This is a genomic window from Microcoleus sp. B5-D4, assembly GCF_036705145.1.
Classification (GTDB): domain Bacteria; phylum Cyanobacteriota; class Cyanobacteriia; order Cyanobacteriales; family Microcoleaceae; genus Microcoleus.
In genome coordinates this window covers 59,422-107,830 of the sequence record NZ_JAUBTV010000019.1, presented here as the reverse complement: position 1 = coordinate 107,830, position 48,409 = coordinate 59,422, and the positions used below count along the sequence as shown (strand labels likewise).

37 protein-coding genes are annotated in these 48,409 nt (G+C 47.3%); 14 read left to right on the top strand and 23 right to left on the bottom strand.

Annotated elements, in window-relative coordinates:
* The first annotated feature begins 193 nt into the window (after window positions 1-193).
* On the top strand, window positions 194-1,843 hold the full coding sequence (locus tag QUB10_RS12170) for an ABC transporter substrate-binding protein (protein ID WP_333202389.1): 1,650 nt from the start codon (window positions 194-196) through the stop codon (window positions 1,841-1,843).
* A gap of 161 nt (window positions 1,844-2,004) precedes the next feature.
* Window positions 2,005-2,664, top strand: coding sequence for a pentapeptide repeat-containing protein (locus tag QUB10_RS12165; protein WP_333202387.1), 660 nt, complete (start codon window positions 2,005-2,007; stop codon window positions 2,662-2,664).
* A gap of 196 nt (window positions 2,665-2,860) precedes the next feature.
* Here QUB10_RS12165 and QUB10_RS12160 read toward each other — a convergent pair whose 3' ends face one another.
* The 4 genes from QUB10_RS12160 to acnB all read right to left on the bottom strand — a co-directional run bounded on the left by QUB10_RS12160 (window position 2,861) and on the right by acnB (window position 6,878).
* Window positions 2,861-3,241, bottom strand: coding sequence for a cupin domain-containing protein (locus tag QUB10_RS12160; protein WP_445300758.1), 381 nt, complete (start codon window positions 3,239-3,241; stop codon window positions 2,861-2,863).
* Window positions 3,242-3,326: 85 nt separating this feature from the next.
* Entirely contained in the window at window positions 3,327-3,782 is a 456-nt protein-coding gene (locus QUB10_RS12155) for a nucleic acid-binding protein (protein WP_333202385.1), read from the bottom strand.
* Window positions 3,779-4,192 carry a hypothetical protein gene (locus QUB10_RS12150; RefSeq protein ID WP_333202384.1) on the bottom strand — a complete coding sequence of 138 codons (414 nt, stop codon included), beginning with the start codon at window positions 4,190-4,192 and terminating at the stop codon, window positions 3,779-3,781. The genes QUB10_RS12155 and QUB10_RS12150 overlap by 4 nt, the downstream gene beginning before the upstream one ends.
* 70 nt (window positions 4,193-4,262) lie before the next feature.
* Window positions 4,263-6,878: a bifunctional aconitate hydratase 2/2-methylisocitrate dehydratase gene (acnB, locus tag QUB10_RS12145; protein WP_333202382.1), complete on the bottom strand. Its 2,616-nt coding sequence runs from the start codon at window positions 6,876-6,878 to the stop codon at window positions 4,263-4,265.
* A gap of 463 nt (window positions 6,879-7,341) precedes the next feature.
* On the opposite strand from acnB, the gene QUB10_RS12140 reads away from it, so the two are divergent.
* Window positions 7,342-11,472 (top strand): EAL domain-containing protein, encoded by a 4,131-nt coding sequence (locus QUB10_RS12140; protein ID WP_333202380.1) that lies wholly within the window; start codon window positions 7,342-7,344, stop codon window positions 11,470-11,472.
* A 254-nt stretch (window positions 11,473-11,726) separates the two neighbouring features.
* Here QUB10_RS12140 and QUB10_RS12135 read toward each other — a convergent pair whose 3' ends face one another.
* The 5 genes from QUB10_RS12135 to QUB10_RS12115 form a co-directional block, all read right to left on the bottom strand.
* On the bottom strand, window positions 11,727-16,286 hold the full coding sequence (locus tag QUB10_RS12135; protein ID WP_333202379.1) for a PAS domain S-box protein: 4,560 nt from the start codon (window positions 16,284-16,286) through the stop codon (window positions 11,727-11,729).
* A 1,271-nt stretch (window positions 16,287-17,557) separates the two neighbouring features.
* Window positions 17,558-18,511 (bottom strand): malate dehydrogenase, encoded by a 954-nt coding sequence (gene mdh / locus QUB10_RS12130; RefSeq protein WP_333202377.1) that lies wholly within the window; start codon window positions 18,509-18,511, stop codon window positions 17,558-17,560.
* Window positions 18,512-18,634: 123 nt separating this feature from the next.
* Window positions 18,635-18,850: an NAD(P)H-quinone oxidoreductase subunit O gene (locus QUB10_RS12125; RefSeq protein ID WP_015178120.1), complete on the bottom strand. Its 216-nt coding sequence runs from the start codon at window positions 18,848-18,850 to the stop codon at window positions 18,635-18,637.
* Between the two features lie 187 nt (window positions 18,851-19,037).
* The gene (locus QUB10_RS12120; RefSeq protein ID WP_333202375.1) at window positions 19,038-20,000 is read right to left on the bottom strand and encodes a DNA-formamidopyrimidine glycosylase; all 963 of its coding nucleotides are present in this window, start codon (window positions 19,998-20,000) and stop codon (window positions 19,038-19,040) included.
* A 2-nt stretch (window positions 20,001-20,002) separates the two neighbouring features.
* The gene (locus tag QUB10_RS12115; protein ID WP_333053993.1) at window positions 20,003-20,383 is read right to left on the bottom strand and encodes a photosystem I reaction center subunit IV; all 381 of its coding nucleotides are present in this window, start codon (window positions 20,381-20,383) and stop codon (window positions 20,003-20,005) included.
* 628 nt (window positions 20,384-21,011) lie between these two features.
* Between QUB10_RS12115 and QUB10_RS12110 the strand changes: the two genes are divergently transcribed.
* The 5 genes from QUB10_RS12110 to QUB10_RS12090 all read left to right on the top strand — a co-directional run bounded on the left by QUB10_RS12110 (window position 21,012) and on the right by QUB10_RS12090 (window position 27,976).
* The gene (locus QUB10_RS12110) at window positions 21,012-23,054 is read left to right on the top strand and encodes an ATP-binding protein (RefSeq protein WP_333202373.1); all 2,043 of its coding nucleotides are present in this window, start codon (window positions 21,012-21,014) and stop codon (window positions 23,052-23,054) included.
* Window positions 23,051-25,258, top strand: a complete 2,208-nt coding sequence (locus QUB10_RS12105; RefSeq protein ID WP_333202372.1) for a beta-propeller domain-containing protein — start codon at window positions 23,051-23,053, stop codon at window positions 25,256-25,258. Before QUB10_RS12110 ends, QUB10_RS12105 begins: the two co-directional genes overlap by 4 nt.
* 61 nt (window positions 25,259-25,319) lie before the next feature.
* A complete protein-coding gene (locus QUB10_RS12100) occupies window positions 25,320-25,580 on the top strand; it encodes an element excision factor XisH family protein (protein WP_333202370.1) in 261 nt (86 codons plus the stop codon).
* A 213-nt stretch (window positions 25,581-25,793) separates the two neighbouring features.
* Window positions 25,794-26,588, top strand: a complete 795-nt coding sequence (locus tag QUB10_RS12095; RefSeq protein WP_333202368.1) for a dihydrofolate reductase family protein — start codon at window positions 25,794-25,796, stop codon at window positions 26,586-26,588.
* A 191-nt stretch (window positions 26,589-26,779) separates the two neighbouring features.
* Window positions 26,780-27,976, top strand: a complete 1,197-nt coding sequence (locus QUB10_RS12090; RefSeq protein ID WP_333202366.1) for a GNAT family N-acetyltransferase — start codon at window positions 26,780-26,782, stop codon at window positions 27,974-27,976.
* Window positions 27,977-28,310: 334 nt separating this feature from the next.
* Here QUB10_RS12090 and QUB10_RS12085 read toward each other — a convergent pair whose 3' ends face one another.
* Window positions 28,311-28,877: a hypothetical protein gene (locus QUB10_RS12085; RefSeq protein ID WP_333202364.1), complete on the bottom strand. Its 567-nt coding sequence runs from the start codon at window positions 28,875-28,877 to the stop codon at window positions 28,311-28,313.
* A gap of 182 nt (window positions 28,878-29,059) precedes the next feature.
* The gene (locus tag QUB10_RS12080) at window positions 29,060-30,709 is read right to left on the bottom strand and encodes a HAMP domain-containing sensor histidine kinase (protein ID WP_333202393.1); all 1,650 of its coding nucleotides are present in this window, start codon (window positions 30,707-30,709) and stop codon (window positions 29,060-29,062) included.
* 97 nt (window positions 30,710-30,806) lie between these two features.
* Here QUB10_RS12080 and QUB10_RS12075 point away from each other — a divergent pair, with 97 nt between their 5' ends.
* The 4 genes from QUB10_RS12075 (at window position 30,807) to ftsH4 (ending at window position 34,674) form a co-directional block, all read left to right on the top strand.
* Window positions 30,807-31,025, top strand: coding sequence for a hypothetical protein (locus QUB10_RS12075; RefSeq protein WP_333202362.1), 219 nt, complete (start codon window positions 30,807-30,809; stop codon window positions 31,023-31,025).
* A 70-nt stretch (window positions 31,026-31,095) separates the two neighbouring features.
* Window positions 31,096-31,941, top strand: coding sequence for a M48 family metalloprotease (locus QUB10_RS12070; protein WP_333202361.1), 846 nt, complete (start codon window positions 31,096-31,098; stop codon window positions 31,939-31,941).
* Between the two features lie 112 nt (window positions 31,942-32,053).
* Window positions 32,054-32,527, top strand: a complete 474-nt coding sequence (locus QUB10_RS12065) for a tryptophan-rich sensory protein (protein WP_333202359.1) — start codon at window positions 32,054-32,056, stop codon at window positions 32,525-32,527.
* 272 nt (window positions 32,528-32,799) lie between these two features.
* Window positions 32,800-34,674, top strand: a complete 1,875-nt coding sequence (ftsH4, locus tag QUB10_RS12060; protein WP_333202357.1) for an ATP-dependent zinc metalloprotease FtsH4 — start codon at window positions 32,800-32,802, stop codon at window positions 34,672-34,674.
* A gap of 291 nt (window positions 34,675-34,965) precedes the next feature.
* Here the strand turns inward: ftsH4 and QUB10_RS12055 are convergent, their stop codons facing one another.
* Window positions 34,966-35,862: a M48 family metalloprotease gene (locus tag QUB10_RS12055; RefSeq protein ID WP_333202354.1), complete on the bottom strand. Its 897-nt coding sequence runs from the start codon at window positions 35,860-35,862 to the stop codon at window positions 34,966-34,968.
* 313 nt (window positions 35,863-36,175) lie between these two features.
* Between QUB10_RS12055 and vapB the strand changes: the two genes are divergently transcribed.
* The gene (gene vapB / locus QUB10_RS12050; RefSeq protein WP_333202352.1) at window positions 36,176-36,397 is read left to right on the top strand and encodes a type II toxin-antitoxin system VapB family antitoxin; all 222 of its coding nucleotides are present in this window, start codon (window positions 36,176-36,178) and stop codon (window positions 36,395-36,397) included.
* Between the two features lies 1 nt (window position 36,398).
* Entirely contained in the window at window positions 36,399-36,782 is a 384-nt protein-coding gene (locus tag QUB10_RS12045) for a type II toxin-antitoxin system VapC family toxin (protein ID WP_333202351.1), read from the top strand.
* Window positions 36,783-36,889: 107 nt separating this feature from the next.
* On the opposite strand, the gene QUB10_RS12040 is transcribed toward QUB10_RS12045, so the two are convergent.
* The 11 genes from QUB10_RS12040 to QUB10_RS11990 form a co-directional block, all read right to left on the bottom strand.
* Window positions 36,890-38,482 (bottom strand): B12-binding domain-containing radical SAM protein, encoded by a 1,593-nt coding sequence (locus tag QUB10_RS12040; RefSeq protein ID WP_333202349.1) that lies wholly within the window; start codon window positions 38,480-38,482, stop codon window positions 36,890-36,892.
* A gap of 467 nt (window positions 38,483-38,949) precedes the next feature.
* Window positions 38,950-39,915 (bottom strand): NAD(P)-dependent oxidoreductase, encoded by a 966-nt coding sequence (locus QUB10_RS12035; protein ID WP_333202347.1) that lies wholly within the window; start codon window positions 39,913-39,915, stop codon window positions 38,950-38,952.
* 466 nt (window positions 39,916-40,381) lie between these two features.
* The gene (gene hemE, locus QUB10_RS12030) at window positions 40,382-41,446 is read right to left on the bottom strand and encodes a uroporphyrinogen decarboxylase (protein ID WP_333046489.1); all 1,065 of its coding nucleotides are present in this window, start codon (window positions 41,444-41,446) and stop codon (window positions 40,382-40,384) included.
* 26 nt (window positions 41,447-41,472) lie between these two features.
* Window positions 41,473-41,616 (bottom strand): hypothetical protein, encoded by a 144-nt coding sequence (locus tag QUB10_RS12025; protein WP_333202345.1) that lies wholly within the window; start codon window positions 41,614-41,616, stop codon window positions 41,473-41,475.
* 166 nt (window positions 41,617-41,782) lie between these two features.
* Window positions 41,783-42,052 carry a ParE family toxin-like protein gene (locus QUB10_RS12020; RefSeq protein WP_333202343.1) on the bottom strand — a complete coding sequence of 90 codons (270 nt, stop codon included), beginning with the start codon at window positions 42,050-42,052 and terminating at the stop codon, window positions 41,783-41,785.
* Window positions 42,049-42,246 carry a hypothetical protein gene (locus QUB10_RS12015; RefSeq protein WP_333202341.1) on the bottom strand — a complete coding sequence of 66 codons (198 nt, stop codon included), beginning with the start codon at window positions 42,244-42,246 and terminating at the stop codon, window positions 42,049-42,051. Before QUB10_RS12015 ends, QUB10_RS12020 begins: the two co-directional genes overlap by 4 nt.
* A 320-nt stretch (window positions 42,247-42,566) precedes the next feature.
* Window positions 42,567-43,349 (bottom strand): hypothetical protein, encoded by a 783-nt coding sequence (locus QUB10_RS12010; RefSeq protein WP_333202339.1) that lies wholly within the window; start codon window positions 43,347-43,349, stop codon window positions 42,567-42,569.
* A gap of 165 nt (window positions 43,350-43,514) precedes the next feature.
* Complete coding sequence (locus QUB10_RS12005) at window positions 43,515-44,444, bottom strand: LD-carboxypeptidase (protein ID WP_333202337.1); 930 nt, start codon at window positions 44,442-44,444, stop codon at window positions 43,515-43,517.
* 311 nt (window positions 44,445-44,755) lie between these two features.
* A complete protein-coding gene (map, locus tag QUB10_RS12000) occupies window positions 44,756-45,517 on the bottom strand; it encodes a type I methionyl aminopeptidase (RefSeq protein ID WP_333202335.1) in 762 nt (253 codons plus the stop codon).
* Between the two features lie 134 nt (window positions 45,518-45,651).
* On the bottom strand, window positions 45,652-46,737 hold the full coding sequence (locus QUB10_RS11995; protein WP_333202333.1) for a glycosyltransferase family 4 protein: 1,086 nt from the start codon (window positions 46,735-46,737) through the stop codon (window positions 45,652-45,654).
* Between the two features lie 121 nt (window positions 46,738-46,858).
* A complete protein-coding gene (locus tag QUB10_RS11990; RefSeq protein ID WP_333202331.1) occupies window positions 46,859-48,052 on the bottom strand; it encodes a HEAT repeat domain-containing protein in 1,194 nt (397 codons plus the stop codon).
* Between the last annotated feature and the right edge of the window lie 357 nt (window positions 48,053-48,409).

The following is a 48,409-nucleotide window of genomic DNA, read 5'->3' as shown; positions in this document are numbered from 1 at the left end:
TGTGCGGTGAAAGTCGCAAGCACGGTTTCGGATGGGAGGGGTGGAGTAGTAATACTCCCCTCGACCCTAACAATCCCTGTGCCTTCAGGCCAGGGAGTGTCAAAGGAGAATCTATCAATAAATCCGGTTTCTAGTCTAATAGTGCGTAAGTCCTGATAATATAATCAATAATTTGGAGTGTCAAAAAAAGACGATGGGAATTAACAAGCAGCAGCCTAGAATACATATAAAACCTTCAGTGATTAAAGCGATAGCTCTGTTCTGTCTTTGCTGCTTGTTAACTGCAAGTTGTGGACAAAGAACACGTCCATCGGTCACTGCGAGCGGCGAAAATGCTAATAACCGCGTTACTATTGGCACAACTTTGAAATTGCGGACGATCGACCCTGCGGACGGTTACGAAACCTTATCTGGACAATTGCTACGCAATTTGGGCGACACTCTCTACGCCTACAAGTCGGGAACTACAGAGTTAATCCCCCACTTAGCGACAGCGATGCCAAAAGTTAGCCAAGACGGATTGACATATACAATCCCCTTGCGTCAAGGCGTTATTTTTCACGACGACACACCGTTTAACGCCGCCGCAATGGAATTTTCCTTGCAACGGTTTATCCAAAATGGCGGCAGTCCGGCTTTGTTGTTGAGCGATGCAGTAGAATCCGTGAAAGCGACGGGCGAATACGAATTAACTTTTCAACTCAAAAAGCCTTTTGCTGCTTTTCCTTCCCTGTTGACATTTTCGGGTATGTGTGCGGTTTCTCCGAAAGCATACGAGATTGGACAGGGTAAATTTAAACCCGATACCTTTGTGGGAACTGGACGTTACAAGCTGGCGAAGTACGGCAGCGATTCTCTCAAGTTTGATGTCTTTGACAAGTATTGGGGGGAAAAGCCGGTTAATCAAGGAATTGACATTTTGCTGCTTTCTAGTTCGTCAAATTTGTTCAATACTTTTCAGACTGGTGCAGTTGATGTGGCTTATTTGTCTCTGGATGCAGACCAAGTTCGCAGCTTGGATGAGGGAGCAAAAAAAGGGAAATGGCAGGAAATCGCGGGGGAAAGCAGTACGGTTAATTACATGACGCTGAATATGCAGTCTAAACCGCTGGACAAGTTAGAAGTGAGACAGGCCATCGCAGCAGTGATGGATCGCCCCTTGATTAACGAGCGCGTACTGCTGGGACAAGCACAACCGCTTTACAGTCTGATTCCTACAACCTTGGACGTTCAAAAACCGGTTTTCAAAGAACTGTACGGCGACGCCAACACGGCCAAAGCCAAGGAACTTTTAACGAAAGCGGGATACTCGGCCACAAATCCTTTTGTTCTGCAAATTTGGCATGCTTCGGCTTCAAGAAAAAGAGCTTTAGTCGCGAGTACGATCGAGGCCCAAACTAAACTCAAAATGGACGGGATAATGCAGGTAGAAATTAACAGCGTTGAATCTCCGACTTTGTTTCAAAACATAGAGAAGGGCATTTATCCAGCGGTTTTAGTGGATTGGTCGGCCGACTTTTTTGACGCTGACAATTACATTCAGCCGTTTTTAGATTGTGCCACAGGTTCGGAGGCTGGGGGCTGCTCCAAGGGTGCAAGTCAAAGTCAGGGTTCGTTTTATTATAGCGATCGGGTAAATGAACTGATCGACAAGCAACGAAAAGAAGCAAATCCCCAAACCCGCAAAGCCCTGTTTGCCGAAATTCAAGACATACTGGGTAAAGATGTACCTTTCATCCCTCTTTGGCAGGATAAGGACTATACTTTTGCTCAGAACAGCATCACCGGCGTCCGTCTCGAACCGACGCAATCTTTTCCTTTTTGGTTCCTGAAAAAGCAATAATTCGTTACAATAATTTTTGGGAGTTGAAACGTCAATAATTATTGCATAGTTTGTGCACAATAGGGTGATGATTGTCACAGTTTATCAAAGAGACTGATCACCCTAACCTCTTTAATGATGTGGGATATTATTAAGAGAGAGATATTGCTGAGGGTGGGTATATGAAACTTGGAATTTTAACAACAACAGGGCTGCTGATTGCGATCGGTTTGGCATCGGGAGTAAAGGCAGAAAACGTATCCCACGTCAAACAATTATTAGAAACTAAAAAATGTACCCAATGTGACTTGACAGGAGCGGAGCTTGCTGGTATTGATTTGACGGGCGCAGATTTGAGCGGTGCGAATCTGAGCGGTGCAAATTTGAACGGTGCAAATTTGAACGAAGCCAAACTGAATGAAGCAAATCTGAAACAAGCTAAATTGCAAGGTGCGAGTTTAATTGCGGCTAAAATGCACGGGGCTAATTTGGAGGGTGCTGATTTGAGCCGCGCTAATCTGAGTTTGGCGGGTTTAGTGATTGCGAGTTTGAAAAATACCAACCTCACCAGCGCTAATTTAATCGGCGCTAATTTAGAAAGCGCCAATTTGGCGGGTGCAAACCTGAGAAATGCTCGCCAGTCGGTAGCGAATTTATCTAATGTCAGCCTCAGAGGTGGCAGTTTGGCGGGAATAGACGTACAGGGAGTCAACTTGCGGGATGCTAATTTGACCGGTGCTAATTTGACCGGTGCTAATTTGAACGGTTCGGACTTGACAGGTGCTAATTTAAAGAATGCCAATATGGCAAATGTAGATTTGAAAAACGCTTCTTTGCCGTAGGACGATCGCCAATTGCTATATCAAATTCGGGTGATTAACCAATTTAATATAATAATCTAGGGGCAATTCTGAAATTGCCCCTAAATTTTTAATTGTAGGATTTATCTTGTTTCCGGTCGCTGCGTAGCGTAGGTCATTGTTGGGTGTGCGAAGCTTTTCCCTGGCGTCTACGATTGGTTCATATTTGGATCTAGGATCAATCTTGCTCGTGAGCATCTTGGGCGAAGCGGATAATGTCATCATCGCCGAGGTATTCACCATTTTGGATTTCAATCATCACCAGGGGAATAACGCCTGGATTTTCTACGCGGTGAGCAGTATTCATGGGAACGTAGGTTGACTGTTTCTGCATGAGAATCGTCTCTTTGTCGTCGCAGATAACTTTAGCGGTACCGGAGACGACAACCCAGTGCTCGCTGCGGTGATAGTGCATTTGGGTGCTGATGTGATGCCCCGGCTTGACTTCAATGCGATTGATCTTATAACGATCGCCCGCGTCTATGACTGTAACTTGACCCCAGTAGCGGGTTTGTGTGCGATCGTCAATTTTTTCGCTTGTGTCCACTGTTTCCACCATGCTGTTTATCTCGCTAACGGTGTCTGTAAAAATATCTGTAGTTGAAAGTATAGCAGGGATTGGGTAAGTGCGATCGATTTAAACATTACTGAATTAGCCGCCACTCGCGAGCATCAACAAATTGCGACAAATGCCCCACATTTGTTGTAGCAATTACCACATCATTGCCTTCACTTGCATCCAATATTGCTTGAGCCGCCAAAATCACATCCCCGTCAAGTGCATTGGCTTCTGCGGTTGGTCTTCCTCTCATTCTCGCTTGCGCCCACAACTGAGCCGCTAGAAGCATTACCTCTGTAGTCAAAGGACGGTATGTAAGTTGTAATTTCAATTCATCAAGCCGTTGAATACCTGCTAATTTACCTGCGCGGATCAACTCCCGTCGCACTTCGTAGTCAGCAATTTCAGGCAGAATTATTATTTCGCCCCTCCGCATTAAAGAGTTTAGCCAAACTTTGCACTCTTGAATTTCAGCAGAGGATGCTTTAGGGTTTGTTACCATTCCTAATGGGCCAGAGTCGAGAATTATTACTCTACTCATGGGAATAAGGGCCGATTAGAAAGGCGGTCTTCATCTAAAGCTTTACGGAGATATTCAGCGGTTTCTGTTTGTTCTTGTTCATCTCCCTCCTCAATCCATGAATTGATTAATTCAATTGCACCTTTATTTCTTTGTATCCGTTCCTCCAGCGACAGTTTAGTAATGTCTATTTTCTCAGATGTCTGGGGAGGCTCGGACCATACGGGCTTTACTGTCACCGTTTCCAGAAATAAGCGCATCATCTGAAGTAAATTCGGCCAATATTCTCTGGGAGTTTGCTGAATTACGCGGAGGAATTCCGCGATCGGCTGGCTTAATGGGCGATCGGTTTCTTTGTCTGCAACCGTAGGAGTTTCGGGGGCGGATTTTACGGTTCCTTGGCTTTCGCTGCTTAAAACTTGTTCCGACATAATTACTTTTTTCCTTTCTCTCATTTACTCATATTATAAACACAGGGCGGGCGAGCGCCCGCCCCGCTTTTTACTTGCTCAATACACCATCTGGAATCCCCAAAATATCCTCAATTCGAGGCATATCTTCCAAAGCAATAACTCGTCCTTCATCCTCAAAACCAGCAATTTGATCGAAATTCAAATACCGATACAAATCACCAGCAAAAGGATCGATTCTCTTCGACACAATGTCATTGTATTCTTGGACTGTGGGGATTCGACCTAACAGCGAACAAACGGCAGCCAATTCCGCAGAACCGAGATAAACTTGTGCATCTTTGCCCATGCGGTTGTTAAAGTTACGAGTTGAAGTTGAAAAAACCGTTGTCGCATCTTTAACCCGCGCTTGATTGCCCATACAAAGACTGCAACCAGGCATTTCTGTACGCGCTCCAGCGGCTCCAAAAATGCTGTAATAACCTTCTTCTTTGAGTTGCTGTTCGTCCATGCGAGTTGGCGGACAAATCCACAGGCGAGTTTTCACTTCCCCTGCACCTTCCAACACCTTCGCTGTGGCGCGGTAGTGACCGATATTTGTCATGCAAGAACCGACAAATACTTCGTCAACCCGATCGCCCGCAACCTCACTCAACAACTTAACATTATCCGGGTCATTGGGAGCAGCCACAATGGGTTCTGTAATCTCGTTCAGATCGATTTCGATGATTTCAACGTATTCCGCATCAGCATCAGCCTCCATCAGCACCGGATTTGCCAGCCATTCCTCCATCTTAGCCACCCGGCGCATCATCGTCCGCGCATCTTGATAGCCCCGCGCTACCATGTTTTTCAGCAGTGCGACATTGGAACGAATGTACTCGGAAACAGTCTCCACGCTCAATTTAATCGTGCATCCGGCGCAAGAACGCTCTGCAGTCGCATCGGTCAATTCAAAAGCCTGCTCAACCTTCAAATCGGGCAAACCTTCAATCTCCATAATCCGCCCAGAAAAGATGTTTTTCTTGTTCTGTTTCGCGACGGTTAGCAAACCTTTTTGAATTGCTACATAGGGAATGGCATTCACAACATCCCGCAGCGTTACTCCCGGCTGCAATTCACCTTTAAACCGCACTAAAACTGATTCCGGCATATCCAAAGGCATGACGCCCAAGGCAGCAGCAAATGCCACCAATCCCGAACCCGCAGGAAATGAAATCCCTAAAGGGAAACGAGTGTGAGAATCGCCGCCAGTTCCCACTGTATCTGGCAATAACATCCGGTTCAGCCAAGAGTGAATAATGCCGTCTCCGGGGCGCAAAGCTATGCCGGCGCGCTCTGCCATGAAATCGGGCAATTCATGGTGAGTTTTGACATCAACTGGTTTTGGATAAGCGGCGGTGTGGCAGAAACTTTGAATAACCAAATCGGCGCTAAATCCCAAACAAGCAAGTTCTTTCAATTCGTCGCGAGTCATTGGCCCGGTGGTATCTTGCGAGCCGACTGTTGTCATGACTGGTTCGCAAGATGTACCGGGGCGAACGCCGGACAAACCGCAAGCTTTGCCTACCATTTTTTGTGCTAAAGTGAAGCCTTTTCCCGTATCCACTGGGATTGTAGGACGGGTAAAAATAGTGCTAGGTTCTAGTCCTAAAGCTACGCGGGTTTTGTCGGTTAAAGTTCGTCCAATTAATAGCGGAATTCGGCCACCTGCGCGAACTTCGTCTAGAATTGTGTCAGGTTTGAGGGTGAAGGTGGAGATCATTTCTCCGGCTTCGTTGGTGATTTCGCCTTTGTATGGATGGATGGTAATTACCATTCCTGTTTCCATTTGGGAGACATCACATTCGATCGGCAATGCGCCGGAATCTTCAGCGGTATTGAAGAAGATCGGGGCGATCGCACTTCCTAAAATATAACCGCCACTGCGCTTGTTCGGCACAAACGGAATATCATTGCCAATGTGCCAGAGCACGGAATTAATCGCCGATTTCCGTGACGAACCAGTACCGACAACATCACCAACATAGGCTACGGGATGACCTTTTTGCTTCAAGTCGGCAATGGTTTGCAAAGCTCCTGGCATCTTACTTTCGAGCATCGCCAAAGCGTGTAGGGGAATGTCCGGCCGCGTGGTAGCATGAGGTGCAGGCGACAAGTCGTCAGTATTGGTTTCTCCAGGAACTTTGAAGACTGTAACGGTAATCGCTTCTGGCAATACAGGACGGCCTGTAAACCATTCGGCATCCGCCCAAGAATCGACTACCTGCTTGGCGTAGGGATTTGTATCAGACAAAGCTATAACGTCGTGGAAAGCGTCGAATACTAACAACGTTTTGCTCAGTGCCCGGGCGGCGGTGGCGGGAATGGCGATTTCGGCAGTGGGGTTGAGCAAATCGATTAAAGATTGGACGTTGTAACCGCCCATCATTGTCCCCAGCAGGTAAACTGCCCATTTGGGAGCAATTAGGGGGCTGTGGATTTCGCCTTTAGCAATGCCAGTTAAAAAACCAGCTTTGACGTAGGCGGCGCTGTCTACGCCTGGGGGGACGCGATCGCGCAATAATTCTATTAAGGTTTCTTCTTCTTGTGCCGGCGGATTTTTCAGCAGTTCACACAGTTCCGACGTTTGCTGGGCGTCTAGCGGCAGGGGTGGAATTCCCAAAGCTGCCCGTTCGGCAGCCGTACGGCGGTAAGATTCAAGCATTTCTCCTCTCTCCTCGGATAGTATTCGGTGGTTGTGTGTAGGTGACTTTACTTTTTAGATTAGGAGCTTCCGCTGCACATTGGGTAAAGTACCTCGCCATACATCAAAACTTAACGCAACTTTAAAAACAGTAGATTGTCATACCAAAGACAGATGTGGTCTTTAACGGGAGAGCAGCGTATCAAACTTCAGCCGAGCAGTTTAGGGGCCTTCAGTTGCATAGTTCTGGTTAAGATTAATGTGTTGTAGGCTACTGTAGATCCTCCTCTGCATCTGAAATCGTCATTTACCAATAATCTGGACTGTTTTTAGTTCGTAGTTTGAAACCCTTGATTGTCCGTTGGTAGCTCGATTGGCGAATCGCCTTGAAACCTTTATTCTACGAGTGCTAATTAAAAACCGTCCGCAGTATTGATTGACCACAAGTTTAAAAAAGTTGTCCTGCTAATGGATCGATTAAACAATGGAAAGTTTTATCCCTGAAAACTCTGAAAACTGTCACGGCTGGGCCTCCAAGCCAGACTTGTACAAAGAGCTGCAAGGAACCAAAGAATTACTGCTGACGATCGCCAACTCGATGCCAATACCCCTGATCGTGAGCAGTCTGGCGGACGGCACAATTATTTATAGTAACGATTTATGTCGTCAGGCTTTCGGGTTCACAGGATTCAAGTCGATCGACCGCCAAAAAGCCGAAATGCTCTACCACAAGCCTGCAGAGCGCCAGGAATTGCTGTTGCGGCTCGCCCGCAACGGACACGTCCGCGAGACAGAAGTCCGGCTTAAAAAAGCTGACGGCACCCTGTTTTGGGCGAGTGTATCGATGCGGTATCTGACATTGGTGTCGGGGAAAGCTGTTCTGTCGGTGTTCACCGACATTACGGATCGGAAACGAGCCGCCGCGAAGGAGCAGGAATTGCTCACGTCAATCCACTCGCGGGCCCGCCAGCAAGCGGCCGTCGCTTACTTGGGGCAGCAGGCCCTGGCCGAAACAGATTTGTCCGCACTGATGGACAAAGCTGCGGTTTTAATTGCTCAAACCCTGGACGTTGATTATTGCCAGGTGTTAGAACTGTTGCCCTCTGGTCATGCTTTTATGCTGCGAGCGGGGGTTGGCTGGCAGCCGGGCCTCGTCGGCAGCGCTACTGTTGCCGCTTCTGCCCGATCGCAAGCAGGTTACACATTGCTAGTGGGCGAACCGACAATCGTCGAAGATTTGCGGGTGGAAACGCGCTTTAGCGAGTTGCCGCTACTGCACAACCACCGGGCTGTCAGTGGCGTTACTGTAATTATTCCCGGCAATCGGGGACTGGGGAGGAACTGGGGACAAGCAGAACCAGCCAACAGTTCCTCCTCGCCGGCCTGGGGCATTTTGGGGGTTCATACCAGCCAAGGGCGGGTTTTCACTCAAGATGACGTTTATTTTGTAGAAGCGATCGCCAACGTGTTAGCTGCGGCGATCGAGCGGATTCGCTCGCAAGAGCGTTTGCAAATGATGGAACGGGCGATCGAAAGTTGCAGCAACGGCATTGCAATCACCGACGCAACCGTTGCAGATAATCCGATTATTTATGTCAATCCCAGTTTTGAGCGGATTACGGGTTATAGCAGAGACGAGTTAATAGGCAAAAATTGCCGATTTTTACAGGGTACAGACACTGACAGCCCCGCTGCCAAAGAATTGCGAATTGCGATTGAAGAAGGCAGAGAAGCTCAAGTTATATTACGCAACTTTCGGAAAGACGGCACGCCTTTTTGGCACGAACTGTCGATCGCTCCGGTTTACAACTCGCGGCGACACTTAACCCACTTTATTGGAGTACAAACAGACATTACCGACCGCCAGCGCTCGGAAGAAGAATTATTTTTAAATTCTCAAGCTTTAGCAGCTTTTAGCGCTAATCTCAAACACTTGCACCGGATTACAACTTATCATTATCAAAACTTTGAAGAACTGGTTGACGATTATCTAACAGCAGGCTGTTTGATGTTTGGACTTTCAAGGGGCATCATGGCTGAAGTTGACAACGAGACTTTTATTGTTCGAGCAGCTAAAACAGAGTTGGAATACTTCGTGCGAGGTTTAGAATTGAACCTCAGCGATACTTACTGCGCCGCAGTCATTAAACTTAACAAAACAGTTGCGTATTCTCATATAGGAGCAGATATTGAGATGCGCGGACATCCTGCTTATCAGAACTGCAAGGCGGAATCTTACATTGGAACGCCGATATTTGTTAACAATAAAACTTACGGCACTTTGAGTTTTAGTTCGCCAGAAATCAAGAAAAGAAAGTTCAAGTACGAGGAAATAGAAATTATAGAATTGATGGCTCAAAGTATTGGGAAAATTCTGGCGGTTCACCAAATGGAACTCGAACGCCAGCAAGCTGAAAAAGAGCGATGCGAGTTAATAGTATCTCTCAAAGAAAGTGAAGAACGCTATCGCCGTTTAGTAGAACTATCTCCCGAAGCGATCGCCGTTCACAGTCAAGGGAAAATCGCCTACATCAATGCTGCCGGCGCGAAACTCCTCGGTGCGAGCTCTCCCGAAGCGCTGATTGGCTTTCCCATATTGCATTTCGTCCATCCAAACTATGTGGAAATAGCCACAGAGCGCATTCGGCTAGTCGAGATAGAAAATCAGCCACTCGACCTTGCCGAACAAAAACTGATGCGGCTCGACGGACAAATAATAGACGTTGAAATGGCCGGCATCCCCGCTATTTATCAAGGCTCGACGGCCGGCCAGATTATTATCCGAGATGTCACCGAGCGCAAGCGAGTAGAACGGCAACTGCTGCACGGCGCTTTTCACGATGCGCTGACGGGTTTGCCCAACCGGGTTTTGTTCATCGACAGGCTAGGACAAGCCATCCGCCGATCCAATCAGTCCCCCGATTACAAATTTGGTTTACTTTTCCTAGATTTAGACCGCTTCAAAGTAGTTAATGATTCTTTAGGACACGTTTTAGGAGACAAACTGCTAATTGCCCTCGCCCAGCGACTGCAAACCTGCGTCCGGGTTTCTGATACCGTCGCCCGACTGGGGGGAGACGAATTCACCATCCTGCTAGACCACATTCAGAGCCTCAGCGACGCCACCCTCGCAGCTAAAAAGATACAAACAGAACTGACGAAGCCGTTTCATCTCGAAGGGCACGAAGTATTTACCACTGCTAGCATTGGCATTGTTTTCAGTCGAGGCGAAGCCACCGCCAGTGGCGAATTAAATTCGTACACTCACCCGGAAGAATTCCTACGCGATGCTGACATCGCTATGTACCGCGCTAAAGCTTTGGGTAAGGCCCGCCACGAAGTGTTTAATTTGGCGATGCACGACCAAACTATGTCGCTGTTGCAGTTAGAAACTGACCTGCGGTTGGCTATTTTGGGCAAGGAGGAATTAGGAGAGAGCAAGGATCAACGTTCGCACTTTATTGTGCACTACCAACCGATTGTTTCGCTCGCCAGCGGTGCGCTCGAAGGTTTTGAGGCCTTGGTGCGCTGGCACCACCCAGTTCGGGGTCTAGTTCCGCCGTCTACTTTTATCCCTGTAGCTGAAGAAACAGGTTTGATCGTGCCTCTGGGAGCCTGGGTGTTGCGGGAAGCTTGTCAGCAATTGCGGATTTGGCAAGAAATGTTAACCGAGGAACAGGGAAGAAGTCCAATGGAAGTCGGAACAAAGCCCTTTGACTCCTTTCGGCTGCACTCAGGGCGAGTCGCTCAGCGTAACCAGAAGGAAGAAGGCGCTTCGACTTCGATCCGGGTAACCACAGAGAAAAGGGCAACGGGCAATGTAGGGGATTTAACTGATGTAACAGATACAGGGCATGAGGAACACGGAACTTTTACTGATCGTAGCCCCAGTATTGGTCACAGGGAAGAAAGAATCGGTAAAAAATTACCAATTCCCAGTTACCAATTCCCGATTACCGATTTCCACTCCTCTATTACCAATTCCCAATTCCCAATTACCAATACTTCGGCTACATTAAGTACAACTTCCCAGGTACCAATTCCGAATTTTAAATTACCCATTATTGATCCTTCGCAATTAACAATGAGCGTCAATCTTTCTCCTAAACAGTTAGGTTTCCCGAATTTAATCGATGAAATAGATGACATTTTAGCAGAAACTGGCTGCGATCCGAGCTGTTTAAAATTGGAGATTACTGAAAGCGCGATCGTGGAAAATGTCAAGAAAGCCAATATTGTGCTAGCCGAATTAAAAGGTAGAAATATTCGATTGTCGATCGACGATTTCGGTACAGGCTATTCGTCTTTAAGTTACTTGCACCGTTTTCCGCTGGATACACTGAAGATCGATCGATCTTTTGTGAGCCGCTTGGGGGCTGTCGAAAACGGTGACGACGGGGGTCAGCCTTTGCAGATTGTGCGGGCGATCGTAACTTTGGCTCACAATTTAGGATTAAATGCGATCGCCGAAGGTGTAGAAACAGCCGAACAGTTATCACAGCTTCGAGAACTAGACTGCGAATTAGCTCAGGGATATTGGTTTTCTAAACCTTTGGACAGTTCTGCAGTGACAGAAATCCTGATAAATCTCGGTAATATAGAAATTAGGGACTGATTGAGGTACAGATTGGTAAATGGTGGGTCACCCCATGAAGACATTTTTGCTACAAACTCACAATCTCAAAACTGATGCACCGGCCAGAGAAATTATCTTTTTCAAACCGTAGATGAGGGCAGATTAACACAGATTAACGCAGATGAATGAACTCAATTCCCGTTGTACCGTCCGTGGTAGAGTATTGACTGGATTTGACGCACAGTAACGCTTTCGCAATTGCCAATTGCCAATTACAACTTACCAATTCCCTATTAACAATTAGCTTTGAGGGGAATCTCGATCGCCAATTCTGTACCCTGTCCCGGCGAAGAAGTGCATTTGAGCGACCCGTTATGTCTGTCTGTAACAATTTGATAGCTAATTGACAAGCCCATCCCAGTGCCTTTACCCACAGGTTTAGTGGTAAAAAACGGGTCAAAAAGCCGAGTGCCGACAGTCTCCGGTATTCCCGGCCCGTTGTCAGCAATCCGAATGATTACTTTGCCCGCTGGCGATATTTCAGTGCGGATGCGGATGTGGCTGGGCTTTTGCCGCATTTCCTCAGCAGAACGGCGCAGATCCCGTTCTTCCAAAGCATCCAAAGCATTGCTCAAGATGTTCATAAATACTTGATTTAACTGTCCGGCATAACATTCTACTAAGGGAAGTTGAGCGTATTCTTTAATCACCTCAATTTCTGGATGATTGTGTTTAGCTTTAAGCCTGTGCTGCAAAATCATCAGGGTGCTATCTATGCCGTCGTGGATGTTGACTGCTTTCATTTCCGCTTCGTCCATGCGGGAAAATGTGCGGAGAGAAGCAACAATTTGTTGAATTCTGTCTGCACCGACTTTCATTGAAGAAAGCAACTTGGGCAAGTCTTTCATCAAAAAGTCCAGTTCAATATTGTCTACTTCTTCTTGAATTTCTGGGACTGGATCGGGATAGTGATTTTGGTAAAGTTCGATTAGGTGTAGCAAGTCTTGGGTATAGTCGTTGGCGTGGCTGAGATTGCCGTAAATAAAGTTAACTGGGTTGTTGATTTCGTGGGCGACTCCTGCCACAAGTTGACCGAGAGATGACATTTTTTCGTTTTGAATTAACTGCGATTGAGTGCTGGTTAATTTCTGCAAGGTTTGCTCTAATTCGCGAGCTTTATTGCGAGTTTGGGCGTAAAGATCGGCTTGGTTGAGAGCGATCGCCAATTGAACTGTAACCGCTTGCAATAATTCTACTTCGCCCTCACTCCAGGGTCGCACAGCAGCGGAGTGGGCGCAGGTAACAACGCTCACTACTCCCGAAAGTGCCTGCATCGGAATTGCTAAAACAGATTGGTAGCCTAGAGAGTTAAGAGACCTTCTCCAAACAGGGTCTGCGATCGCTCCGACATCATCGATTTGCAGCGTTTCTAGACGCAACATCTGTTCTCCTATAGTGCCGAAGTCAGAAGCTTTATAGCAACCTATTAAATCGGGAAGTTCTCTTCTGCGAGATTCTTGAATAATTTCCCAAAAAGCTTCTTCTTGTTCGCTGCGGCACCATGAAAAATAGCACCGATCGATCTGCATGAAAGCCCGAATTTCTTGGACTGCGACAGCAATAATGCTGTCGAAATCGAGGGAATTGCGGATTTGAGTCGTGAGGTTGTTGAGCAATTTTTCTCGATCTGCCTGCTGTCTGAGTCGGGCTTCCGATCGCCTCAAGGCAATTTCTCCCCGCTTGCGTTCGGTAATGTCTTCGGTGACAGCTAATAGATATTGCGGTTTGCCATCAGCATCGAGTATTGCTGTTTTCTTCGTATGAAATATCCGCGTTTCTCCCTGGCTCGTTTCAATCTCTTCTTCGGCGATTTCTACAATTTGCCCGCTATTGAGCACTTCCCGGTCTTTGGTGGTGAAAAAATCAGCTTGTTCTGTTGGGAAAAAGTCGTAATCATTTTTGCCGATTACTTCTGCTGCACTGAAACCGAGTAACTGTTCAGCTACTGGGTTCCACAGTACAAATCGCAGTTCTTGGGCATCCTTGGCAACCACTCCTACGGGTATGGTTTTGAGTACGGACTCCATAAACTGTTGCGCGTGTTGGAGTTCTGCTTCTGCCTGTTTGCGATCGCTAATATCTCGGACGTTGGCAATGACGGTGAGATTGCCGTTGAGATGAATTCTGGACAGGGCAACTTCTGCATCAAAGGTTGAACCGTCGTTGGGACGCCTCGCTTTCCATTCCACGCGGGGTGTTTCGCCTGCTAATACTCTTTCCCAAAGTTCTTCAATTTGTTCAATGGGATTGTCGGCGCTTGAATAGTCGTTTTTAATTGATAAATTTTTTGCTTGTTCGGAGCTCACTCCGTACATTTCTAACATTCGATTATTGACATCGAGAATGTTGCCTTCTAAATCGTGAATGAAGATAGCATCGTAGACATTGTTAAATATGGTTCGCAGGTTTTGCTCGGAAACTTGCAGCGCTGCTTCTGCAAGTTTTCGATCGCCAATTTCTTGTTCTAATTGCGTGACTGCTTGGGAAAGTTCGGCCGTGCGATCGCTCACTCTGTCTTCTAACTCGACTGCTGCTTGCCGCAGTGCTGCTTCGGCGGCTTTGCGATCGGTAATGTCGATCGCCGTACCGAACAGTTTTACCACCTTGCCGTTGACATCGGTTTCGGCTCTGCCCACGGCGTTCACGTGTCGCAAGATGCCGTCGGGACGGTAAAGGCGAAAGTCAAAATCAAAAGGGATGCCTGTTGCGAGTCCCTGCTGCACTTGAGTTTGCCACAATTCCAAATCTTCTGGATGAATCAGAGCTACCTGTTCGGCTATGTTGGGCGCGATGGGGGCTGGTTCGAGTCCGAAGATGCGGAAAAGTTCTTCCGACCAAGTGAGGGTTTCGGTGGCTGCGTCGAGTTCCCAATTGCCGACGTGGGCGAGTCTCTGGGCTTCTTCTAGCTGCCGCTGGCTTTTGCGGATGGCGGTTTCGGCAACTTTGCGATCGGTAATGTCGAGCGCGACGCCGGAAAATACGATTTCGCCGTTCTCGTTGCGGGTGGGCATGGAGTCGCCCTGCCACCAGCGAATCTCGCCGTCGGGCTTGACTAACTGCCCTTCGTAGTGCCACAGGGAGAGGTTTTCTATGGCCTGGTTCACCGAAGCGATGTAGCCTTCCAAGTCTTCGGGATGGACGCGGGAAATGAATGTATTGATGTCTTGCATCATTTCTGCTGCGGTAACGCCACTGATATCGAAGATGCGATCGCTCATGTAGTCAATGCGCCAAATTCCGTCACGGTTGCAAAACTGGAACAGAGCTCCGGGCATGGTGGCTGCGATCGTCCGAAACTTGGTTTCGCTGGCACTGAGTGCGGCAAAAGTCTGTCGCAGTTCGGCTGTGCGCGCTTCTACTCTGCGCTCTAGTTCTGCGTTGGCGTGTTGTAAGGCTGCTTCTGCTCGCTTGCGATCGGTAATGTCGGCGGCTGTACCTGTGGTGCAGAGGAAGTTTCCGGTTTCGTCGTACAGGGCGATCGCGTTAAACATCAAATGTTTCATGCTGCCGTCTTTGGCGATTTGGGTGGTTTCGTACTGGAAAATTGATTCTCCGGCAAACAGGCGGGCGAAAACTTCTAAATCTTTCTGGCATTGTTCTGGTGTCACAAAGTCGGAGAAGGGCCTACCGATCATTTCTTCTGGTTCGTAACCGTAGATGTACTTAACTGCTGGGTTGACGAAGGTGTAGCGTCCTGAAGCATCTACCGACCAAATCATGTCTTGGGAGGTTTCTACCAGGCTGCGGTATTTGCTTTCGCTGGCTTTGACGGCTTCTTCTGCTTGTTTGCGTTCCGTCATGTCGCGGGAGACGCCGACAGTCATGACGATTTGGCCGTCTGCGTTGCGGATCGGTGTTTTGACGGTGCTGAACAGCCGCACTTCTGAGTCGTAGCGCGTCACTGGTTCTTCGGAAATTTGCAGAGTCTGTCCGGTTTCAAATACGAAGGCGTCATCTCTGACGTACTGGAGGGTATTGTCGGGATCGGCGAAAGGTGCGTCTAGGATGTCTTGAAGTTCCTCTTGAGTCATGCCGTAATAGTCGCGGAATGCTTGATTTGCCCAAACAATTTTGGATTTGGGGCCTTTGACTAATACCATATCGGCGATCGAATCGAGAATTTGGTGATATTTTTGCTCGCTGTCGCGGAGTTTCTGCTGTGCTGCTTCGATTTGTGCTATTTGCCTCTGAGTTTGTAAGTGCAGTTCGGCTTGGTGGATGGCAACTGCTAAATGATCGCCTACTTGTCTGGCAAATTCGATTTCGTCTTCTTGCCAATCGCGGGGATTGCCGCAGGAGTGAATGCACAGCAATCCCCACAAATGTTTCCCTTGCAGCAGGGGTACGACTAAGTTGGCTCGAATTTGAAATCGCTTGAGGATTTTGAGGTGACAAGGGCTCAACCGGGCTTTGTAGATGTCCGTGACAGCTTGAACGTAACCTTTGGCATACTTGGCGGCAAATTGTTCGCCGAAACAGTAGTCGCGGACTCTTGCTCCCAAAGATGGGCTGTATTGGGGCAGTACGTCTTCGGACACTACTTCGCCCTCATTCCATTCGGATTCGGGAAAGAATCGGTAGACGGCGACTCGATCGGCATTTAGGAGTTGCCGAACTTCGGTGGCTGTGATTTTGAATATTGTTTCTAAGTCTAGGGATTCACGAATTTTGCCAATCACTCCCATCAGCGCTTGCAGCTTTTTGAACCAGGTTTGAGACTGCGTTTCTCTTTCTAGGTGAGCTAGTTTCTCGCGCAGGTTGCAAACTTCGTAATACAGGTATTCATGAAACATAATGCTTTTTCTTTAGTTATTTTGCGGTTTGGTATCGAGGTTGATGGCATCTCAATAGCGCTCTGCAAGTTGAGTCTGGTAAGTCAAAAAGGCAAAGAACCTATTCTCCTCCTTCTGCTAGCACTTAGCAGCTACTCACACTGCATTTCCGTATTTTTTCGAGATTTGGAGGTCTATCGACCATCTTAGCTCCCGTATATTTACTGAAAAAGTGGCATAATTTGCTACTTCATTAAGTATCAATTATTGAGAATAATGCTAACAAAACTTACACATAAACCCGGTTTATTAACGTAATCAAGTCAGGGAATCTCCGAAAGTGGAAACAAGAAACCCGGTTCCATTTCGCGATCGGGAGGAGCGTCTCTGACTAATTTTGACATTTTTTTTGCTCGCCTTCGGTTTCTATTGTCACCTTTTTATTATTACCGCAAACTCGATTAATGGTTTCCTTGTTTTGGCGATTGAATATCCTGTTGGGAACACGTCTTTTAAAATTTGTTTGAATTTCGGCGATCGCCTTTTCTAGAGTTTTAAGTAATGCTCGATTTATAGCAATCCTAAATGATTATACTCGTTACCAGGAAGAGCGTGGTAACGCATATCCGGAGGAAGAGCCTCCATAGTCTGGGCCGAGGCAGAGCCTCGCTTACATCGGTTCCCAGGCAGAGCTTGGGAACCAGTTAAAAAATGGCAGATTTTTGCTTGAATTTCTACAGAAACTGTGAGGGTATTGTCGCGCAAACCAAGTTCAACTGCTTTTGCCAGTTTTTTGCGTTGTCAGCAAGTTTTTGATAGTAAATTTTATACCAATTATCCAAAATCTTGCAACAGTTATGAGTTTTTGGTGTGTTTCCTGAAACACTGTAAGCTGTTCTCCATTTAAATTGTGTGTCAAAAATAACTCAAATTATTGTGGGATGGGCACGCGAGCCCGTCCCGAATATGCAATTTAAACGCGCAACAGCTTATGCACCGGTGCGGATCTGTGAGAGAGTCGCTTTTTTTGATAACTTTTCTAGGGCGACGCACCCGGAGCGCTACTGTTGCATGATTTTTGATAATTAGTATTATATTTATCAATCGGTTCCTTGCTGCCATTTTGTAGCTGGTGCAATACAGCCTAACAAAGATGATCGATAATATTTATCAAAGGACTGTTGAAATCCGAGAACCCAACTTCCGACAGAGCGATCGCACTATCATACTCAGTATAAGTTATTATATTGAAGCGACGAGCAGGCTGCTTTTCTCAACGAACTCCTACAAGCTTAAGAAGCCGTTTTCAGTATAGCCCTGGCTTCCTCAATATTTTGGGCAACCAATTTCCCCGACTCGATAAAGGCTGCTCTTTCGGTATCGCTGAGTTCAAGTTCCACTACTTGTTCGACTCCCTGATACCCCAAGCGGCAGGGCACTCCTAAAAAGATATCTTGCACGCCGTATTCGCCGTGCAAATAAACGCAGCAAGGCAACAGTCGCGACTGATTAAATAAAATAGATTCTACCATCAAACAGACAGCAGATGCGGGTGCAAAATAAGCACTACCAGTCTTCATCAATTCTACAATTTCTGCGCCACCGTGGCGAGTCCGCTGTACGATTCGATCGATCGCCCCAGCATCCATAAGTTGATTGATGGGAATACCGTTGACAGTAGAATAGCGGGGCAAAGGAACCATCAAATCGCCATGAGAACCGATAACAGTGGCATTGACTTGAGCATTTGAAACGCCCAATTCCATTGCAATAAAAGTTTGAAAGCGGGCGGAGTCGAGAACTCCCCCCATCCCCATGACTCGGTGTTTGGGCAAATCTGCCGCTTCCCAAGCTAAATAAGTCATGATATCTAGGGGATTTGTGACTGTGATTAAGACTGCTTCGGGAGAATGCTCGATCGCCTGTTTTGTGGCTTCGGTGACAATTCGAGCATTGATTTTAATTAAATCTTCGCGATTGATACCGGGCTTGCGTGGCACTCCGGCGGCAATTACTATGATATTTGAGTTTGCCGTATCTGTATAATTATTTGTACCGACAATTTGGCGATCGTGACGTTCCACTCCCCTGGCTTCCATCAAATCCAAAGCAACGCCCTGCGGCCAACCCTCCACAATATCTAGCAATACTACATCTGCCAGATTTTTCTCAGCAATTCGCTGGGCTAACGTACTGCCGACTTTGCCTGCACCAATAATTGATACGCGGTTTGATGGAGAATTCATTGGGTTTTAGGTTTTAGATTTTAGATTTTAGATTTTAGATTTTAGCAATCAGCTTAATTGGGGAAAGGTGCGCGGTGTGCACCCTTCGCTACATTAAGAACAGTGAGGTTTAGTTGTGGTGAGTTACTTAAAATCTTCGAGTTGGTCTACCCGCAGCCAAATATTGGGGGTGGGAACTTTGCCAAATTTGACGAAGGCATAGTCGCCACGAACATCCATCACTTCGCCCTTTGTTTCAAATATATAGGAGGAAAAGCGCTGGTCGCTGGCTTTGGCTTCTAGACTGTTTTCCAATTTTTCGCGTACAGCGCGAACTATACTGCCTTTCTTGATTGCCATAACTTGCTTTGTTTAGTTTAAAAAACTATACAAATTTTAATCTAGATTTGGCTGCAAAGTCACTCGGCGATTGAAATCGCTACTAAACAAACGAAGTCACTCCAAGCTGACTAAGGAATAAAGGAGTGCGATTCGTGGGGTACATCTAAAATCTAAAATCTCAAGCCAAAAATCCATTAACTGCTTCCTATGTCTGACAAATGGGGCAAAAATGAGTCGATCGCCCTGCTAATTTTATACGTTCGATGCTTGTGGAGCAAGTGCGGCAGGGTTGACCAGCGCGATTGTACACCCAAGCGACGCCACCGTAGTTGCCGTTGACACCTTGGACGTTGAGAAAATTGCTAAAAGTGGTGCCACCGGATTCGATCGCCTTCTGTAAAACTTGAATAATAGCTGTATGGATGCGCCCAATTTGCTCTGGCGTCAAATCCGCGCACAGAGTTGTGGGCATCACTCCCGACAAAAACAAAGTTTCGTCTGCGTAAATATTGCCCAAACCAGCTATCAGTGACTGGTCTAGCAAAGCTGTTTTAATGGCTCGCGCCCGTCGGTGCAGCTTGCGGGCCAAATATTCGGTTGTAAATTCGTCGGAAAACGGTTCAGGGCCTAAGAGTTTCAGACCGATGACTGTGCTCGAAACCTCGGTTTCTGCGGGCACGTACCACATTTGCCCGAAGGTGCGCTGGTCTACAAACCGCAGTTCTTGGTTTCCCTCAAAAAACAGCCGTACTCGCGCGTGTTTTTGCAGGGGTTCGGATCGGTTCACCCACAGCAGTTGTCCTGTCATCCGCAGGTGAACGCCCAACCAGCCGGCTTTTGAAGGCAAAAGGGAGGGGGAGAAAGAAGGCGTTGGGGAAGAGTTTGGAGTTTGGGCAAGAAATTCTCCCACTCTCCCCCTCTCCCCCTCTCCCTCTCTCCCCCTTTCCCTTTCTCCTTCTGGGAATTGAGATAGTTCTGCCAGTAGATATTTGCCGCGTCTGTACCAGCGGGCGATCGACTTTCCTTTGAGTTTTGTCAAAAAATCGGTCGCAGAGATTGAGCGGGCGATCGTGCTGTTTAACAACACGTCCCCGCCCAACATTTCTCGATCGAGGGTTGCTTGATTCAAACCCCGGCAAATAGTTTCAACTTCTGGCAGTTCTGGCACAATTAGCGTTGTTCTGTTCCTTGATTTGGCGAACCTTCGACGCTGCCGGTCACTTCGGCGCCCGGTTTGCTGTCGGTCGAAGTTTTCGGCTGCTGGGGGGCTCCTCCGCTGCCGGTTTTCCGGGTTTTCTCGTCCAGCGTGGTTTGTTTGCCGCCGGAAGCTACTGGAGTCCCTGTTTTCGCTTTTGCTTTGGGTGCTGACACTTCCACTAATTCGCTTTGGGCGAAGTTGTTGGTGTTGACGCCTGCATAATTTACGCTGTTAAAGCGAACGATAACTGGGTATTTAATGCCGCTTTGGTCTACCGTAGCAACGGTGCCCACTTCTTGATACCAGAAGGATTCTTTGCGGAGAATCCGAACTGTAGAACCGCGTTGAACCATGAGCTTTGTTTCCTTTGCGATGAATAAACGGATAAAGCCATTTTTTTTACTCTAGTCGATCGCGCGACGCATTTGAAGTCTGCAAGGAAATTTTTACCTGTCGCGCCGTTTTTTGAGCGGCTGTTTGTAAAGAAAAGTAAATACTTTGCTAGGGCGATCGCTGGGGTTGCAAAATAAATAAACAGACATTATCCGTTAAATACAAGCTGTGCGATCGGATCTATAAAAAACTTTACAAATTGTTGTGGGGTGGCGAGTTTGTTACGGGGGTGTGAGGAGGTTGTCGGGGCCGTTAGGTTGTTGCGGGGGCCGCCAGGGGTTTTAAACCCCTGTCTCATAGCTAAAGTCGTCTAAAGACGACTGAATATACAATTGTATTTTGGGGCGGGCAGATTGTATTTTGGGGCGGGCAGATTGTATTTTGGGGCGGGCGAGACGCCCAACCCCTACACCCCACAAGAAAATTTAGTTTTTGTGGAACAGGCTTTCGGGCCTGTTCTTAAGAATCATTGTGGAACAGGCCGGAAAGCCTATTCCTAAGAATGGTGAAAGATGTGAGATTAATTAACCTTGTTTTTAATTATATTGTCGCGCTAAAGTATTGCAAAGCGCGGGGAATATTTACAGTATGTCGTTAGTTGATTTAGCTAATACTAAAGTTAGGGTTCTTGGATGGAGTGCGGTGATGGGTGTTGCGCCAATGATTGCCAGCGCGATCGCCCATCCGGGAGTGACAGCAGCATTGGGTGTGATGGCCAATCCAGCCGTTGGGGGCATTTCGATATTAGCAACGATCGCGGGCGGTATAGCGGGGAATATGGCGGCTAACGACTTGGGAAATCTGATCGCCGAAAAGTTGGGAAAAAATCCGAATATTCTTGACAATCGCGATTTGATTGAGGCGGCGGGTGAGGCGATCGCCTATATTTTGAAAGATGTTGCTTCGTCAGATGAATTAATTGCGATCGCCCTTAGTAAAAATTCGTCTGCCAGGGATTTAGATCGATTAGCCGAAAAAACTCCTGAATATTGGCTGAATATTAACACAGAAGGGGTTGATTTGTCAAGGGGTTTAAATATTTCTGAAGACCAACTGACTCTGATTTTTTCGGCGGATGCTGCGGAGTTTGATCGAGTTACGGGATTGACACCGGAAGATTGGGCAAGATTCATCGGGGAATTCGCGGCCAGTGAGGGGAAATCCTTTGATGCAGAAATCGTGGAATTTGCGGCGCAAAGACTGTACGAAACATTTCCGAAGGCGTACCGGGAAGTGCTGAAACAAGATGCAGCCAAGGGAGGAGAAAAGTTTGCGGCGATGCTGTTGAATCTGCACCAAATTGCTTTGGCGGATCTCAAGGATTTGAAGCTGCAAAATCGGGAGATTATCGATAAGTTGGAGGCGGTAGCAACTAAGCAGCAGATTTGTCAAGTGATGGCGAAATTGGGCGCGATCGAAATTGGCATCCGATCTGATTTGGCGCAGATTCGGGCGTTGCTGCAAAGATACATCGATCCTGCCGCGCCGAGTTTGCCGATTTCCCTCAAATCCGAGACGATTATTCAGGACAGAATTAAAGACTTTACCGGTCGGAAATTTGTGTTTGAAGCAATTAACGAGTTTCTGAATAAAAATCGGAAAGGCTATTTTGTTTTGCAGGCGGAACCGGGTGTTGGGAAAAGCGCGATTATGGCAGCCTGTGTGGTGCTGCTGAAGCGACGCTGCGTTACTCATTTCAACTCGCAACCGGACGGGATTGTCAGCGCTAAAACTTTTTTGGAAAATGCTTGCATTCAGTTAATTGAAGGTTTTAATCTTAAAGAGAAGTACCCGCGACTGCCGGAAAATGCCCTGGAAAACGGCAACTTTCTAGGCAGGTTGCTGGGGGAAGTTAGCGCTAAAGTGGGCGGCAAAAAGTTGATTTTTGTGGTGGATGCGCTGGATGAAGTTGATTTGAAGGAGCAAAGTAGCGGCAGCAATGTCCTTTATTTGCCTAATGATTTGCCCGATAACGTTTATTTTATTGTCTCGAAGCGACCAGAATTTCTGCCAATGCCGGCAGCTAACCGGACAGTTTTTGATTTGATGAAATACGATGGAAAAAGTCTCGAAGATGTCGAGGCTTATCTGAGAAAACGCACGGAGAGAAGCGAGTTAATTCAGGATTGGATTAAAGGTCGAAATTTGCAGCGGGAAGAGTTTGTGACGGCGGTAGCCCAAAAAAGCGAAAAGAAATTTATCTACCTCCGCCACGTACTTGATGAGATTGAAGGCGGCACGTACAATGATGTGAATTTAAATGATTTGCCTGCGGGTTTGGAGGAATATTATCAAAAACACTGGGTACAGATGATTGGTCACGAAGACGATCCTCTGCTGGAATTGAAAGTTAATATTATCTACGTGCTGTCGAAAGCTCACGAGCCTGTTGCTCGCCGCTGGATTGCCAAATCGGTGCGCGAGACGGATTTTAAAGTACAGCAGGTACTAAAGAAATGGGATTCTTTTTTGCGACAGGAACAGGTAAACGGGGAAATTCGCTACAATATTTATCACAACACCTTTCGCGAGTTTCTCGAAAAAGATGAAACTGTGCAATCTGCTGGGGTGAATGTGGAAGAACTTAACCGCCAAGGTATTAATAACAGGTTGGAAGGATCGCCGATATGAGCAAGTTAGGTGTGTGGTTGGCGCAGCAGAGTCAAGGCGAGCGGGAATATTTATTGAAATATCAACCCAGGGATTTCGTTCAGGGGTTGAAGGATTTTAATCGTTATTGTGCTTGGTTGACGGATTTCGGTTTTATTGAGATGAAACTGGAATTTTTGGGGGTACAAGCGCTAATTGAGGATTACGATTTGGCGAGAGTTTCTGATGTTTTGCTGTCGGAGGAGCAAGGTCAAACTCTGAGATGGATTCAAGGGGCAATTCGCAAGTCGGCGCACGTTTTGGAGAAGGATAAAACGCAGCTTGCAGGGCATTTGTGGAGTCGGTTGGTGGATTTTGAAACACCTGAAATTCAGGGGGTCGTGAAACAAGCTAAGCAGTCGAGAAATAGTTCCTGCCTGTGGCCTTTGAAGCCTAATCTGGAAAGGGCAAATGAGGGTGCGCTGCGGACGCTTGCCGGTCATAGTTCCAGGGTAACAGCAGTGGCGATCGCACCAGACGGTAAAACAGCGATTTCCGCTTCCAAGGATGAAACCCTGAAAATCTGGGACACCGAGAGTGGCTCTGAACAGAAAACTCTCACGGGTCATAGTTCCAGGGTAACAGCAGTGGCGATCGCACCAGACGGTAAAACAGCGATTTCGGCTTCATGGGATACAACCCTGAAAATCTGGGACACCGAGACAGGCTCACAACAGAAAACTATCACGGGTTCTAGTTTCGCGATAACAGCAGTGGCGATCGCACCAGACGGTAAAACAGCGATTTCCGCTTCATGGGATACAACCCTGAAAATCTGGGACACCGAGACAGGCTCACAACTGAAAACTCTCACGGGTCATAGTTTGGCGGTAACAGCAGTGGCGATCGCACCAGACGGTAAAACAGCGATTTCGGCATCCGACGATCAAACCCTGAAAATCTGGGACACCGAGACAGGCTACGAACTGAAAACTCTCACGGGTCATAGTTTGGCGGTAACAGCAGTGGCGATCGCACCAGACGGTAAAACAGCGATTTCCGCTTCCGGGGATCAAACCCTGAAAATCTGGGACACCGAGAGTGGCTCTGAACAGAAAACTCTCATGGGTCATAGTTCCGGGGTAACAGCAGTGGCGATCGCACCAGACGGTAAAACAGCGATTTCGGCTTCCGATGATACCCTGAAAATCTGGGACACCGAGACAGGCTCTGAACTCAAAACTCTCACGGGTCATAGTTCCGGGGTAACAGCAGTGGCGATCGCACCAGACGGTAAAACAGCGATTTCGGCTTCCGATGATCAAACCCTGAAAATCTGGGACACCGAGAGTGGCTCTGAACTGAAAACTCTCACGGATCATAGTAGCGCGGTACTAGCAGTGGCGATCGCACCAGACGGTAAAACAGCGATTTCGGCTTCATGGGATCAAACCCTGAAAATCTGGGACACCGAGACAGGCTCACAACTGAAAACTATCACGAGTCATAGTGACGCGGTAAGTGCAGTGGCGATCGCGCCCGACGGTAAAACAGCGATTTCCGATTCCGGGGATTATACCCTGAAAATCTGGGACACCGAGACAGGCCGGAAACTGAAAACTCTCACGGATCATAGTTCCTGGGTAACAGCAGTGGCGATCGCACCAGACGGTAAAACAGCGATTTCGGCATCCGACGATCAAACCCTGAAAATCTGGGACACCGAGACAGGCTCACAACTGAAAACTCTCACGGGTCATAGTTCCGGGGTAACAGCAGTGGCGATCGCACCCGATGGTAAAACAGCGATTTCGGCTTCCGATGATACCCTGCAAATCTGGGACACCGAGACAGGCTCTGAACTCAAAACTCTCACGGGTCATAGTAGCGCGGTACTAGCAGTGGCGATAGCGCCCGACGGTAAAACAGCGATTTCGGCTTCCGATGATCGAACCCTGAAAATCTGGGACACCGAGACAGGCTCACAACTGAAAACTCTCACGGGTCATAGTGACGCGGTAAGTGCAGTGGCGATCGCGCCCGACGGTAAAACAGCGATTTCGGCTTCCAAGGATGAAACCCTGAAAGTCTGGGATTTGCTCACAGGTAAAGAAATTGCTAGTTTCAGGGGAGAAACTGAGTTTAATTGCTGTGCTTTTGCGCCTGATGGAGTGATAGTTGTAGCGGGCGATAAGTCAGGTCGGGTGCATTTCCTGCGATTGGAGGGAGTTAGCGGCGGGCGATAATCGAATTTTTGTGTTTGTAGGGGTGCTCTCAAATAGAGAATGAGAGCAATGGAGTTTTTAAATGCCTGCTAAAGATATTTTTCACGATACTGTCAAAGCTGCTTTACAAAAAGATGGATCGATAGTTATTCGTGAAAAATTTCGGGTGCAAGTCGATGAAGAAGGTCTAGCCATGTTTATCGATATGACCGCCGAAGAATTGATCGGTGCAGAAAAAGAAGGTCGCAAAATAGCTGTCGAAGTTAAGAGCTTTCAAGACCGATCCGACTTCTATCAATTTCATGGTGCTCTCGGTCAATTTCTCAACTGTCGATCTGCATAGAGAGATATTATGCCAGATTTTATAGTATATTTAGCAGTTCCTTTAGAAACCTAGTGTCCTCTTTTGCCGCTATGATATTGAAAATTTGATAAACAAAACTCACGGATTTTTCCCAAAGAAACCGGGTTTTTTACCTAATCTGTGGGCGACAACGAAAGATTTTGCTAAAAAACCCGGTTTCTGAGCACCGGTGCGTCCAGGACGGATAAATTAATGACAGATAAGATCGATCGACCTTACGCAACAGTAATACTCGCGATCAGTGCTGACGGTAAAATTGCAGATGCAGTCCGATCGCCCGCGAGATTCGGTTCTGCCAACGACAAAGCCCACCTCGAACAGCAAGTAGCAGGAAGTGACGCGGTTTTGTTCGGCAACGGCACGTTACAGGCTTATGGGACGACGATGAGAGTGATTTCGCCGGAATTGCTCAAACAGAGGGAACTGCAAGGGAAGCCACCACAACCGGTGCAAATTGTATGTTCGCGATCGTCCCAATTTGACCCAAATTTGCGATTTTTCCAACAACCGGTGCCTCGCTGGCTGCTGACGGGGCAAGACAGTAAGGAAACGGCATTGCCGTCTCCTCTCAAGAACGGGCAAGATGCCCGTTCCACAAGAGATGAATTTTCTTGTGGAACAGGCATCTTGCCTGTTCATAAAAGGCTTATTGACAAGGGTGCAACATCTCAATTCGATCGAATTATCTATGCGAAAACCGCAGGTGGAGAGATTGATTGGATTGATGCGTTTCAACAGTTAGCAAACTTCGGTATCAAACGCTTGGCGATTCTGGGCGGGGGAAAACTCGTAGCCTCTGTGCTGGCTGCGGGCTTGGTAGACGAACTTTGGCTGACGGTGTGCCCGTTAATTTTGGGCGGGGCGGATGCACCGACACCTGTGGAGGGAGAGGGTTTTTTGGCTGATTTAGCTCCGAAATTGCAGCTTTTGGCGGTTAAACAGGTGGGACAAGAGGTATTTTTGCATTATAGATTCGGGGCGGGCTAGAAGCCCAACCCCTACTCCCCACAACACTTGTGTGGCACAGGCATCTTGCCTGTGGCGGGCTAGAAGCCCAACCCCTACTCCCCACAACACTTGTGTAGCACAGGCATCTTGCCTGTGGCGAGTAATTACACAAGCAGGGGAGATTGTATTAACTTAAATGAAGTTCGATCCCTCTACGCACAAATCTCCCTATGCTGAAACAGCCAAAACCTGAATATTCTGTAGCCTGGATTAGCAAAATAGGCGAAATCCCGCAAGCGTCGTGGGATGCCTTGGCGATGCCACTAAAAACTCCCTTTCTCGAATGGGATTGGCTGAACAATCTCGAAGTCTCCGGCAGTGCGACAGGTAAAACCGGTTGGCTACCGCATCACTTGACTGTGTGGCGAGACAAACAGTTGATTGCTTGCGCGCCACTTTATGTCAAAAGCCACAGTTACGGGGAATTTGTATTCGATAATCAGTGGGCGGATTTAGCTCAACGTTTGGGTGTTCAATATTATCCCAAATTGATGGGAATGACGCCGTTTACTCCGGCTGAAGGTTATCGGTTTTTGATTGCCGAGGGGGAAGATGAAGACGAGTTAACTGGAGTAATGGTAAGCGCGATCGACCATTTTTGCGATCGCCACAATATCTCCGGCTGCAATTTCCTTTATGTCGATCCCGAATGGCGCGAAAGAATGGAACGCCACGGTTTCAGCAGTTGGCTGCACCACAGCTATATTTGGCAAAATCAAGGCTATCAAAATTTTGACAATTATTTAGGCGCATTTAATGCCAACCAGCGCCGCAATATCAAGCGCGAACGCAAAGCAGTTGACCAAGCTGGTTTGTTGGTAAAAACGCTGACTGGCGATGAAATTCCCCAAGCCATGTTTGGTCAAATGTATGCTTTTTATGAGAATACTTGCGACAAATTTGGTTGGTGGGGAAGCAAGTATCTGACTAAGCGATTTTTTGAACAGTTACACCACAATTATCGCGATCGAGTTTTATTTGTAGCCGCCTACGACAAGGAAGATGACAGACAGCCGGTGGGTATGTCTTTTTGTTTGTATAAGGGCGATCGACTGTACGGGCGTTATTGGGGAAGTTTGCAGGAAATCGACTGCTTGCACTTCGATGCTTGCTACTATACGCCGATCGAATGGGCGATCGATCGGGGCATCCAAAGCTTCGATCCCGGTGCCGGCGGGCGGCACAAAAAACGGCGCGGCTTTCCAGCTACGCCCAATTATAGTTTGCACCGATTTTATAACAACCGTCTGGCGCAAATTCTCAAGTCTTATATCGGTCAAATCAACGAAAGAGAACAGCAAGAAATTGATGCAGTCAACGAGGATTTACCTTTTACTAAGTTACCTCCTTTGTTACTCGGCGAGTGACGGTTGACTGGGAATTGGGAATTGTAAATTAGTAACAGCCCATCGGTGTCAACCTAATACTAAAACCCTGTGTATATCTCGTTTGTATCGAAGTTTCGATCCCCCTAAATCCCCCTGATCGGTGGGGAGTAGGGGTTGACTTTGAATGCTCTTTCCCCTTTATTAATGGGAGTTAGAGGGGAGGTAAGAATACTCTTTTCCCCCCTTATTAAGGGGGGTTAGGGGGGATCTAAACTCAACTATAAACGATATTGATTATGGATTTGAGTCTTAAGTTGACACGAATGGTAACAGTCAACAGTCAACAGTCAACAGTCAACAGTCAACAGTTAAACTAATTCAAAATTACCTTGCCATCTTCCTGAATTTGCAGCGATTTTGTATCAGCGTCCAAGTCAGTTGTCGCCCCGAAACTGACTTGCAACATTCCCGGCATCGCGGTTGCTTGGGGGCGAACCAGCAGCAATCCGCCGTCTGGGCGCTGGTAAGTGAGGGTGATTGGCACTTTGAGGGCTTGAAGCAAAATTTCCGATTGTTCGCCCAGAGTGCGCGGCTGGGTGACGCCTACGATTTGATAATTGATGACAGCATTGGTGGTATTCACCAGTTTAATTACTATCATGCCTTCGGCAGGCGTAACTCGCGCACTGGGCATGGGGAAGCGGGGAGGCGCGTCTGTTGGTGTAGAAGGCATCCCGCTGGGGCCCGGACTCGCAGCCGGAGTTGGTTCACTGACGGGTTCTTCAGTGGCTGCGGGAGTCTCTGCGGGTTGGGAAACGGGTTTTCCTTGTTGGGGCGGGGGGCCGCCGGCTTGGGAAAGTGTTGCGAGACTAACGAGTAAACCTCCGCAGGTGGCTGCTAGCAAGCTGATTTTTTTTAACGGTAGATTGTGGCGAAACATAAATAACTCCTCACAAGTTCGATCGAGGTTTTCCAACAACGTTTATGTTAATCTATGCGGGAATTGAATTTTAATAGCTGGGTTTGGGCGCGAGGTAGGAAGAATAAGGGTTTGAGGGGTAGATTTTTTTTAAACCGCAGAGGGCGCAGAGGGCGCAGAGGAAGAGAGGAAGAGGGGAAGTTTTAGGGGCGAGATTGTTCTGATTTGTGGGCGGGGAGGGTGACGGTAACGGCGGTACCTCGATCGACTTGGCTGTCAATGCGGATTTGGCCTCGGTGATTTTCGACAATGGCTTTGGCGATGGCTAATCCTAAACCTGAACCGGCGGCGCTGCGGTGGGTGCGGGCGGGATCTGCGCGGTAGAATCGATCGAACAAATGCGGCAGGGCTTCTGCGGAAATTCCGATGCCGGTGTCTGTTACTTTTATTTGCAGCGCAGGATTTAACATCGCCGAATTTCTTTTGTTTTTGGCTGCAAGTTGCAATTCTACTTCTATTTCGCCGCCAGAGGGTGTGTACTGCACGGCGTTGCTGACGATATTGGTAAAGAGTCGGGCTAGTTGATCCCAGTCGCCCAACAGTGTAAAGTTGTCGTCAGCGTTGGGCAGATCGACAATTTCTAAAGAAAGAGAGAGATTTTGGGTTGTGGCGATCGCCTGTTGTTCTTCAATTACCTCCATCAGCAAAGCATCGAGAGGAACCTCAATCCACTGCTGCTGCACGATACCGCTGTCTTGTCTGGCTAAAAACAGCAAATCGTCAACCAAGCGCCCTAAACGGCGGGTAAGGCGTTCGATAACTTGTAGCTGTTGATGCTGCTGCGGTTCGATATCCGGTTCGGCCAAAGCTACTTGGACGTTAGTTTGAATAGTGGCGATCGGATTTCTGAGTTCGTGAGAAGCATCAGCAGTAAACTGTTTGAGACGCCCGTAAGACTCCCGAATCGGTGCCATCGCCAATCCCGACAGCAGCCAGCCAATAGCCGCCACGCAAATTAGAGTTAAACCCGCGCCCAAAATCAAATCGAGAATTAATTGGCGGATGGGTTTTGTCACTTCAAACCAAGGATGGCTGACTCGCAAATATCCCAGAACTTGGCGGCCGATTTGTACTCGCTGCGTTACTTGTCTGAGGGAATAGTTTTGAGTTGTCCGAATGCTAATTGGTTTGGTAGAAACACGATTTGTATTTTGTGCAATAGACTTTTCACTACCTAAATTTAGATTTTCCTGCCAACCTGCATTCAAACCGCCATCAAAACCTCTTCTTTCTCCCCTCTGCGCCCTCTGCGCCTCTGCGGTTAAATCCCTCTTCTCTCTTCCCTCTAAAAACCGAAGAGTTTCCATATTCATCCGTGTATTCGCGTTCAAACCCGTGTCGTGCTGTTTTACTATGAGCGAAGTCGAAGGCTCTTGAGCCTGATTTTTACCCTCAAACTGCAACTTATTATTAATTATCCAAACTGTTTCGCCGGTGCGGTTAGCGTGAATCGGAATATTCAGCGGTTCCGATAAAGTAGACCACAGCAATTCGCCCGTAGGACTGAACCATTCTAAATCAATGTGGTCGTCTTCTACTGCATCGGTGCTATCTCGAAAACTCGCTTGAATATTAACTTGCAACTTATTTTTATCTTTGGTATTAGGGAAAGTTAGGGGTTCGATAACGAGAGTTCGCTCTATTACTTCGACAACATGATTGAGGGTGTCATCAATGCGATCGATCAAAGTAGTGCGGACGTAGAAATAGAAACCCGTGGCGAATACAAGTAACAATACAGCAGTAACGGCAGTGTACCAAATAGCGAGGCGGCGGCGGGTAGCTTGGAACATATTGGGAAGGAAGTTCGGCAACGGATTGTGTAATGGATTCAAGAGATTTAACTCATATGTTGCACCATTCTCAATTAGCCTTTTCGGAACAGGCAAGATGCCTGTTCCACAAAGAATAGATTTTCTTGTGGAACAGGCATCTTGCCTGTTGCTGACAATGGTGCAACATCTCAGTTTAACCAATTTAATAACTATAACCTTCTTCTTCTCTTCTTCTCTTCCTTCGTGTCCTAGCGCTAACGCGCCTTCGCGGTTCGTTAAAAAAAGCCTTGTTCGCAAATTATCCAAAAAAACTCTAACAACTTTCCATTCTTGATACTTCAGACAGATGTCGAGAGCGCTGTAACCATAGTATTCTAATCGCGAAACTTTTTAGGTAAAAACCTGTGAATAAATTTTTATTTCGAGCCGCGATCGGGCTGTTAATGGCATTTTTTGGAGCAATCACCTATTTTACAAACGACGTAGAAAATCCGGTAACAGGAGAAAGACAGCGAGTGCAGCTTTCTCCCCGCCAAGAGATAGTTTTGGGATTGCAGGCGCGGGATCAAATGGCCGCCAAGCACGGGGGGCTTTATCCCAGCCAAAGTATTCAGCAGTATCTCGATCGAGTAGGAGCACGAGTTGTCAACGGTTCGGCGGCGAAACAAGCAGGTTATCCGTTTGAATTCCACCTGCTGCGAGATGCCCAAACTGTCAATGCTTTTGCTTTACCGGGGGGACAAGTTTTCATTACTGCGGGGCTCCTGCGGCGGCTGAATTCCGAGGCTCAGTTGGCCGCTATACTGGGGCACGAAAGCGGTCACGTTGTGGCGCGCCACGGTGCGGAACACTTGGCAAAACAGCAGTTGGGCAGGTCTTTGGTAACGGCGGTTGGGGTGGCTACTAGCGACGAGCGCGGGGGCGGTCAGCAGGCAGCCTTAATTGCTCAAGCTGTCAATCAAGTTGTTGGTTTGCGGTACGGTAGATCGGATGAACTTGAGAGCGATCGGCTCGGTTTTCGGTTTATGACGGAGGCGGGTTACGATCCTAGAGGAATTGTTGAGGTAATGCAAATCCTCGGTGCTGCTAGGAAGGGCGAAGCGCCGCCGGAGTTTTTGAGTTCTCACCCAAACCCTGAAAACCGAGTTCAAAAATTGCAAGCTTTAATCGCGCAAAATTACCCTAACGGCGTTCCAGCTAATTTGGTGTCTGGACGCGAAGAGTTTGCTAAGAATGTGTCGGGCGGTTAGCAATAATTGCATCGGGCTTTACAAAAGTTATTACTATAGGCGGATCTAAGTTCGGCTTGGAGTTGGCACGATCGACTTAATGAGCGATCGAGCAATTGGAAAGTTGAAAACCATGATTGAATCTTGGATGATTATCGGCGGCGTGACTTTCTCAGTCGCCTTCGGCACTCTGTTTTTTAAACTGCGCGATATTAACTGGGCAGTCAAACTTCAAAGGCCGGATTGGATGTTTTTTGAGCCTGCTATTCCGTTAATTTGGACGGTGATTTTTGCTTGCGGGGCCGGCAGCGCTACTTTCGTGTGGGAACAGGAACCCGGTAGTCTCAAAACATGGCTGCTGATGGCTTTGTACTTGCTTTTAGAAATTGTCACAGTTGCTTATATTCCTGCTACTCTCAGAGCCAAAAGTCTCAAAGTAGGGACGATTTTGGGAGGGGCTGGCGAGATTTTGGGAGTTGTGCTGACGTTGGCTGTTTTGCCGATTTCTCAAACCGCCGCTTTGTTACTTTTGCCTTACGCGATTTGGGGTGCGATCGGCACTTATACCACTTGGGAAATGATTCAATTAAACCCAGAAGCTGCATAAATCTTCGGTGTTATTCGGCGCACCCTACACACTATAACGCTCTTCTGTTCTCTTCCTACCCTACCCTTCACCGAACCCCTGCGGGGAACGGGAACGGCTTCGCCGAACGTGTCCTTCGCGGTACGTTAAAAAAAACATTGTTAATAATAGCAAATCCGTGCTAGCGGGTTAACCCACCCGATAAAGTGAGGAAATCCGCTTAACAGTGTTTGGGTATTTGATGAGAAAATAGATGAATAAAACTGCTTTAAATCAAAGGATGACAGTTATCAATGGCTATTAAAGACCAGCCCCAACCACCTCGTTTTCGACAAATTAGCAATGTCTTGTTATTGCTCTCAAGTTTGTTTTTGCTGGCAAACATCTTTTTACCCAATTTGTTCGGCCCCCAAATTCCGCAAGTGCCTTACAGCTTGTTCGTCCATCAAGTACAAGAACAAGATGTAGTGCGAGCTTCGGTAGGTCAAAATGAAATTCGCTACCAACTCAAAGGTGAAGGCGACAAACCCGGTCAAGTGCTGTCAACTACGCCGATTTTTGACCTGGAACTTCCTAAACTTTTGCAAGAAAAAGGCGTTGAATTTGCTGCCACTCCCCCTTCTAAAAATGGCTGGATCGGAAGCGTTTTAAGCTGGGTGGTTCCGCCGCTGATTTTTGTGGCGATTTTTCAATTTTTCATGAACAGGCAGGGCGGCGGGCCACAGGGCGCGCTCTCGATCGGCAAAAGCAAAGCTAAGGTCTATGTAGAAGGCGAATCAGCGAAAATTACTTTTGCTGATGTGGCTGGAGTGGAAGAGGCGAAAACTGAATTAGTCGAAGTTGTTGAATTTCTGAAAACTCCTGACAGATTTACGGCAATTGGCGCGAGAATTCCGAAAGGCGTGCTGTTAGTCGGGCCTCCGGGAACTGGCAAAACGCTGTTAGCAAAAGCAGTGGCTGGTGAAGCTGGCGTGCCGTTTTTTAGCATCTCCGGTTCGGAGTTTGTGGAACTGTTTGTAGGTGTTGGTTCTGCAAGAGTTAGAGATTTATTCGAGCAGGCTAAGAAACAGGCTCCTTGTATTATTTTCATTGATGAATTGGACGCGATCGGCAAATCTCGTAGCAGTAACGCTAGCTTCGGTGGGAATGACGAACGCGAACAAACTCTCAATCAATTATTAACTGAAATGGACGGTTTTGCGGCGGGCAATACTACGGTAATTGTGCTGGCTGCAACTAACCGCCCAGAAAGTTTGGATGCTGCTTTGTTGCGCCCTGGCCGTTTCGATCGCCAAGTTTTAGTCGATCGCCCCGATTTATCTGGCCGCGAAGAAATTTTGAACATTCACTCTCAAAAAGTGAAGTTGGGCCCGGATATTGACTTGAAGGCGGTCGCCACTCGCACCCCCGGTTTTTCGGGCGCAGATTTGGCAAATTTGGTCAATGAAGCTGCCTTGCTAGCTGCTCGCAACAAGCGCCTAACTGTAGCGCAGGAAGACTTTTTTGAGGCGTTTGAGCGCGTTGTCGCTGGCTTGGAAAAGAAAAGCCGGGTGCTCAACGAAAAAGAGAAAAAGATTGTGGCTTACCACGAAGTCGGGCACGCGATGGTGGGTGCTGCGATGACGGGCGGCGGCGAAGTGTCAAAAATCTCGATCGTCCCGCGCGGTATGGCTGCATTGGGTTACACGTTGCAAGTACCGACTGAAGACCGTTTCTTGTTAGATGAATCGGAGTTGCGGGGTCAAATTGCAACTTTGCTGGGCGGGCGATCGGCTGAGGAAGTCGTGTTTGGTAGCATTACTACTGGCGCTTCAAATGACTTGCAAAGGGCGACTGATTTAGCTGAACGGATGGTGACAACTTACGGGATGAGTAAGGTTTTGGGGCCTCTAGCTTACGATCGAGGTCAACAATCAATGTTCCTCAATGACGGTATGGGAAATGCCCGCCGTGCGGTAAGTGCTCAGACTGCTGAGGCGATCGACCAAGAAGTGAAGGAAATTGTCGAAACTGCACATCAGCAAGCTTTGGATATTCTGAAAGCAAATCGGGAATTGTTGGAAACAATTACGCAGACACTGTTAGAAACTGAGGTGGTGGAAGGTGATGCACTTCGCGAATTCCTCGGTCAAGTGCGGCCTTTAGATAAGGTTGCGGCTTCAGTTTAATACGGTTTAATTAAACCGCCGATGAACGCAGATGATTCCAAATCATCTGCGTTTTGCGATCGCACTCCACGATGAGCCGACTGAAACAGACAACGGCAAACGGACAAACGCGCGTTTGTGCGATCGCAAGTAATTGTATTAAGGGAGAGCAATTACAGGGCGCTCTCCCTGATACTCAAATTTCTTCTTATTCGTTTTTCCCTCGTACCACAGCGAGCATTATAAACAAACAGAAACCCGGCTGCTTCAAAACACCGGGCTTCTAAATATTGTTGCTGCATTTTCGATCGATCAAACTCCGTTTATGTAAGCCATAACTGGAGTACCTTGCTGCTGCTGCGCGATTTCCAAAAGACGTTGAATGCGCTCCTCTGTCGGCGGGTGAGTGCGGAAAAGTGACTGCAAACCTTTAGTCGAAAAAGGATTCACAATCAGCAGCGGCGACATCGCAGGATTGCCGTGCATGGGAATTTCATGACCCAGTTTCTCCAATTTCTGCAGCGCGTTTGCTAAGCCGATCGGGTTATTGGTAATTTCCACCGCACCGCTGTCGGCTGCAAATTCCCTCGTCCGAGAAATCGCCAATTGAATTACGGTTGCTGATAGCGGTGCTAAAATGATTAAAAACAGCAAACCAAACGGATTCGGGCCTTGTCTGCTATCCCGCGTTACCGGGCCGTAAAGCGCTCCAAAAGTCAGAATTCGCCCGACAAATGTAATCGCGCCGGCAATTGTGCCTGCAACTGCTTGAGTGAGGGTGTCGCGGTTGCGGATGTGCGTGAGTTCGTGCGCTAAAACCCCTTCCAATTCTTCGCGAGAAAGCAGCTTGATGATGCCTTCAGTAACTGCTATTGTTGCGTGTTCCGGGTCTCTTCCTGTGGCGAATGCGTTGGGAGATTGAGTGGGAACTAGAAATATTTTAGGCACCGGAATTTGGGCTTTTTCACTCAGCGAGGCTACCATATCGTAGATTTCGGGTGCTTCGCTGCGGGCGATCGGCTGAGCGCGGTAAGCCATTAACGCTGCCGTGTCGGAATAGTACCAAGAGCTAAAACTTGAGAAGGCGGCTAGCGCTAAACCGATGTAAAGTCCTTGCTCGTTGCCGATTAAATAATAACTTCCTAAAACGAGAAGGCCGCTTAGGAGTCCTAAGAGAGCGGCTGTTCTGAGTTGATTTGTTCCTAACATGGCGGGTTGAGGGCGATCGCTATTTTGATATTTTTGAGCTTGTAATTAGATTTTCATAGTTGCGGGCGATCGCGCCTCTATCTGCCGAAATAACCGCTACCGCCAATAGTAGTATTTCAAGTTTTCAGTCAGAAACTGGGAATGCCTTGGGAGGCTCTCTCACCTGCTCTCAAGAGGCGGTTGAGCCGCAGGATATGACATTTCCCGGCTCTGCTTGGAAACGAGATTAAACGATAGAACCATTCTAAATACCCTTTGACTGCAATTACGGTATAATTGGTGAATATTAGATAGTAAAGATTCCAAATAAATCATGACTCTCGATATAGAGATTTTTCAAACTGTCGTCAAAATGCCAGAATCTCTCAAACAAGAGATATTGCATTATGCAAAATATTTACTTGAAAAACACGCAAAAACTGAATCATCTCAAGAACAACTTGAACAACCTCATGGTTATGGTAGTTGGGCAGGTAAGATTGTTATGTCTGATGATTTCGATGAGCCTCTGGAAGATTTAAAGGAATATATGTAACATGGAATCCCTTTTAGATACTCATGCCTTTCTGTGGTATTTGCTTGGCGATTCCAATCTAGGTAGTAAAGCAAAAGAAGCTATCGATACTAAAACAGGTTTGTACTTTAGTATGGCCAGCCTTTGGGAAATCTCTATTAAAATCAATGTCGGTAAGCTTCAACTGAATCGACCATTTGAAGACCTGCCGAAGGAATTGCAATACATTAACGCTCAAATTCTACCAATTACACTTGAAGACACTGAGATTTACGCAGGTCTTCCTCTGCATCATCGAGATCCCTTCGATCGCATTCTGGTAGCACAGACGATGAATCATTCGCTGGTTTTGATTAGTCGCGATGAGGCTTTTGATGCTTATCCAATTCAGCGAGTTTGGTCATGAAGAAGACAAAAATTTTATAAGGAACTCCACCTAACAAAAGAGAATAGCCAGATACCTGACTTGTTTAAGAAGTACGGTATCTGGCTATTCGGTTGAATTCTCCAACCCTAAACCGCTTGCACTTGCTTTTCCTCAACAGGAACAGGTTCTTGATATACAGTTTGAGACTCATTAGCCAAAAAGTCAGCCAATTGAGCTTCAATTTCATCCCGCACAATTTGGCGGTATTCCAGAAAATGCTCGTTGTGAGCACACACAGTCAAATAATGATCCCAAACCGCAGGATTGCGTTTGAGAATGCTGAACAAATGATGCCAGAACTTCCACCGAGTTTTGCGCTTGACTCCCTGACGCCACACCACAGTTAACAGTGCTCGCAAGTCGATCCAACTGGGAACTCTTGCAGGTATCTTTGCTGTGGGTGCACCTAACATTAAGAAATGGCGATAAGTCCGGTCTAAATATTTCTCAGCATCGTACACTTCGCAGAATGCCTCGACATATTCGCGGGCAATATCTTCGAGAGGCCGCGTCGGAATGAAGTTCATCAAAGTAGTCTGGTTGAGATTGCCCGATTTGTCGCGCAACCGCCCTTCTTTTGCTAGTCTGTGAGACAATGCCGTGTGTGGCAAAGCTTGCAGCATTCCAAACGTTGTGCTCGGAATGGCTGCTGCTTCGGCAAACTGGACAATCCGCTGACCGGCACCGGGTTTTTCGCCGTCAAATCCGATGATAAATCCGGCCATTACTCGCAAACCGGATTTTGCAATTAACTCTACGGATTCGATCAGGGAATTTCGGGTATTTTGGAATTTTTTCGTCATTTGCAGGCTTTCTTCGTCGGGAGTTTCAATCCCTAGAAACACTGCATTAAAATTGCAAGCAACCATCATGTCCATCAATTCTTGGTCTTGGGCTAAATCGATGGATGCTTCGGTGTTGAAAGTAAACGGAAATTTGTGTTCTTCTTGCCAAACTTTTAAGTCTTTTAGCAACAGTTTGACGCTGCGTTTGTTGCCGATAAAGTTGTCGTCTACCATGAACACGCCGCGTCGCCAGCCCAAGTTGTAGAGATAGTCTAATTCTGCTATCAATTGTTGAGGGTTTTTGGTGCGGGGTTTGCGACCGTAGAGCACGATAATGTCGCAGAATTCGCACTGGAAAGGACAGCCTCTGGAAAATTGAATCGACATCGAGTCGTAGGCGTCTAATTCCAGCAAGTCGAAGCGGGGGACAGGGGTTGTGGTAACATCGGGTTTTACGCCGTCCGATCGATAAATTCCGCTTTTTTCGCCACGCCCGATTGCTTCGACAAACATCGGTAAGGTGATTTCGCCTTCGTCGAGAATCAGGTAATCTATGCCCGCTGCTTGAGGTTCTTCTGGTACGGAAGTGGGGTAGGGGCCGCCGCAAGCTACGGATTTACCGCGCCGTTTTGCTTCGCGAATTATGTCTAGCAAATCTTCTTTTTGGACAATCATTGCGGAGAGAATAACGAGCTCTGCCCATTCCCATTCTGCTTCGGTGATTTGTCTGATATTGCGATCGACTAACTTAAATTCCCATTCTTGGGGTAAAATAGCTGCTACCGTTACCAAACCCAGCGGTGGCAGCAGCACTTTACGATCGACTAATTCTAGGATTTTCTCGTAAGACCAAAATGTTTTCGGAAACAGCGGGTAAACTAGAAGAACTCGCATTATATGTTAAACCTCACATCAGTAAACAACTTGCGATCGGGCTGGCGTGTTTGAGAGTTCGATCGACTCTCAAGACTTCATGTTAAGGCTAAAATTACGATCTTGCACTCGATCGAATATCTGGCGATGGGTCACACCCCCTAAGCCACACACAATGAGCGCAATTTTTAGCTTGCAGTTCCCTGTTAAAGTGTGCAAATGCTGATATCTTATCGTATTTGACCCTTAATTGACGATAATCGCATTTAAAAAGCATGGGACTAAGGCAAAAAAGAATTTGAAACACTAGACTTGAATAGCATAAAGAATTAGGGACGGGCTAGAAGCCCATCCCACAAATTGTTTTTCTTGTGGGATGGGATTTGAGAAGCGCAAAAATAATTAGGGACGGGCTAGAAGCCCATCCCACAATCTTTCTTGTGGGATGGGCTTCTAGCCCGTCCGATTATTGGTGCGGAGTGTACGGACTACTTTTTATTTTTATCGGGAATCCCGCTAGTTCTTAACATATCTGCCACTGTGCCGCAGTAACTCGGCATTCCTATGCTTTCGGGATTCACAAGATTTTGATAGGTAAAATGGCGGTAGCTGATGCAAAATCTATCCCAAGCAGCCACCTGAATTCGGAACAGCCAAATAAAGAAATCGGCCAGCCAAGGTGACAGAGTTATCCGAAAAAATATCTTTTTATTCAAATACTCGCAAGCTTGTTCTACCACTTCGTTAGCTGTAATCGCCGGATTTCCTAGCACAAAATGTCGCGGTTCCTCGGAAGCAGGCGGATGTTCAACTAAATAATTAACTACTTTAGCAATATCTGCGCCGTGGATGAAGTGAAAACTGCCATCTGCCTTAAACCAGCGAATCAAACCAATCCATTTTGCGACAAGTGGCAGGCCAGATGACAAGTGAGAGACTGGTTTTTCGGCGTCTCCTCCCAATACTAATGTTGGGTAAAGTGCCGTAATAGGAGGCACATTGGTCAAAGCTGACAAATGCACCATGCAGTTATATTTTGAGCTAATATAATCTGTCCCCAGTTCCCCGGCTTCTTTGAGCAAATTGTTGTCTCTACCGAGAATACTGGCCGTTGAAAAATAAATTACTTGTTGGCAACTCTGTGGCGAAAGTAGTTGAATTAGCTGGAGAGTTTTCGTTACGTTAACGTCAAAAACTTCTTGAGTTCCTCCCCAAGCAGTGGCCGCTAAAATTGCGACATTAATTGTTTGCAAAAGTTCGGCGTGTTGCTCGATATCTCGCATATCGCCTTGTAATATATGGATGCCGGGGCGGGCTTTCCAGTCAAATTTTAATTTTTCTGGGTTGCGAACTAATAAGTAAAGTTCGTGGTTTGTTTCTTGAATCAAAGTTTCGGCCATGTAGTGACCGATACAGCCACTTGCACCCGTTATGAAAATTTTTTTGGCGTTCATTTTGCAGAAGGGGAAGGGGGGGACGGCAAGGGGGAGAATAGGGCTGTTTCATTCTCCTGCAATCCGCCAGGGGTTTCAACCCCTGGCGTCGGGCAAAAGTCGGTTGAAACTGAGATGTTGCACCATTCTCAATTACTTGTTTAGGAACAGGCATCTTGCCTGTTCCACAAAGAGTGAATTTTCTTGTGGAACAGGCATCTTGCCTGTTCTTGAGAATGGTGCAAGATGTGAGTTGAAACCGACTGAAGAGCACCATTGTTAATAAAGGGCTTTTTGTGGCTGGGGGCGGGTTTATTTAACCTGTCTGCACTCTTTAAAGCTATTGGTGAACCCGCCCCTACGGGATGTTTTATTGGCAAGGGTGCTCTTCGGTGAGTTAAAACCGACTGAAATATTAATCTTTAGTCCTCATAGCGAGGACTTTAGCTATGAGACAGGGGTTTCAACCCCTGTCGGATTGTCGGACTCAAGCAGCAACTGCAAGCAATTTGTCGGCTTGTTTTGCGGTTTCAAAGAAGAAACGCACGTTATCTTCGGGAGTTCCCGGTAACACGCCGTGTCCCAAATTGAGGATGTGTCCGCGATGACCGGCTTTGCGAATTGTATCAAGAATTCGATCGCGAATAAACGGTTGAGAACCAAACAACACGCCGGGATCGAGATTTCCCTGAACGTTCATATTCGGGCCCAAACGTCGGCGCGCGTCGGCCATATCAACTGTCCAATCGACGCTGATGATATCCGCGCCGGATGTTGTCATGCGTTCGAGGAGGCCGGCGCTACCGGTGACTAACAGAATTAGCGGTGTGTCGGGATGGGTTTTTTTGACTTGCTCGAACACCTGTTTCTGGTAAGGTAGAGCGAAGGTGTCGTAGTCCTGCGGGGACAGTTGGCCGGCCCAGGAGTCGAACATTTGCACTACTTGCGCGCCGCAGTCGATTTGATAGCGCACGTAAACTGCGATCGCATCTGCGAATTTCGACAGCAACTGATGCAGTAAAGTTGGATCGGAAAATGCCATGTTTTTAATGATGGCATAATCCTTAGAACCTTTGCCCTCAACCGCATAGGCCGCCAGCGTCCACGGCGCGCCCACAAAACCGAGCACGGTGGATTTGTTGCCGACTTCCTCGCGCAGGGATTTCAGGATTGTTTTGATAAACGGCAAGCTTTCTTCCGGGTTCAGCGGTTGCAGGTTGTCGATTTGCTGCTGAGTGCGGATGGGTGCGTGGATAATCGGGCCTTTGCCTTCGGCGATGTCCATGTCGATGCCCAAACCGGGCATGGGGGTGACAATATCGGAAAACAGAATTACGCCGTCGGGTTGAAACGCGCGCCACGGCTGAAGGGAAACTTCGATCGCCACTTCGGGAATTTCGGAACGTTCGCGAAACGAGGGATACTTTTCTCGCAAATCTCGATAGGCTTTCATGTAGCGACCGGCTTGGCGCATCATCCACACGGGCGGGCGGTCTAGGGTTTCGCCGCGGGCTGCCCGCAACAACAAGGGAACTTCATTTAATGCCGACATTTTAACTTTTCTCTACCTTAGATATTTCAATGCCTTTGGTAGCTTACCACTGTGCGATCGTCCTTTTTGACAAAAAATTCATCTGTCAGCGGGGAGGGAGATGAGGGGAGTGGCTGAGTTCGATTTTGGGCGATCGGGATTTGGTTGGTTGCGAGGCTGGCAAATGACATCTAAAATCCTTCCACTGTAGGGGGTTTATAATGGAATTCTCCTCACTCGCAGGGCAAACTAATTGAATGGAAACGCTACGTGCAAACCGCACGTTTTATTTACTTTACCTCTCCCACTCGCTGAAGAGACTAATTAAACGTCTATTATCACACTCTATCGGCGGCTTTATTTCTGAGCTAATATTGCATCGTAATCCCCATGAGTCCCTATCCAAAACCAGACAATACCTTCAGGTTTCTCAACTCCCAGATCTCGGTAACTATGCCCTACTCGCACCGATTGCAAATGCTTTCGCCTGCCAACTTTTTTAAAATGCACCGAAGGGTGATACGGATCGACTTTCAGTAATTCGTAATTTTTATCGGCTAAAGCTTGTATTTCTTGAGGTAGCTGGTGATAGCAGTTCCAAAAACGCGGTAAAGTCAGATGCTTCATAACACTTTAGTCAATCCCGCTTCATACTCTGCATCAACTTCATCAAGTAGTGCATCTAACCGCCCCTCCTCCAAATCGTCTTCAATTTGCCTATCCCAAACCTGTTGGCGATACTCTATCAGCCAAGCAGTGAGTTCTGACAGTTCCTTAACTGACAAGTTCATAATTGCTGTTTCAAGTTCTTTAACATTCATATATTTTGCTACATCATTAATATTATTAATATACCAATAATTCTGAAGGCACGGGTAGTCAAAAACCGGGTTTTTTCTGAAAGACGTGTTGCAGCCCACAGATGAGCGTAAAAAACCCGGTTTCGAGGAGTCGGAGTGCGTCGATAAGCTGTCGCGCATTTAAATTGTATATTCAGGGCGGGCGGGACGCCCAATCCCTACTCCCCACAAGACTTTGATTTTTTTTGACAGACATTTTAAATGCCGCAACAACTTACGGAAAGAAACCGGGTTTCTTGGTAGAAACCCGGTTTCTGATTCCGCGCTACAGTTTGACCTACTTACCTCGTCACGCACACTCCGCCCACCACTACCCGACATTGATCGCGGCCCGCATCAAATCTACTATCATTCCGCCTCGCCGAGTCTAAATCTCTAGTCCGCGAATTGTAGTAATAATCTCCCGCCGGATACCTTCTATTCGGGACAGCGCAGTAAGTCGAGTCTTGATTTCCATCGTCAAACCTTACTCTCACCATAGAACGTCTCTCGCGACAATCAACAGACCGCAAGCCAAAATCATCTTGCAGAAGCTGTGCTCTGTCATATTGACCGTCATATCGGCCGTCATCTCGCCTCGTGTACCAATCGTCCCGCGAATTGCGAGATTGTCTGCCGCCCCCATCAATTCCCGCAACTTCCAGCGTGTAGTTACCGCCTCTGGCAGCATCTTTTGCTAACACTAAAAGCTTGTAATCGCCACTACGAGGAATTTGATAATTAAAAGAACGGTCTTGCGTAAAAGCGACTTGTTTGTTGTTCCCGTAAAATAGCACCATGACGGGAGTAAAACCGCGACTTCTATCTGTATCTAAAAACACTTCAATGTTGTCGCCTTCCCTCGCGCTAAATGTGTATTCTTGACCACGCAATTCTTCCGTCGGAGATCCGGGTGTCCACATATTTCGGAAACGGTAAATCGGGGAAGTTCGGCGAATTACTCCGTCTATGCGATCGTTATTCCGTATCTGTTCGCCAACCGCACTTGAGGAAATTCCGGTAAGTGCCAATCCCGTAACTAGGACTGCGGCAGCAATACTGTTTAACAAGTTGTGTGTTTTCATATCAACCTCTGGAAAAATTTAAAATCTTTTTGCTTTCTTGGCGCCGACATTTGCATACACAATCCATTTTAAATGTAATTTCTGCCAACCGTGTCAACCTCACCCAACCCGGCTATTTAGCGGGTGCAAAATCTCATGTTAAAGTTATAGACGTTGATCCATAATCTAAAGTTGCGATTTATCGCCACAAATCAGCAATCCCGATTCAGCGTCGAGACTCGCCATAATTCCCATCGGTAAAGCAGCGTTAACCCCCTCGTGACCGAAGGGCAAATCCGAAACAATCGGAATATTCAAATCCCCCAGCCGATCGCGCAAAACCTCTTCAATGCTAAAACTGGGAATACTCGGGTCAATCTCGCAGCGACTGAAGCGCCCCAAAGCAATGCCCCCCACCCCAGCGAAAGCCCCCGCCATCCGCCACAAAGTCAGCATTCGATCGACCCTGTAAGGAGCCTCGGAAACATCCTCAAATGCGAGAATAACCCCCGTCAAATCCGGTTGATACGGGGTTCCGAGCAAATGAGAAGCCACAGTCAGATTCGCAGGAAACAGCCGCCCCGTGGCTTGTCCGCTGCCCCATCCTTTACCTTGCAAAGATTGTAAGGGACGACCTTCTATGCAGTCAAAAAGTCGATCGACAGACCAATCCGGTTCATCCGCCAAAGTTGTCAGCATCGGGCCGTGAACGCCCCAAACACCCAATTTAGCCTGATTCCACAGCAAAGCAGTAATATCTGAAAAACCGATTAACCATTTCGACGAATGGGAATCGGGAGTTGGAAATTGGGAATTTTCCGCCTTTCCCACTTTTCCTTTTTCCAAAAGTCGAGTGCTGCCGAAACCGCCTCGAACACAGAGAATACCGCGACAATCCGGGTCATTGAGGGCATCTGCCAACTGTCGGACGCGGTTTTCGTCGGAACCTGCCAAATAGCCCCAGCGATCGTCAAAACCCGGTGTTAATTCAAGTCGATAGCCGCGGGATTTCCAAATTTCTACACCCTTTTCAAAGTTGGTTGATTCTCGCAAAGTGCCACTAGGGGCAATTACTTTGAGCAAATCTCCTGGTTGCAGAAATTTTATGTCAGTCATTAGTTATTAGTTATTAGTTATTAGTTATATCGTGTTTGGTGAATCGATCGTAATTCTGTAGGGGCGGGTTTTACAGACAATTTCTGACTGAAACAGACAATCTCGAAAACCCGCCCCCACCCATCCATAAATACAAACCTACATTTTCGGATTCGATGCAAATTTCAGGTTGATGTAGGTTATCGGTTGTGGCGGGCGGGTTTATCTAGATTGTTGATAATCGTTAGATATTGTCGGTGAAACCCGCCCCTACGGGATATGGTTGATTATTGATTTAGGAGTGAGTTTTTCAGATTATTTGTTAATCATTACTACGGTAAAGTCAGAATTTCCACCCCAGAATCAGTCACAGCCAGAGTGTGCTCAAATTGAGCCGAAAGCTTTCCATCCTTGGTGATAGAAGTCCAACCATCGGCGAGAATTTCCACTTCCCAAGTACCCTCATTAATCATCGGCTCGATCGTAAAAACCATGCCTTGTCTGAGCTTCTTTCCTGTGCCCCGCTTACCGTAGTGCAGAATTTCTGGTTCAGTGTGAAAGACTCGGTGAACGCCGTGTCCCGCAAAATTTCGCACTACCGAAAAACCCTGTGCTTCAGCATATTCTTGAATCGCTGCACCGATGTCGCCGGTACGAGCACCCGGTTTGACTTCCGCAATTCCTCTTCTTAAACATTCCTCGGTTACTTCAACTAACTTTTTAGCGACAGGTGAAGGTTTCCCGACAAAAAAAGTCTTGGAAGTATCGCCATGATAACCATCAACTAAAGGTGTTACATCAATATTAATAATGTCGCCTTCTCTCAGAATTTGTTTAGCATTCGGGATGCCGTGACAGACTACTTCATTGACGCTAGCACACAGAGATTTAGGAAATCCTTTATAGCCTAGCGGAGCGCTTTTTGCTCCGTGTGCCAAAGTCCAGCGTTCGGCTTCATCGTTAATTTCTAGAGTGCTTACTCCCGGTTTAACCATCGGTTCGAGATGTAGCAGAAGTTCGGCCGCTAAACGGCCTGCTTGGCGCATTTTTTCGATTTCTCTACTGGACAAAAGCACTAAACGTTCGGTGGCCATAGTTTTTTCTGTTTCCTTTTTTGTGGTTGATTAAGAGTTCATTTAACTCAATTTCAGAATAGATTTGAATTGCTGCTCAATAAACTTGTAAGGTGCGTCAGTCAGCGAATCTTTCTAAAAATTAGCCAGTATTATTACTGACGCACCCTACTAGCAGTGATAGATTTGAACCAGTGTTCACAACGATCGCCCAAAGCTGATAAAGAATATTCTACCTCTGCTTGTCGCCTGCAAGCGCTGCGGTCAATTTGGTCTAAGCGGGCGATCGCACCTACCAAGCCATTTACGCTATCAGGCTGCACTAAAAAGCCCGTCAGTCCGTCTCTAACAATTTCCGCCGGCCCCCCGCGCTCGTAAGCAATCACGGGTACACCGCACGCTAAAGCCTCGATCGCGACATTTCCGAAAGCTTCCACCCAACGTGGCGTCATCAACAATGCTCGGCACTGACGGACTTGCTCTTGCATTTGGCTTGTTGTCAGAAACCCTAAATATTCTACCGGAGCATCTGGGTAATCTGCACAAATTTTTTGCCAATAATCCTCATCTTGCATTTTGCCCATAATTTTCAGGGGAATGCCTGTAATTTTCGCTGCTGCTACTGCATCTTCTAAGCCTTTCTCCGGGGCGATGCGGCCTAGCCAAGCTAATTTAGACTGCGGTTGGCTGCAAAATTCGTACAGCGATAAATCTATGCCGCTTCCCAACAACTGACACTCCTTGGCAAAGGCGAAGGTTTTGGCTTGAGAAGCGGTGTGAACTCCGATCGTACCAGGAAACTGGACTGCGGTTTGTCCGGCAATGCGATCGAGGGCTGCCGAAAGGGAGCCCATGCTGATCAAATGTGCGATCGGAGTCCTAAAAAATGGTGTCAAATAAAACGGCAGCCAATCGTAGGCAAAATTAACAATGACATCCCATTCATCCTGAAATTGGCGAGCATATTCCCACATATTCGCCAGCACAGAATCTGCGGGCATCACAATAGGAGCATTGTAATCTTGTGTTTGGGCGGTTACTTGCAAATCACCTGTTATTTCGATTACAGGAATTGATTCCAAGACTGAACCTACTGGTGCTACAACTGCTATTTTATGACCGCGACTCTGCAATTCTTTAGCAATGTTAAGGACTGTAAGTTCGACACCGCCACCCAACCCCGAACCGAGTTGACCGACCGAAGTTGAGAGTAACAATATTTTCAAATAGTCATTAGTCATTAGTCATTAGTCATTAGTCATTAGTCATTAGTCATTAGTCACTAATTATAACATAATCTAAGTTATAAATTCTCCACTCTAAAATTTAAAATTTCAAATCACTTGAAAATTGTTAGACTTATCAATCCCTCCCAGAACGCGGACGGATGCGATTCAACTGATTGATGGCCCAGCGAGCAGTTTCCTGAACTTCGGGATCTGGATCGTCCGTCGCACGGTGCAACAAGTAACTGATTTGATTCACCAATTCGTAAATCCGCGTCAAGTCGCGAATCGCATTTTTACGCACTTCGGGATTTTCATTTTGCAGCGAAATTGACCACGCATTATTCATGGGTTTGAGCGTGCGAATGCCAATTTCCGAGAGACTTGCCAAAATTAAACTGTACTGCTTCGAGTCGGAATTTGGTAGCAAATCGAGCAACGGCTCAACTGCTCTGGAATCTCCCCGCTGGCCTAGTTCCCAAATTGCTTTGCCTCTCTTTGCCGGATTTAGGTGCTGCAAATCTTCAATCAGTGCTTCAATAATATCAACTTTAGGTCTACCATCCGTTTCGGGAAGGGCAATACCTTTCTTCTTAGCTAGGGAATCGGTTTGATTAGTTGTTTCGGGAATGTTGAAACCTGTGTTACTGTATCCGTTGCTGTGAGTTTCCAAGGGCGAGGTGTCGGAATGAATTCGATCGCCCTCGACTGCTGCATCCTGGGATTCTGGTTCCCCGGATTCCAGGATAAACGGTAAAGGTTGATCGCTGCTCTCGATACTGTAGTTTTTTGGCAAACCAAAAGGGTAGGGCAAGGCTGACAGCGATTGTCCTCCAGAAGAATTCTCTTGCGGTCTACTTTGGTGCGAGTTTGTAGGAGAATCGGGATTAGTGAATGGAGAGTTTCTTTGGTGGTGGCGCTCAAATCTTCCCCGTCTTCGCTTAGGATAATTTGACTCGTCACTGCTAACTAATTTGAGCATGATAAATACTGCCGCTGCCGTGACGACAACTGCTGCCAAACCCAACATTAAGAACCCCCGCTGACGAGACAAAATGACGATCAAATTGGATACCGATTTCGGGATCTTAGAATTAGATTTGGACGTTTTGGACGGCTGAGATTTGTTTTTATCGGGCGCTGGAGAGGGTTTTGGAGGCTTGGAATCCTGGCGATCGTCCGGGGGAGAGTTCGCCTGAGCAATTTCTTGGGAAACAGCACGCGCAGAGGCATTGAGTACCTGTTGCCCTCCGTCGGCACTTGGACTGAACGCAGCGCCCAGACAGGCAATGCAGGTGAACAAACATACAGAGGAGCGGTAATGCGCCATAAGACTCAATCCGGGTTTTGAGAGGCAACGCCGCATGACGAGCTTTAGTTTAACCTTGAGTTAGCTCGATCCTAGCTGCTATGGGCTTAACTAACTCACTAATAGCACCAGACTAACGAAAAACCCTGGTTTGAGAGGGCACCGAGCCAGATCTTATAAGCACAATTGTGTCATTGACGTGCAACTCCTTTAAATAATTAGTTTAATTAGTTTAAAACGAACAACTACATCGGCGGCCGCGACTTTAGCAGCCGCATCCCGAAAGTTGATTGCAGCTAATCTCACCTACGTGCAGTGTGCAGTGCAGGCCCCGCAGCGCAGCACTGCTGGGGCGCTAGCAGACGATTGTGGCTCGCC

Coding starts and splice junctions, on each gene's coding strand:
- QUB10_RS12095 (WP_333202368.1), top strand. CDS start 25,794: ATGACAGATAAGATCGATCGACCTTACGCAACAGTAATACTCGCGATC.
- hemE (WP_333046489.1), bottom strand. CDS start 41,446: ATGTCGGCATTAAATGAAGTTCCCTTGTTGTTGCGGGCAGCCCGCGGC.
- QUB10_RS12170 (WP_333202389.1), top strand. CDS start 194: ATGGGAATTAACAAGCAGCAGCCTAGAATACATATAAAACCTTCAGTG.
- QUB10_RS12115 (WP_333053993.1), bottom strand. CDS start 20,383: ATGGTTCAACGCGGTTCTACAGTTCGGATTCTCCGCAAAGAATCCTTC.
- QUB10_RS12155 (WP_333202385.1), bottom strand. CDS start 3,782: ATGAGTAGAGTAATAATTCTCGACTCTGGCCCATTAGGAATGGTAACA.
- vapB (WP_333202352.1), top strand. CDS start 36,176: ATGACTCTCGATATAGAGATTTTTCAAACTGTCGTCAAAATGCCAGAA.
- QUB10_RS12100 (WP_333202370.1), top strand. CDS start 25,320: ATGCCTGCTAAAGATATTTTTCACGATACTGTCAAAGCTGCTTTACAA.
- QUB10_RS12085 (WP_333202364.1), bottom strand. CDS start 28,877: ATGTTTCGCCACAATCTACCGTTAAAAAAAATCAGCTTGCTAGCAGCC.
- QUB10_RS12135 (WP_333202379.1), bottom strand. CDS start 16,286: ATGTTTCATGAATACCTGTATTACGAAGTTTGCAACCTGCGCGAGAAA.
- QUB10_RS12080 (WP_333202393.1), bottom strand. CDS start 30,709: ATGTTCCAAGCTACCCGCCGCCGCCTCGCTATTTGGTACACTGCCGTT.
- QUB10_RS12045 (WP_333202351.1), top strand. CDS start 36,399: ATGGAATCCCTTTTAGATACTCATGCCTTTCTGTGGTATTTGCTTGGC.
- QUB10_RS12075 (WP_333202362.1), top strand. CDS start 30,807: ATGCCTGTTCCACAAAGAATAGATTTTCTTGTGGAACAGGCATCTTGC.
- QUB10_RS12140 (WP_333202380.1), top strand. CDS start 7,342: ATGGAAAGTTTTATCCCTGAAAACTCTGAAAACTGTCACGGCTGGGCC.
- QUB10_RS12090 (WP_333202366.1), top strand. CDS start 26,780: ATGCTGAAACAGCCAAAACCTGAATATTCTGTAGCCTGGATTAGCAAA.
- QUB10_RS12125 (WP_015178120.1), bottom strand. CDS start 18,850: ATGGCAATCAAGAAAGGCAGTATAGTTCGCGCTGTACGCGAAAAATTG.
- QUB10_RS12105 (WP_333202372.1), top strand. CDS start 23,051: ATGAGCAAGTTAGGTGTGTGGTTGGCGCAGCAGAGTCAAGGCGAGCGG.
- QUB10_RS12110 (WP_333202373.1), top strand. CDS start 21,012: ATGTCGTTAGTTGATTTAGCTAATACTAAAGTTAGGGTTCTTGGATGG.
- QUB10_RS12065 (WP_333202359.1), top strand. CDS start 32,054: ATGATTGAATCTTGGATGATTATCGGCGGCGTGACTTTCTCAGTCGCC.
- QUB10_RS12010 (WP_333202339.1), bottom strand. CDS start 43,349: ATGAAAACACACAACTTGTTAAACAGTATTGCTGCCGCAGTCCTAGTT.
- map (WP_333202335.1), bottom strand. CDS start 45,517: ATGGCCACCGAACGTTTAGTGCTTTTGTCCAGTAGAGAAATCGAAAAA.
- QUB10_RS12160 (WP_445300758.1), bottom strand. CDS start 3,241: ATGGTGGAAACAGTGGACACAAGCGAAAAAATTGACGATCGCACACAA.
- QUB10_RS11990 (WP_333202331.1), bottom strand. CDS start 48,052: ATGGCGCATTACCGCTCCTCTGTATGTTTGTTCACCTGCATTGCCTGT.
- QUB10_RS12025 (WP_333202345.1), bottom strand. CDS start 41,616: ATGTCATTTGCCAGCCTCGCAACCAACCAAATCCCGATCGCCCAAAAT.
- QUB10_RS12020 (WP_333202343.1), bottom strand. CDS start 42,052: ATGAAGCATCTGACTTTACCGCGTTTTTGGAACTGCTATCACCAGCTA.
- QUB10_RS12040 (WP_333202349.1), bottom strand. CDS start 38,482: ATGCGAGTTCTTCTAGTTTACCCGCTGTTTCCGAAAACATTTTGGTCT.
- QUB10_RS12055 (WP_333202354.1), bottom strand. CDS start 35,862: ATGTTAGGAACAAATCAACTCAGAACAGCCGCTCTCTTAGGACTCCTA.
- ftsH4 (WP_333202357.1), top strand. CDS start 32,800: ATGGCTATTAAAGACCAGCCCCAACCACCTCGTTTTCGACAAATTAGC.
- mdh (WP_333202377.1), bottom strand. CDS start 18,511: ATGAATTCTCCATCAAACCGCGTATCAATTATTGGTGCAGGCAAAGTC.
- QUB10_RS11995 (WP_333202333.1), bottom strand. CDS start 46,737: ATGACTAATGACTATTTGAAAATATTGTTACTCTCAACTTCGGTCGGT.
- QUB10_RS12015 (WP_333202341.1), bottom strand. CDS start 42,246: ATGAATGTTAAAGAACTTGAAACAGCAATTATGAACTTGTCAGTTAAG.
- acnB (WP_333202382.1), bottom strand. CDS start 6,878: ATGCTTGAATCTTACCGCCGTACGGCTGCCGAACGGGCAGCTTTGGGA.
- QUB10_RS12165 (WP_333202387.1), top strand. CDS start 2,005: ATGAAACTTGGAATTTTAACAACAACAGGGCTGCTGATTGCGATCGGT.
- QUB10_RS12035 (WP_333202347.1), bottom strand. CDS start 39,915: ATGAACGCCAAAAAAATTTTCATAACGGGTGCAAGTGGCTGTATCGGT.
- QUB10_RS12005 (WP_333202337.1), bottom strand. CDS start 44,444: ATGACTGACATAAAATTTCTGCAACCAGGAGATTTGCTCAAAGTAATT.
- QUB10_RS12150 (WP_333202384.1), bottom strand. CDS start 4,192: ATGTCGGAACAAGTTTTAAGCAGCGAAAGCCAAGGAACCGTAAAATCC.